Raw genomic sequence first — 42,829 nt, forward strand, 5'->3', positions numbered from 1 at the left:
TACTGGATACACGACTGGGCCGGGTCATCCGCCCAGCTTGAATGTGTAACCCATGTCCCCGGTTTAATGTGTTACCGATGTCTCCGACCCGTACATGGGGGTGAATGAAATATACCCGGTAATCCGGTCTCCCTCCGAAATCCGCGCACTCTTTAGTTCATGTTTCGCCGACTGAAGTCGGCTCCTGCAAAATAATCAGTCGCGTTCATTCGCGGTCCCAATTCATTCCTTCGCTTCGGCGCACTTGATGCAGAGCGTAACCGTCGGGTTGGCCCTGAGCCGTCCTTCGGCAATTTCCTCGCCGCAGTCGAAGCATTCGCCGAAACTGCCGTCGTCGATGCGTTCAAGCGCGGCGCCGATCGCTCTCAGTTCGGCCTCGGCGCGTTGCTGGCCGGCCTGGGCCATGGCCTGGCCCTGCAGGGCGTCCATGCGTGACAGCCGGCCGGTGCGGGTCTGGTCGAGTTCCACGGTGCTGCTGGCGTCTTTGCGCGTCTCGGCCAGTTCTTCCAGCTGTTGGCGGTAGTCGAGCAATAACTGCCGGTACTGTTCCAGCGTTTGTTCATCCATGGTTATTGGCCCGGTTTGCCGCCGCCCATGGCGGCGATCAGCTGGTTGCGCACGGCTGCGTCCATATTCTTGCAGTCCGCCATGGCTTTGTTGAAGGCCTTCACCTGTTCGTCGTGGGCATCGAGCAGCTGCTCCAGCTTGAGATTTTCGGCGATCGTCGCTTCGCCGCCCTGTTTGTACTTCTCGTCCAGCTCTACCATGAAGCTGAAGTAGGCCTGCTTGGTCTCGCTCATGGCGAGATAGGCCTCGTAGGCCGGGCGCGCCTCGGGCGGCAGATCATCGGGGCTGGGATCGTCGGACATGGGTCTTTACCTGGGAAATTACCGCGAATGCACGCGAATAAACGCAAATGACTACACCATTGCAGGGGCCGACTTCAGTCGGCGAAACATGAACTAAAGGGTGTACGGATTTTAATCCGCTCCCACAATGGCGGGCCTTGCCAATCACCAGTCACCAATTAACCATCCAGACCAAGTGATTTGCGTGTATTCGCGCTCATTCGCGGTTTCATTCTGGCCGGCCCTGCTCTCGCTTGAGAACAATACCGGTCCCTGAACCTCAGGCCGCCTTTTCGGCGCTGGCGTCGTACTTGCCGAGAGTGGCCAGGCCGTTGCACTTCTCACGGTGCAGGAGGATCTTCTGGGCTTCCTGGACGTTGTCGGGATTGCCACTCCAGGCCTTGAGGCAGGGCTCCTGCAGAGCGCGGCCATAGGAGAATGACAGCGGCCACGGCAGATCGGTGTACTTGCGGTTCATCAGGTTCAGGTGTTCGGTGGCCTTGGCCGCGCTCTGGCCGCCGGACAGGAAGACGATGCCGGGTAGCGATGCCGGTACGGTGTTCTTCAGGCACTTCACCGTCAGATCGGCGACCTGGTCCGGCTCCGCCTGGGTCGGGCATTGCTTGCCGGAGACCACCATGTTGACCTTCAGGATCGTGTGCTCGATGGAGACGCCCTGGCGATAGAGTTGATCGAACAGTGTGTGCAGCGTGCGCTCGGTGACGTTGAAGCAGCGCTCGATCGTGTTGTCGGCGTCCATCAGGGTTTCCGGTTCGACCATCGGCACCAGGCCGGCTTCCTGGCACAGCGCGGCGTAGCGCGCCAGCGCGTGGCAGTTGGCCTCGATGCAGGCCTGGCTGGGAATGTGGTCGCCGATGGTGATGACGGCGCGCCACTTGGCAAACTTGGCGCCGAGTTCGACGTATTCGTTCAGCCGTTCGCGCAGGCCGTCGAGGCCCTCGGTGACTTTCTCGTCCGGATGGCCGGCCAGGTCCTTGGCGCCGGTGTCGACCTTGATGCCGGGCATGATGCCTTGGTCGACCAGCGCTTTGGTGAACGGTGTGCCGTCGGCGGTTTTCTGGCGAATGGTCTCGTCGTACAGGATCATGCCGCTGACGTAGTCGTTGCCGCCGGGGGTGGTGATCAGCAGCTCGCGGTAGGCGCGGCGCGTCTCCTCGGTTGACTCGACGTTGATGCTGTCGAAGCGTTTCTTGATGGTGCCGGTGCTCTCGTCGATGGCGAGGATGCCCTTGCCCTTCTCGACCATCTTCTGGGCAATCCCGGTGAGATCGTTCGTACTCATGTTCTGTGGTACCTCGTTGGTTTAAGCCAATAGCTCGCGGTTTGCTGATAGCGTCTCTCTATAGTCTCACCGGCTATCAGCCCTGCCGGCCCGAGTATATAAACCGTGGCCGCCGACTTCCAGCCATGCACCCGGCCGGGGCCTAGATGGAGTGCTCGAGCGCCTCGCCGACGCGCAGGATTTTCATGTTATTGGTACCGCCACGGGCGCCACGCAGGTCGCCCTTGGTGATGATGACGATGTCGTTGTTCTTGACGATGCCGCGGCTCATGAGAATCTCGATCATGTCCTTGTTCGCCTCCAGCGGATCGGCATGGGTGATATCGAAGCCGATCGGGTAAACGCCGCGGAACAGCTTCATCTTGCGCTGCGTGCCGACGTGGCGGGTGAAGGCAAAAATCGGGATGCCCGAACTGATGCGCGACATCCACACGCAGGTCGAACCGGTCTCGGTCAGCGCGGCGATGGCGCGGGCGCCGATGTGGTTGGCCGCGTACATGGTCGACATGGCGATGGCCTCGTCGATGCGCTCGAAGCGCTGGTTGATGCGGTGATCGGAGATGCGCGCCATGCGCTGCTTCTCGGTCTCGGCACAGATGCGCGACATGGCGGCGACGGCCTTGTCCGGGTAGCGGCCAATGCTGGTCTCGGCCGACAGCATGACCGCGTCGGTGCCGTCGAGCACGGCGTTGGCGACGTCGAAGACCTCGGCGCGGGTCGGCATCTGGTGCTCGATCATCGATTCCATCATCTGCGTGGCGGTGATCACGGCACGATCCATTTCGCGGGCGATCTTGATCAGGCGCTTCTGCGCCGGCGGCAGCGCGGCGTCGCCGATTTCCACGCCGAGATCGCCGCGCGCGATCATGATGGCGTCGGACACCTCGACGATCTCCTCGACATGATCCAGCGCCTCGGCGCGCTCGATCTTGGCGATGATGCCGGCATTGCTGCCCGCATCCTTGAGCAGTTCACGCGCCTCGTTGATGTCGTCGGCGGTGCGCGGGAAGGAGATCGCGACGTAGTCGACGCCGAGATCGACGGCATGGATCAGGTCGGATTTGTCCTTGTCGGTAAGTGCCGTCGCCGACAGCCCGCCGCCGAGCCGGTTCAGCCCCTTGTTGCCGGTCAGTTCGCCGCCGAGCATGACCTCGCAGGAAACCTCGTTGCCGGTGACGTCCTTGACCCGCAACACGATGCGGCCGTCATCGACCAGCAGCGTGTCGCCGGCCTTCACGTCCCGGGGCAGGTCCTTGTAGCTGACGCCAACCTGGCTTTCGTCGCCGAGATGGCTGGGCAGCTCGGTGTTGATGACGAACGTGGCCGAGTCGCGCAGGTTGACCTTGTCGTTGACGAAACGCTCGAGACGAATCTTCGGCCCCTGCAGGTCAGCGATCACGCCGATCTCGACACCGCGCGCGGCGGTGCGCTCGCGGATGGTCTGCATGCGCTTGGCGTGCTCGGCCTGGTCCTGGTGGGAATAGTTGAGCCGGAACAGATCGACGCCGGCATCCAGCAGGCGATCGATGGTGGCCGGGTCGTCAGTGGCCGGGCCGAGTGTGGCGATGATTTTCGTGCGTCTCATTGAGTGTAGTTTGTTATTCCGTATGCGGTAGATCAGCTTGTATATGAACCGCCAATGAACACGAATAAACGCAAATACTGAAAATGGGAATATTTCGGTTCAGACTCTGTCACAGGAGTGCTTGCGGCCCTTACATTGTTGTTGTTCATCATATCTGGCTATGAAAAAACATTTGCGTTAATTCGCGTTCATTGGCGGTTTCGGTTTTAACTTAGTATTCCCGCGCGCGTTCCATGGCAGCCCAAGCGCGGGCCGACTCCTCAAGCATGGCGATCGCCGGGAGGGTGTCGCCCTGCAGAAATTCGAGGAATGCGCCGCCGCCGGTGGAGATGTAGGACACCCGGTCGGAGAGTCCGAACCTGGCGATGGCCGCGACCGTGTCACCGCCGCCGGCGATCGAGAACGCGTTGCTGGCCACAATGGCGTCGGCCAGCGTGCGCGTGCCAGCGGCGAAGCGGTCGAATTCGAACACGCCCAGCGGCCCGTTCCAAATGATCGTGCCGGCGCCGCCGGCCATCTGTGCCAGGCGTGCAGCGGTCTCCGGACCAACGTCGAGGATCAGGTCATCGTCGGCGATGTCGGCGACTTTTTTCGTCGTCGCCTCGGCGTCGGCGCTGAATTCCTTTGCCACGACGACGTCGCTGGGCAGCGGAATCTCACTGCCGGCCTGTTCGGCCTTTTTCAGCATGGCCGCTGCGCTGTCGACCAGGTCGGCCTCGTGCAGGGAGTTGCCGATCGGCAGGCCGGCGGCCTTCATGAAGGTGTTGGCGATGCCGCCGCCGACGATCAACTGGTCGACCTTGTCGATCATCTGGTCCAGCAGGTCCAGCTTGCCGGACACCTTGGCGCCGCCGACGATCGCCAGCAATGGCCGCGCCGGCTCGTCCAGCGCCTTGCTCAGGGCGTTCAGTTCCGCCAGCATCAGCGGCCCGGCGACGGCCACCGGCGCATACTTGGCAACGCCGGAGGTTGAGGCCTGGGCCCGGTGCGCCGTGCCGAAGGCGTCGTTGACGTAGACGTTGCAGAGCGCGGCCATGTGCCGGGCCAGATCCTCGTCGTCCTCGGTTTCGCCCTTTTCAAAGCGGACGTTCTCGCACATCACCACCTGGCCGGGTTCGACGTCGATACCATGAATCCAGTCCTCTATCAGCGGCACGTCGCGACCGAGCAGCTCCGCCAGGCGTTTTGCCACCGGCGCCAGCGACAGTTCCGGATCGCGCTCGCCGTCCTTCGGTCGGCCGAGGTGCGAAACCAGCATCACGGCGGCGCCGGCTTCGAGCAGCTCCTCGATGGCCGGCAGGCTGGCGCGGATACGGGTGTCGTCAGAGACGTGGCTTTCGCCTTCGTGACTGATGGGCACGTTGAAATCCACCCGCATCAATACCTTCTTGTCGGACATATCCAGGTCCGACAGCTTGAGGACATCCTTGGTATGCATATGCGTCATGGCGATAGCCCGTTATTGAATCAAAACATTGTTAAGTGTGTATGGCCGAACATCCCTGTCTTGTCCCGTCAGCCGGCGGTGCGTCATTTCGCCGCCATCAGCGCGATCGAGGTATCGATCATGCGATTGGAAAAACCCCACTCGTTGTCATACCAGGCAATCACCTTGACCTGTGTGCCGCCCAGCACCTTGGTCAGCGCCGCGTCATAGGTTGAGGAAGCCGGGTTGTGGTTGAAGTCGATCGACACCAGCGGCTCATCATTGATCATTAATATATTCTGCAGCGGGCCGTTGGCAGCGTCGCGCAGTACCTGGTCGACCTCGTCCTTGCTGGTGGCACGTGAGGCCTGGAAAGACAGATCGACCATCGATACGTTGATGGTCGGCACGCGCACGGCGAAGCCATCAAGCTTGCCGTTGAGATCCGGCAGCACCAGGCCGACCGCGGCCGCGGCGCCGGTCTTGGTCGGGATCAGCGACTGCGTGGCACTGCGTGCGCGGCGCAGATCCTTGTGATAGACATCGGTCAGCACCTGGTCGTTGGTGTACGAGTGGATCGTGGTCATGATGCCGCTTTCGACGCCGATCGCTTCGTGCAGCGGCTTGACCAGTGGCGCCAGGCAGTTGGTGGTGCAGGAAGCGTTCGAGATCACCGTGTCGCTGGCCTTGAGTGTTTCATGATTGACGCCGTAGACGATCGTGGCGTCGACGTCCTTGTCACCGGGCGCAGAAATGACGACCTTCTTCGCGCCGGCGTCGATGTGCGCGCCGGCCTTGGCCTTGCTTGTGAACAGGCCGGTGCACTCCATGACCAGGTCGACACCCAGTTCGCGCCAGGGGCAGTTGGCCGGGTCGCGTTCGGAGCTGACATGGATGCGATCGCCGTTGACCACCATGTGGTCGCCGTCGACCTCGACCGTGCCGGGGAACTTGCCGTGGGCGCTGTCATGGCGGGTCAGGTGCGCGTTGACGCCGGCATCGCCGAGATCGTTGATGCCGACGATCTGGATGTCGTTCGTGCGCCCGGTCTCATAGACCGCCCGCAGCACGTTTCTGCCAATGCGGCCGTAGCCGTTGATTGCAACCTTGATGGGCATTGTTCTATATCCTCTTGATTGAATCCCTGTGCAGGAGCCCGGCTTGCCAGGCGAACTTCTTCAGCCTGTTCGCGCCGTGAAGCTGTGCCCCTGCGGTAACTTTTAATTTGCGGTGAACGCGTCGACCATCTCGATGAGTTTCGTTTCGGTGAAGCCGAAGTATTCGAATACGTCACTGGCCGGCGCCGATTCACCAAAGCTGCGCATGCCGAGCACGCGACCGTCGAGGCCGACGTACTTGTACCAGTAGTCGGCGCTGCCGGCCTCGATGGCGATACGCTGGCGGCAGCTTGTTGGCAACACCGCCTCGCGGTAGGTCGAATCCTGGGCGTCGAACAGGTCGGTGCAGGGCATCGACACGACGCGCACGCGCCGCCCCTGGTCGTTGAGCTGGCGGGCGACATCCGCCGCCAGTTGCACCTCCGAACCGGTGGCGATCAGGATCAGTTCCGGTTCGCCGTCGCCATCCACCAGTACGTAGCCGCCGCGCGAGATATCCGCCAGCTGGGCCTCGTTGCGCGGCTGGTGGGCCAGGTTCTGGCGCGACAGCAGCAGCGCGGTCGGGCCGTCATTGCGGGCGATGGCGTGTTGCCAGGCCACTGCCGTCTCGACCGTGTCACACGGCCGCCACACCGACAGGTTCGGAATCAGGCGCAGCGAACCGGCCTGTTCGACCGCCTGGTGGGTCGGACCGTCCTCGCCGAGGCCAATCGAGTCGTGCGTCAGCACGTGAATATTGCGCTGTTTCATCAGCGCCGACATGCGGATGGCATTGCGTGCATAGTCGGAAAAGATCAGGAACGTGCCGCCGTAGGGGATGAAGCCGCCATGCAGCGCCAGCCCGTTGTTGATCGCGGTCATGCCGAATTCGCGCACGCCATAGTAGAGATAGTTGCCGGCCGGGGTGTCGGCGCTGTTGGTCGTCGAACCCGACCAGATGGTGTTGTTGGAACCGGCCAGGTCCGCCGAGCCGCCGATCAGTTCTGTCAGCGCCGGGCCGTAGGCGTCGAGCGTGTTCTGCGAGGCCTTGCGGCTGGCGATCGTCTCGCCCTTGTCGGCACAGGTATGGACGTAGGTGGCGACCGTGTCGGCCCAGTTCTCCGGCAGTTCGCCGCGCTGGCGGCGTTCGAACTCGGCGGCGAGTTCGGGATAGCTCTTCTTCCAGGTGTTGTACTTGACGGTCCAATCGGATTCCAGTGCCACGCCGCGGGTCTGGGCGTCCCAGGCGGCGTAGATTTCCGCCGGTACCTCGAAGGCCGGGTGCGGCCATTCGAGCTGTTCGCGTGCCAGCTGGATTTCGTCCTCGCCCAGCGGCGCGCCGTGGCTGGATTCCTTGCCCTGCTTGTTCGGTGCGCCATAGCCAATGACGGTGCGGCAGACGATGAGCGATGGCCGTTCGGTCTCGGCGCGGGCTGCCTCGATGGCCTTTTTCACCGCGTCGGCGTCGTGGCCGTCGATGCCCTTGCCGTCGGCGCCACCGATGACGTGCCAGCCATAGGCCTCGAAGCGTTTGACCGTGTCGTCAGTAAACCAGCCCTCGATCTCGCCATCGATGGAGATGTTGTTGCTGTCGTAGAAGCCGATCAGCTTACCCAGTTTCAGGGTACCGGCGAGCGAACAGACCTCGTGCGAGATGCCCTCCATCAGGCAGCCGTCACCCATGAACACGTAGGTGTAATGGTCGACAATATCGAAGTCGTCGCGGTTGAATTGCGCCGCCAGCGTGCGCTCGGCGATTGCCATGCCGACCGCGTTGGCCAGGCCCTGGCCGAGCGGACCGGTGGTGGTCTCGACGCCGGGCGTGTAGCCGAATTCCGGGTGGCCCGGTGTTTGCGAATGCAGCTGGCGGAAATTTTTCAGTTCTTCCAGGGGCAGGCCGTAGCCGGTCAGGTGCAGCAGCGAGTACAGCAGCATCGAACCGTGGCCGTTCGACAGCACGAAACGGTCGCGGTCGGTCCAGTTCGGGTTGGCCGGGTTATGGCGCAGGTAGTCGTTCCACAGTACCTCGGCGATGTCGGCCATGCCCATGGGCGCGCCCGGGTGGCCGGATTTGGCCTGTTGTACGGCGTCCATACTGAGCGCGCGGATGGCATTGGCGAGTTCGCGCCTGGAGGGCATAACTGACTCCTGTCCCATGGTTAAGCGTTAGCGTTCGTCATTATTTGGGGCAGGGGTGACTGAATCGGGCCGTTGAACCCGCAGTGCCGTGGCTTGTTCTTCGGGTGAAATTGCGCCAGCCGCCAGTCAGTCTGTCAGCGGGTATGTGAAGAGGTAACCCTGCCTGTCCTGAAAACCGCCTATTTTCGCTCAGCCGCGGTGTGTGGGCAAGAAGAAGCTGGCACTGGTTGCTGGAAGAACGGCCGGCCGGTTGCACAGCAACCGGCTTACCAGCCAATAAGCGAGTGGACTATCGCCATTTAATCGAGCAGCCCATGCTCGGGATCTGATCGGCGGGTCCCTGCCCGGTCTCGGCCACCTGTTTCATCGCCTCGAACAGCTCACGCCGGGCGTCGCCCGGTGCCGGCTCGGTTTTGCTGGCGTCGAGCCGGCCGCGGTATTGCAGGCCGAGATCGGCGTTGTAGCCGAAGAAGTCCGGCGTACAGACGGCGCCGTAGGCACGCGCGACTTCCTGGGTCTGGTCGATCAGGTAGGGAAAATGGAAATCGTGCTCGCGCGCGAAGCGCTGCATATTAGCGAAGCTGTCTTCGGGATAGTTGTCGCTGTCGTTCGGCATGATGGCCACGGCGCCGGCGCCCAGGTTGCGCAATTCGCGGGTGTCGCGCACGAGCCGGTCGATGATGGCTTTTACATAGGGGCAGTGGTTGCAGATGAACATCACCAGCGTACCCCGCTCGCCGGCACAGTCGGTAAGTGTCCACTCCTTTTCATCAACGCCTTTGAGGCTGAATTCAGGTGCCGGTTGGCCAAATTCGCAGACGGGTGTCTCGGTCAGGCTCATACTACCTCCAGGTCAGAACTTTAATAGGGCCCTATACATTTTATTAGCATATAAATCAGTCAGTTAGGTCTCAGGATACCCTGAATTACATAGAACTGAAATGAAATTGTCGAATAAATACGATATACTGCTCGGCCTAAATTAATTCAAACATGGAATAGATTCATGGCCGATAGTTACGTATTTACCTCCGAATCCGTTGGTGAAGGTCACCCGGATAAAATGAGTGACCAGATCTCCGATGCCATTCTGGACGCTTACCTTGAGCAGGACCCGAATGCCCGCGTTGCCTGTGAGACGCTGACCAAGACTGGCCTGGCGATGGTCGCCGGCGAGATCAAGGTTCAGCCGGGCGTGCACATTGAAACCGAAGACCTGATTCGCGACGTTATCCGCGACATCGGTTACACCAGCTCCGACATGGGCTTCGATGCCGATACCTGCGCCGTCCTGAACGCGCTCGGCAAGCAGTCCGCCGATATCAACCAGGGCGTTGATCGCGAGGACCCCGAAAAGATGGGTGCCGGCGACCAGGGCATCATGTTTGGCTATGCCTGCAAGGAAACCGAGCATCTGATGCCGATGCCGATCGATCTGTCGCATCAGCTGGTGCGCAAGCAGACCGAGATTCGCAAGAACGGTGTCGACTGGCTGCGTCCCGACGCCAAGAGCCAGGTTTCCGTGCGTTATGAAGATGGCAAGCCGGCCGGTATCACCGCCGTCGTGCTGTCGACCCAGCATAGCGACGAAGTTGATGACAAGACCATTCATGACACTGTCATGGAACAGATCATCAAGCCGGTGCTGCCGACCGAATGGCTGACCAAGGAAACCGAGTATCACATTAACCCGACCGGCCGTTTCGTTGTCGGTGGCCCGCTGGGTGACTGTGGTCTGACCGGCCGCAAGATTATTGTTGATACCTACGGTGGTATGGCCCGTCACGGTGGTGGTGCTTTCTCCGGCAAGGACCCGTCCAAGGTTGACCGCTCTGCTGCCTATGCCGCGCGCTACGTCGCCAAGAACGTCGTCGCCGCCGGCCTGGCCGACAAGTGCGAGATTCAGCTGTCTTACGCCATCGGTGTTGCCGAACCGACCTCGGTTCACGTCGATACTTTCGGTACCGGCAAGGTCGACAGCAAGCAGCTGGAAGGCGCCATCCGCGAGGTCTTCGACCTGCGTCCGTATGGCATCATCAAGATGCTGGATCTGCTGAAACCGGGTTACCGTCCGACCGCCGCCTATGGCCACTTTGGTCGTGACGAATTCACCTGGGAAAAGACCGACCGCGCCGATGCATTGCGCGATGCCGTCGGTGGCAAGGCTGCCGCTAACGGTTAATATTATTAGCAGGCGCGCAGTTCGCTGCGCGATTTGAATCGCCCGGTTATGCCGGGCGCCTGCAGGCTGCCACAGGCAGCATAGAAATAGGGTCCGGGCGCCAAGGAGCGTTGCAACCCGACCCCACAATCCGCTTTGTAGATTGAAGGCTGATTGTGGGGTCGGGCCAGGCTTGGTGACACGGACATTAAATATTCAAACGTCGCTCGTGAATCGTTTATGGAGATTACTAACGATGAACGCTGTCGCAGACAAAGTCCTGAAAGAACAGGATTACCATATTAAGGACATCAACCAGGCCAGTTTCGGTCGCAAGGAAATCGCCATTGCGGAAACCGAAATGCCGGGTCTGGTTGCCACCCGCGAGGAATACGCCAGCAAGCAGCCGCTCAAGGGCGCCAAGATCGCCGGTTCGCTGCACATGACCATTCAGACGGCTGTGCTGATCGAAACCCTGAAGGCGCTGGGCGCCGATGTGCGCTGGGCTTCCTGCAACATCTACTCGACCCAGGACCACGCCGCCGCCGCAATTGCCGCTGGTGGTACGCCGGTTTTCGCCTACAAGGGCGAGAGCATGGAAGAGTACTGGGAATTCACCCATAAGATTATGGAATGGCATGACGGCGGTACGCCGAACATGATCCTGGACGACGGTGGTGACGCCACGTTGCTGGTTACCCTGGGTGCCAAGGCCGAGCAGGATCCGTCGATCGTCGAGAATCCCTCGAACGACGAAGAGAAGTACCTGTTCGCCGCTATCAAGAAGCGCCTAAAGGACAAGCCGGGTTTCTACACCGAGATCGCCAAGAACATCAAGGGCGTGACCGAGGAAACCACCACCGGTGTTGCCCGCCTTTATCGCATGATGAAGGACGGTACGCTTAACTTCCCGGCCATCAACGTCAACGACTCGGTGACCAAGTCCAAGTTTGACAACCTGTATGGTTGCCGTGAGTCGCTGGTCGACAGCATCAAGCGTGCGACCGACGTAATGATCGCCGGCAAGACCGCCGTTGTTGCCGGTTATGGTGACGTCGGTAAGGGTTCCGCGCAGTCACTGCGTAACCTGGGCGCCATCGTCTGGATCACTGAAGTTGACCCGATTTGTGCCCTGCAGGCGGCGATGGAAGGCTTCAAGGTTGTCACCATGGAAGAAGCGATTCCGCACTGTGACATCTTTGTGACCGCCACCGGCAACTACAACGTCATTACTTATGATGACATGTCTAAGATGAAGGAACAGGCCATCGTCTGTAACATCGGCCACTTCGACAACGAGATCGACGTTGCTACGCTGGAGCAGAAGTGCAAGTGGGACAACATCAAGGACCAGGTTGATCACGTCATCTTCGAAGACGGCAAGCGCATCATCCTGCTGGCCCGCGGTCGCCTGGTAAACCTGGGCTGCGCCACCGGCCATCCGTCCTTCGTGATGTCCAACAGCTTCACCAACCAGACGCTGGCCCAGATCGAGCTCTGGAACAACGACGGCAAGTATGAAAACAAGGTTTACATGTTGCCGAAGAAGCTGGACGAGAAGGTTGCCGAACTGCATCTGAAGAAGATCAACGCCAACCTGACCAAGCTCACGAAGGAGCAGGCGGACTATATCGGCGTTACCGTCGACGGCCCGTTCAAGCCGGAGCACTATCGCTACTAAGCCTTGAAGCTTTGTTCGTAAAAGCCGCCCCGTCAGCCGACGGGGCGGTGTTTACTGATTCAAACTTCAAAGCAGGTGCTTACTATTATGAAGACTCAAAAAAAGTATCCGGCAAAGTACAGCTTCGAGTTCTTTCCGCCGCGTACGCCCGAGGCAGCCGGCAAGCTGCAGATGGCACAGGAACGCCTGGCCAAGTTCAATCCGGATTTCTTTTCCGTGACGTTTGGCGCCGGTGGTACGACCCGCGACCGGACCATGGAAACGGTACTCGATATTCGCGAGAAAACCGGCATTGAGGGTGTACCGCATATTTCCTGTATCGGTTATGGCACGGATCACATCAAGGAGATCCTGAATACCTACAAGGAAAAGGATATCAAGAGCCTGGTCGTGCTGCGCGGTGATATGCCTTCAGGTACTGCGGGCATGGGACCGCTGCGTTATGCCAACGAGCTGGTCGAATTCATTCGCAAGGAATATGGCGATTACTTTCATATTGAGGTCGCCGCCTATCCGGAAGTCCATCCGCAGGCGCCGAGCGTCAAGCACGACCTGCAGAACTTCAAGCGCAAGGTGGATGCCGGTGCCGATACGGCGATCACGCAGTATTTCTATAACGCCGAGGCGTATTTCCGCTTCATCGACGACTGCGAGAAACTCGGTATCGATATTCCCATCGTTCCGGGTGTCATGCCGATCATTAACTGCACCCAGCTGGTGCGTTTTTCCGAGGCCTGTGGCGCAGAAATCCCGCGCTTCATCCTGAAACGGTTACGGGACTTCGGTGACGATCGCGTATCCATACGCGAGTTCGGTATTGATGTGACCACCCAACTGGCGGAAACCCTGCTGGAAGGTGGCGCGCCGGGGATGCATATCTACACGCTGAACCAGCCGGAAGCCTCGGAGGCGATCCTGAAGAATCTCGGTATTGATAAGAACCGTAATGCCAAGGAAGCAAAACCGAAGGCGGCCAAGGCTGGTTAGTTGTCATGCTTGACCGTACTTAACCTTGAAAAGGCGCTGCTTGGCAGCGCCTTTTTTTTGTGCGCGATTGCTTGGCGCCGTGTTGAATCACAGGCTGTAGCCGCGGTTATTGCCGTCCAGCCGTCACGGGTGTATTTTGAATGATCGATTACCCGAGTTAAGGCGGCATTTTCCATGTATTCCGGCAATGAAGCGGTGCATAAGACACCCGCGCCAGAAAAACCGGTATTGTTGCTGGTCGATGATGATCCCTTGATCGCCGAATCGCTGGCCCTGGCGCTGGAAGATGATTACGTGGTGTATACCTCGGCAACGCGTGGTAAAACCAAGTCATTGTTGCAAACCGCCGAGACACAGCCAGCCCTGGCGCTGGTCGATCTCGGGTTACCGCCTACCCCGCATGCCCCGGATGAGGGTTTCACGCTAATCAGCGAATTGTTGGCGTTCAACCGGCAGATCCGCATCCTGGTTCTGTCCGGGCAAAGCGAGCGAGAAAATATCCAGCACGCGCTAACGCTCGGGGCAGTGGATTTCGTACCCAAACCCTGTGATATCGAACTGCTGAAGACGCGTCTGCAGCATCAGCTGATGCTACTTGATGCCGAAATCAGGGCCGAGTCGGAAACAGCCGCTGATGAACCGGCGTTGCTGGGCAACAGTACTGCCATGCAGATGCTGCGCTCACTCATCAGTCAGTTCGCCGATTCACCGTTTTCCATTCTTATCGAGGGCGAGTCCGGCAGCGGCAAGGAACTGGTCGCACGACAATTGCATGCCGAGAGCAGCCGGGCGCAGGAGCCGTTTTTGACCATCAACTGTGCCGCGTTTACGCCGGAGCTGCTCGAGGCGCAGCTGTTTGGTCATGCCCGGGGGGCGTTTACCGGCGCCGCCAGCGACCGGGCCGGTTTTTTCGAGGCGGCCGGTAGCGGCAGCCTGTTGCTGGACGAGATTGGCGAGCTGCCGCTGGAGCTGCAATCGAAACTGCTGCGCGTACTGGAAAACGGTGAGTATTACCGTCTCGGCGAGACCCGGCCGCGCCAGGCAAGTTGCCGGATTATTGCCGCCACGAACCGCGATCTGCGGGCCGAGGTGCGCAACGGCAGCTTTCGCCAGGATCTGTTTCACCGCCTCGGTGTGCTCAGTCTGAGTGTGCCGCCATTGCGCGAGCGCGGCGCTGACTGCCTGGACCTGGTGGACTATTTCTGCCGTGTCTACGCGCCACAGGCGCAGCCGTTCCGGCTGACGCCGGCAGCGCGCGAGGAGCTCGGCAGTTACGCGTTCCCGGGTAACGTGCGCGAGCTGCGCAATATCGTTATTCGCCTGCTGACCAAGTATCCGGGCGCCGAGGTGGACGCCGGGCCGCTGCGCGCCGAGCTCGAATCGACGGTGTACGATGAGCCCGTCTCAGCTTCCGAACAGACACCGGCCGATGATAGTGGCGCGGCGGTGGAACACGATTTGCAGAGTCCCGGGTTCGATCTGGACACCCGCCTGCGGCAGTGGGAGCAGCAGTACATTGACGCCGCCATGCGCCTGAGCGAGGGTAATCTGAGCCGCGCGGCACGGCTTCTCGGTATCAACCGTACTACACTTTACAGCAGGATCCAGCGCCTCGAGAAAGAGGGTCAGGGCTGACAATGTACTACGAACACTTCGGTTTCCGGCACCCGCCGTTCAGGATTACCCCGGATACGTCACTGTTCTTTCCCGGCGGTAACCGCGGCGCGATCCTCGAAGCGCTCGGCTACGCCATCCGCAACGGCGAGGGCATCATCAAGGTGGTGGGTGAGGTCGGTAGTGGCAAGACCATGCTCTGCCGGATGTTGGAACTGGAGTTGCCGCAGAATGTCGAGATCGTCTACCTCGCCAATCCACGCCTGTCGCCGGACAATATCCTGCAGGCCATTGCCTTCGAGCTGAAGCTGCCGGTGGCGGATACCGACAACCGCCTGCAGGTCATGCAGAGCCTGCAGCAATACCTGTTGGAACGCCATGCGGACAACAAACAGGTGGTCATGTTCGTCGAGGAAGCCCAGGCCATGCCGCTGGCAACGCTTGAGGAAATCCGCTTACTGAGCAACCTGGAAACCAATCAGCACAAGCTGCTCCAGATCGTGCTGTTCGGTCAGCCGGAATTGGACGACATGCTCGCCAAACCGCAAATCCGTCAGCTGAAGGAGCGGATCACCTACCATTTCAATCTCGAATCGCTGCGCCACGCCGAAATTCGCGATTATCTCAACGCGCGGCTGCGCAGCAGCGGCTACCGCGGCCAGAACCTGTTCACGGCCGCTGCCATCAACCGGATCGCGCGCTACTCGCGCGGCCTGCTGCGACGTGTCAATATCCTGGCTGACAAGGCGTTACTCGCGGCATTTGCTGACAATGCCCGGCGTATCGGTCGGCGCCAGGTGATGGCCGCGGTGCGCGACAGCGAGTTTCGACTGCCATGGACACATTACCTGATGCCGGCGATGCTCGCCCTGCTGTTTCTGGCAGCGGGCATGTTTGCTTATCAGCAGGCTGACCGGCTGTTGCCGGTATTGCCACAGCAGGCCCCCCTGGCTGTCGACGACGCCGATGACCCGGCGTCACAGCATCAACCCAGGGTCGGCCGCGAGCCGTTGCCGGCCGACAATGTCTGGGCCCGGGTCGACCCGTATGCCGGCATTGCAACAGAGCAAATCAAGCCAATGGAAGAAAAGCTCAGCCCAGCGGACGGCACCAGCACCAGCTTCACCGACAGCATCATGCGTCAGCAGTTGAGCAAGCTGCCACCGGAAGAGGTCTGGCTGGAAGCATCGCAGGAACCGGGGGCGACCTGCAAAAGATGTACGGCCATTATATACAGACCATTGCAAGGCACTGAAAAACTGTAATTATTTTCAAGTATGGCGCTATAATGGCGTCATCTCGCACAACGCATAGGGGACGTTGAGTGATTAACCCTACCAGCTGTCGTTTCCTGGTTTTGCTTGCCGCCAGCGCTTTGTTGTCGGCCGGCTGCGCCGAAATCGAACCCAAGCCATACTCGCGCTCGGAAGGCCATATTGAAGCGAGCGATCCCGATGCCGCTCCGAAGGCCGAGATTCCGGAGGTGACCACGCAGTCACCGGTACTGCCGGAACCCACGCCGGCCGCTGCCCTGGAAAAATACACCGTCGTCGTCAATGAGGTGCCAGTCAAGGAGTTGCTGTTTGCGCTGGCGCGGGATGCCGATCTGAATGTCGATCTGTATCCGGGCATTGATGGCCTGGTGACGCTGAATGCGGTCGACCAGACGTTGCCGCAGATCCTTGATCGCATCAGCCGTCAGGTTGACATACGTTACGAATTCGAAGACAACAACATCATCGTTTCGCCGGACACACCTTTTTTCAAAAGCTATACCGTCGACTACGTCAACATGTCGCGCAATACCACGGCCGGTAACCAGCTGGCCACACAAATCAATACAACTGGAGGCGATACTGTAGGTGGCGGTGGCGGTAGCGGCGGCGGTAGTCGCGGCGGTGGCAATAATTCGACCACTGATGTACAGAGTACATCCAACAATCTGTTCTGGCAGCGTCTGGTCAGCAATGTCGCAGCGATTATCGATGATCCGATCGGCCAGCAGCGCGGTAGCGATGGCGACATACCCAGCAGCGCGAATATAGTGGCCACACCCGAGGCCGGCACAATCAACGTTCGAGCAACCTCAAAACAGCATGAATATATAGAAGAACATGTAAGTAACGTCGTAGAAAGCGCGCAACGACAAGTTCTGATTCAAGCAACGATTGTAGAGGTGGAGCTAAACGATCAATACGAGGCGGGCGTTAACTGGCAAGCGTTAGATATAGCTGAAAGCTCTCTCAGTATCGCTTCGAATACAATTTTTAATCCTATAAGGGCTGGTGCAGCTAATATAGGCAACTCAGTAACTGGCGGAGATAGCACATCATCCGTGCTCGCACTGGAATATGATGGCAATGATTTTTCATCGCTTATCAATTTGCTTGAAGAGTTTGGTAACACAAATGTTTTATCAAGCCCGCAACTGATGGTGCTCAATAATCAGACCGCTGTTCTCAAGGCAGTTGAGAATTTTGTTTATTTCGAAATAGAAGCAGACACTACGTCGACTCAGACCAATGCAATAACAACTGTGGATTCTGAAGTCAGGACGGTGCCTATAGGTGTCGTTATGGCTGTAACACCACAAATATCTAATTCTGGTGTGGTTACACTTAATGTGCGTCCTACTGTTTCGGATCAGGCGCGTGATGCTGTCGCTGATCCCGCAATTGGTTTGATTAGGGCCCAAATTAGTCAGAGTAACGGCGGGGCAGCATCAGACATTCAAATTCCAGACAATCTTGTTCCAGTTATACGCGTTCGTGAGATGGAATCCATGTTGCGGTTGAATAGTGGGCAAACAGCAGTTCTCGGTGGATTAATGCAAAACCGTGATGTGGAAAGCGAAAATGCTATCCCCGGCCTTTCCAAGATCCCATTGTTTGGTCGCGCTTTTCAAAGTAAGAGAAGAAGCCTTAGAAAAAGCGAACTCGTGATCTTCCTCCGACCAGTTATAGTCAATAATCCCAATCTTGATCAGGATCTAGAGAATTATAGACAGTTCCTGGATCAGGGTTTTGATAAGGGAAGCGCGGAGAGGGACTAAGAAGTGAGTCTGCTCATGGATGCCCTGCGCAAGGCCGAGCAGGAGAAAAAGGCAGCTGCCAAACGCTTGCGCGAACAGCAGGAGACGCAGGAGCATCAGCAGACCGGCAGCGCCGATTCATCGTTGCAACTTGAAGACATCGGTGCCGAAGATAAAACAGATACTCCCGAAGCCGATACAACGGACAGCAATGATTCGCCACAGTACAGCACCTGGCAAGCGCCCAGGACAGAACTTGAGCTGACAGCGCTGGAACGTGCTCAGCCGCTGTCCGCGGCCACGACGACCGAAACTGAAAGCCATCCAGACACAACACCCGTTGCCGGTGATGAGACATTGATCGAACTCAATCGGGACGATGTATCGGCGGAGCTGGATCTGGATGTGACGGGACAGGAGTCAGCACCGGTATCGGCCTTCGCGCATAGTGATGCCGAGTTGTCCCTGGAACCGGACGATAACACGCAGGCTGATGAGCCGGGGAACGAGGCTTTCATAAATACGAATGAGCATCTGCGCACAGATTCTGGAATAGAAGGGACAGACAGAAAGGAAGATAATGAAGAAAACGAAGAAGTAACCTATACCGACACATTGCGTGAGGAACGTGGTCCAGCCAAAAAGCGTGCCGGCTCTGACTCGCTGAGTTACGAGCAGCTTGATAGCCCGGCTGCGGCACGGCAGGTGTTTGCCGCAAGGCGAACTGCTTCATCAGCGACGCTGACCATAATCGTACTGGTCTTGCTGATCGTTATCGGCCTGACCGCATCCGGTATCTTCTACTACTACAGTGTCACGCCCATGGTGCGCGATATCGCTTCACCGCGAGTGGCGGGAGAAATGGAAAGCCGCCAGCGTCCTGCCATGGAACTGATAACCCCGACTGAAGCACCATCGCAGGTAGCAGCGCTGCCTGAGAGTGGCAGCGCGACGGCGACGACCGAGAGTGTGCCGGAACGTTCCGCAACGGACAGTGAGGATGAGGAAACTGTTACTGAACAAGCTGCGCTCGACAACACGCCAGAACAGAACGTTACAGCCACAGAACCGCCCGCAGCTGAATCCACGCAGGCAGATGATAGTCGCCTTGCGTCAGCGGCTGAAACAGCTGAAGCGCCGATCGAGGAGCTTGAGCTGAGCCCTGCATTGCTGAAGATCAGCCGCTCAGAGGGCAGTACGGACGTAAGCCAGACCGTGAATGAGGCCTATGCCGCCTACCGGCGTGGTGACCTGGAACAGGCGCAGACGCTCTATCGGCGTGTACTGCGTGACAACCCGGAAGAACGCAATGCCTTGCTGGGCCTCGGTGCGATCGCGGTACAGCAGGGCCGCTTCGATGCGGCCTATCGCTATTACGCTGATATTCTGCGGCAGAATCCAGCAGACCGTGCTGCCGGTACTGCACTTATTTCCATGCAACAGCAAAGTGATCCGGCCAGCAGTGAGGCACGTATAAAGCGCATGCTTGCCGATGAGCCGAATGCCGGTTACCTGCATCAGGCGCTGGGGAATGTCTATGCGCAGAATCAGCGCTGGCCACAGGCGCAGCAAGCCTATTTCGATGCGTATAGTAATGACAGCGACAACGCGGACTATGCCTATAATCTGGCGGTCAGTCTTGATCACCTGGGCCAGGCCGACACCGCGCTTGAATACTATGTTCGCGCGCTGGAGCTGGCTACTGACCAGCCGATCAGCTTTACCCGTCAGTCAGCGCAGGCGCGCATCAATCAAATCAGACAGGCCGGTGATATAAAGTGACCGCAGGGCCACACAAAAGACCCATGCGCATCGGCGAGATTCTGGTCCAGAAAGGCGTTACAACGCCGGACCAGGTCAATATCGCCCTGACCGAGCAGAAAAAGAGCAAAGAGCATCTGGGCAAGATACTGGTCAAGCTCGGCTTCGCCACGGAAGCAATCATCCGCGATGTTCTGGGCGGTGTACTTGGCCAGGAAAGTGTGGACCTATCACATGCCATCATCGATGCCGATGCTGTCAGGCTGATTCACCAGGATATTGCCCGGCGTTACCGTGTGTTACCGCTGACCTACGACACCAAGAATGAGCGTCTGACCATTGCCATGGCCGATACATTTGACCTCGTGGCAATGGACCAGATTGTCGCAGAGGTTGGTGACAGTGTTGAGATCGTTCCCCTGCTTACCGGCGAAGGTGAAATTGAGACCGCCATAGATCGGGCTTACGGTTTTGAGCTGTCCGTGGACGGTATTCTGAATGAAATCGAAACCGGCGAGATTGACTACCAGAGCCTGGATGCCGAATCGGACGAGTATAGCCAGCCGGTGGTCAGACTGGTCAATGCACTGTTGTCCGATGCGGTCAAACGTGATGCCTCGGACATACACTTTGAGCCGGAAGAAGGCTTTCTGCGCTTTCGTTACCGCATCGATGGTGTATTGCGACAGATTCGCAGCCTGCACAAGAACTACTGGTCGGCACTGGCAGTCAGGCTGAAGGTGATGGCCGGCATGGACATCGCCGAGACGCGGGCACCGCAGGACGGCCGTATTTCACTGACGCTGTCCGGCCGTACCGTCGATTTTCGTGTTTCCACGCTACCCACCGTGCATGGTGAGAATATCGTCCTACGCGTGCTCGATCGCTCACGTGGCATCGTGTCAATGGAAGAGCTGGGCCTGCAGCCGGAGGCCATGGATCTGCTCAAACTGATGGTGGCTCGCCCCGAGGGCATCATCATGGTGACGGGACCCACCGGCAGCGGCAAGACGACCACACTTTATTCGCTGCTGAATTATCTCAACACGGAATCCGTTAACATCATGACCCTGGAGGATCCGGTCGAATACCCGACCTCAATGATTCGCCAGACATCGGTCAATGAATCAATCCGCCTGGATTTTGCCAGTGGTATCCGTTCCATGATGCGCCAGGATCCGGACATCATTCTGGTCGGCGAGATTCGCGACGAGGATACCGCCAATATGGCGTTTCGCGCGGCCATGACCGGCCATCAGGTGTTCTCGACACTGCATACCAACTCCGCCATCGGCGCGATTCCGCGGCTGCTGGATATCGGTATTCTGCCGGACATCCTGTCGGGCAATATCATCGGTATCCTGGCACAGCGACTCATTCGACGTCTGTGCGTGAACTGCAAGGAACCCTACGAGATGTCGGAGCTTGAACGCGGCCTGCTGGGCCTGAAGATCAGTGAACGGGAGCAACCGCTGTACCGGGCAACTGGCTGCAGTAAATGTGAGAACACCGGTTATCGTGGACGTATAGCGCTGATGGAACTGCTGCATTTTGACGCGGACATCGACGAGTTGATAGCGCGTCGCGCGACACCAAAGGAAATCCGCAAACTCGCGGTCGCCAAGGGCTTCAGGACACTGGCAGAAGTCGGGGCGGCCCGGGTCATGGAAGGCGTAACGAGTATCGACGAGGTCAGTCGCGTCGTAGATTTGACCAGCCGGTTGAAGCAGGGCTGAGCGGATATCTTTCATGGCTACCTTCCAATATAAAGCAATGGATGGCCAGGGCCGTTTTCATAACGGTCGTATGGAGGCAGTCAATAGTGCCGATCTGGAAGGCCGCCTCGGCAAGATGGGCCTGGACCTGGTTAATTTTCGCGACATCAGCAAGCAGGCGCGCCGGCGTGCCGGCTATGGCGTCAAGCGTCGCGACCTGATCGTGTTTTGTTTCCATATGGAACAGACCGCCCGTTCCGGCGTGCCCATGCTCGAGAGTCTTCAGGACCTGCGTGACAGCGTGGACAACCCCCGCTTCAGAGAAGTTATTTCGTCGATGATGGAATCCATCGAGGGCGGCAAGACATTATCCCAGGCCATGCAGGATTTTCCCGCAGTCTTTTCCTCTGTATTTGCAAACCTGGTCAAGGCCGGCGAGCAAAGCGGCGAAATGAGTGAGGTGTTCCGTAGCTTGTCAGAAAACTTGAAATGGCAGGATGAACAGGCTTCCTATGTAAAAAAACTTCTAATGTACCCGGCCTTTGTCGCCACGGTTGTTATATCGGTGGTGTTTTTCCTGATGAGTTACCTGGTCCCGGAACTGCTCAGGTTTATCCAGACCATGGGCCAGGAGTTACCGATGCATACCAGGGTGCTTATTGCCGTTTCCGGTGTGTTCAGCCAGTACTGGTATATCATTCTGGGTCTACCGATTATCGCCGCGATCGCAATCGGTTTTGCCGTGCAGAGCAATCCCAGGGCGCGATATCAATACGATCGTATAAAATTGAAACTCCCCATCATAGGGCCGATTTATGAAAAAATAATTCTGACCCGCTTGATCAATTTCTTCGCCATGATGTATTCGGCCGGAATCAGCATCATAGATTGTTTGCGCACCAGCGAAGCGATAGCCGGCAACAAGGTGCTTGAAGAGACTATGCATACAGTCGGCCAGTCCATTGCAGATGGCCATAGTCTCAGTGAAAGCTTCGCCATGACAAATACCTTCCCACCACTCGTTCTTAGGATGATTCGGGTTGGTGAGAATACCGGTGCACTGGAAAGCTCTCTGCTTAATGTCAGCTATTTCTATACACGTGATGTGCGTGAATCGATTGAAAAACTACAGTCTATGGTAGAACCCGGCATGACAATCGTGCTTGGTTCCATTATCGCCTGGGTGATGTTCTCCGTGCTTGGTCCAATTTATGATCTCATCACTAAAGTCCAGATTTGACCTGCTCCAGCGTCGGGCGCTATTTATCACGGCGGGACGTGCGCGTGTGTATCACTGGAATGGCGGTTCCCTGGACGGTATCTATACCTTCGATACATCCGAGCAGGGACTGAGCCTTTTTGAAGAGTATTTGAATGAGAACGCTGCTGATCCTGTCTATTTGCTGACTGATGTCGCCGAGGAAGAATTCCGCCTGGACTCCATCCCCCATGTCATGGGGGGTGACAGGAAGGCACTGCTGAACAGAAAGAAGGCAAAGCTGTTTCGAAATATCAGATATAGCTATTGCGAGGTTCAGGGACGTGAGACGGAAGGCCGGCGCGATGATCGGGTCGTGTTTTCCGCGCTGACTGACGATGAATTCCTACGCCCGTGGCTCAGACGTCTCGAGGCCAGAAAGGTGCCCGTTGCCGGTATCTATTCAGTTGCCCTGCTGTCAAAACAGCTTCTGAAATCACTCGGCTATGGTGCCGGGCCGGCCTTGATCGTATCTCTACAGCGTAATGCGGGACTGCGTGAGTCGTTTTTCCAGAATGGTGACTTCAAATTCAGCCGACTCGTGCGCCTGCCGCGCTATGGCACCGAGTCCTATGCACCGGTCATAGCCGATGAAATGGAAAAGATGCTGCGCTACCTTCGCAGCATGCGCCAGATTAACCATGATTCACTGGTCCAGGTCTATCTGCTGGCGGACGAGAAGTTGCATGCTGAGCTTGAGCCGGCCTGCAGAGACAAGGTTGGCGTCAGCTATAATCAGATCACGCTACGGGATATTGCCGGAAAACTTGGCCTGAAAGCAGATTTTGTCGATCCCTTTTCTGAATCGGTATTTGTATATCTTCTACTGAAAAACCGCAGTGGCAATATATACGCCGGTGAGCAGGAAACACGCTACTTTACGCTGAGGCGTCTGCGACATTGCCTGCTCGGCTCAAGCCTTTTTCTCTTGCTGGGCAGTTTCATCTGGAGTGGTCTGGCGTTTATAGAAGGGGTGACACTGAAGCAGGAGACCGTCAGTGCCCGGGCCAAGACAGAATTTTATGGTGAGCGATATGATATGGCGCGCGAGCGACTGCCGAATATTCCGGTGGAGCCGGAAGACCTGAAAACGGCGGTTCAGGTTGTTGAAGGCATGGCAGATTACAAGGCTTCGCCCTTGCCATTGATGCGGACACTAAGTCGCAGTATGGATGAGTTTCCCGATATCCAGATTGATGCCATAAAATGGCTGGCGAGCATGGATCCGAATGCCGATCCGGCTGGCAATGCGAGCCGAGAAGCGTCTGCATTAAGCGCGAACAGTGACTATATTTATTACCAGGTGGCACGGGTAAGCGGCTCCCTGGCGCCTTTTGATGGTAGCTATCGACGTGCCATTGAACTGGTTAACCGGCTGGCTGAGGATATCCGTACGCAACCTGGTGTTTACGATGTCAAGATACTGACTCTACCGCTGGATGTCAGCCCCGAGGCAAGGTTGCAGGGGACAGGAGATATGGTCCGCGGGGAAGCCGGGTTTTCACTAAAAATCGTCCAGGGAATCACCGATGAAACGTGAAAATATAGACTGGTCCGTTCTGCGTGGTGCCTTGACGATTTTTCTTATTGTGCTTGCGCTATCAGTCGCCATTGGCATATCAGCCTACTCTTTCAATCTTGCGATGGAACGCGAGTATCGCAGTGCCCAGGCCGAATTTAGCCGGATAACTGATCGCTATCTCAAGGTTGACGAACAGGAAATCCTTATACGGGATTACTATCCCCGCTTTGTCGATCTTTACCAGCAGGGTGTAGTTGGCGGAGAGCGAAGGCTGGACTGGCTCGAATCCCTTCAGCAGGTCACAGACAACCTGAAAATACCCGGGCTACGTTATGAAATCGAATCACAGCAGCAAAGCCGAAACCAATGGCCAATCAATACAGGCAAGTTTCAAATCTACAGCAGTAATATGAAAATAAGCCTCGAAATGCCTCACGAAGTCGATTTGCTGCGTCTATTCGACAGGTTGGAACAGAGAAAAGCGGGTTTTTTCTCGGCATCTGACTGCGAGCTGAGCCGGCGCTCGCCTGAGATCGACCTGTCACCAACAACAACCAATGTGAGTGCCAGCTGTAATATAATGTGGTATAGCCTGAAATTGAGTAATGGCGAAGAGATAAAAATCTGATGTCGACGCGTCTGATCTATTGCCCGCTCATGATTCTGCTATTAACGCTGGCAGGAACATTGCAAGCCCGTGAAGATGACTATTTCGGCCGTCTGTTCACATCTCCGGAGCAACGGGACAGGATTGATACTATCCGTTATGCGACAGAACCGGAGCCTGAAGAGATAGCCGTCATAGAGCCAGAACCTGAGCCAGAACAGCAGGAAATCCCGCCCAATATCAGTCTGCGGGGGATGATCCGTGGCGGCGACGGCGAACCCGTCTACTGGATCAACGACTCTAACAGCATGCAGGCGGATTTCATGCAGGACAGCATAACGGTCCTGCCCGGCAATGAGGGCAGCCGCGAGATCCTGATCCGTCTGCCCGATGACCGGATCATCCCCCTGCAGGTAGGCGAGAGCTATATCCCAGATTCAGAGAAAACTCCACAGACGGAATTGCAGCGCGTGGAAACACGCAACCGTTAGCCATGTGCCGAGGAACTGCCGCCCGTCAGAGAGGTGCCGCATTACTGGCACTGATACTCCTGATTGTCGCCGGTTCGGCCTGGATGCTGCTTGAGAATCTCAATGCCACCGCTATCCAGAACCAGCGAGATGAACATGATGCCCGTGTCCTCGCTGAAGCCAAGGACGCACTGATAGCGTACGCTCTAACGCACAGTGATATTAATTCAGCTGGCGAATTCGGCTTTTTGCCGTGTCCGGATACAGGTGTTGATGCATTGGATGAGGGAATATCACACTGGCATTGTGGTATGGGGGATGAAAAGTACAAAAATGTATTAGGTAAGCTACCATGGAAAAGTCTGGGTACGCAGACTCTCAGGGATTCCTCAGGAGAATGCCTTTGGTACTTAGTTTCTGGACAATATAAAAATGGCGCAAAACAGGGAGATCTACTTAATTCAGATACGAATGGAAGCTTCGAAATCTATTCCAGCAGTGATGGAGATCTAATTGTCGGTGCGGGCCCGGACGATAAATACGAAAATAGACCAGTCGCGGTCATTATTGCACCAGGTGAACCAGTAGGCGAACAGAACCGCACCGAAACGGATCCGGACGACACGCCAGAGTGCGGAGGGAATTACGATCCGGAAAATTATCTGGACGATTGGAGCTTCGGTAGTGATCCTGGGGATGTCGAGAATTTTTCAGTTGCTGCCGAGGATGATATCGACATCCTTGTTTCTGGTGGCAAGTCGAATAAAGAAATAATCAATGACAAGTTGGTAATAATAACCAAGGGAGATATCTGGCAAGCTGTAAACAAACGGAAAGATATTGATTATCAGGACCATCCTGATGCCGCTGAATTCAAGCGTCTAACAGCCTGGGTGTCGGGCTGTTTAGCAGAATACGCAGAAGAGACCGGCAGCGATCCGGCAAATAATAGTCTTCCATATCCAGCCGCGCCCAATCTAATCAACGATATTGATATAAGAGATTATCGCGATAATGCTTTATATCGTTCAATCGATCCCGCTGCTTTGGATGATTACTATGTAGATTCCTATTCGAATGCACCACTCTTCGGCCGTTTACCATATGATATAAAAAACAGCTCTGATATCAAGCAGATGTCGATGTCTGATAATAGTTATATAGGAAATTGTGATTTAAGTGATTCCGACCTGGTAGAAGATGAGGTAAAGGAAGGTAATGAAAAGTACAGAAAAATGTGGCAGAACTGGAAAGATCATTTCTTCTATATGGTAGCTGATCTGTATTCACCGAAAAGCACATGGGAAAGAGTCCCTGACCCTGACAATGCGATGACCGATTTCTGTGATTCGCTGCCCAGAGCTGACTGGCCTTTATGGTGGAACGATTTTCTAGAGGGTTATTGTGACTATTATTTTGATAATAATCCATCGGCAACGATTCCGCGCACATGTGGATCGGAGAATTGCATAAGTGTTGATGATAATTCAGGACCCTATTTTGCTGCTGTAATTGTTTTCTCGGGCAAACCCCACAAATACGGTAGCTGTAATATTGATCCGGATGGTGTTGGTCTGTATGTAGCACAGCGAAGATACAATATCAGTTATGATTTGGAAAAATCGGAAAGCAACGATGACAGAAGACGTGTATGCAATTATCTCGAAGTCCCTAATCTACCGATTCTGGTCAATTGGCAGAACGAACGTATAACCTATTTAGATACAATCGGAGATGATTCAATTGTTCTGCAGACTCCAGCTGTCCTATACGATGAGGAACATAATGATATTTTTTATTGTCTGCATGCATCTCCGGAGCCCGGTGTTACAAGAATAACAGACATAACCGAGTGTTTCTGATTGGCTAAGAAAAATGTACGGACTTAAGGTTATGAGTAATAAGGGATTTACCTTGGTAGAACTTGCCATGGTTCTGCTGATTATCGGCCTTTTGCTAGGTGGTTTATTGATGCCGTTAGCCACTCAGGTAGAGCAGCGCGATCGGAGGCTGGTGGGAGAACAGCTAGAGGATATTAAACGGGCTCTGCTGGGATATGCTGTAATAAATGGCAATTTCCCCTGTCCATCTATTGTGACGGATCCCGATGATGATGATTATGGGCTTCCTGTTGACCCCAGTGAAGATGAATGTGCTGACGACGGGTTGTTGCCATGGAAGGTGCTTGGCGTGCGAGAGAAGGATCCCTGGGGTAGTTATTGGCGATATAGGGTAGATACTAATTTCGTTGACACATTCAATCTGGGTACTGTACCTGGGGATGGCTTGGGAGTATTCAGGGTTATTGATGGAGATGAAAAGCGACTGACTGCGGCGAATGATGAGTTCAGACCAGTTGTCGTATTTTATTCACAGGGTCCTGATATGGAATCGAATGGCCTTAATACACATGGATCCGATCCAGATCATGCCAAATTTCAGGGAGGAGAACCTGTCCAGGGACAGTTTGATGATTTAACAGACTGGCTAACACGGCCAATTTTGCTTGAGGTTATGCTGTCATCACGCGTACTACCATCGACGGGCATCTAATTACTATATACCTCGGGATAATTGAAACTCCACCCTGCCTTTCTCGTTGTATGTAAGTGACAATTCATAGCCAAGGCCTTTGGCCAGTTCAGCAACCTGCAGCAGGCCAACACCCAATCCGCTGGCCGAGTTCAGTGGCTGTTTAAATAGTCGCAAGGCTATATCATCAGGTATCGGTGCTCCATTGTCCCTGACAGACAGTCTGGTGGTCTTGCTGTCGATGCGCAACTCTGCGGTTATTAGGGTGTCAGGATCAGAATCTGATTTCTGCTTGGCATTATCGATCAGGTTTTCCATCGCACTGTCGAATAGTTCACGCGGCAATGGTTTATCAAGATCCATATGAGCTGTGAATGCTATCGGATGATGGCCATATTTTATCTGCGCCTCTTTCCACCATTCGGTCGCGTTGATATAAGTGATTGTGTCCGTATTGGTATTCTGGAGTTTATCAAGCGCTGATTCCAGACGATGCGTTAAAACGGGCAGCTGCTTTTTCAGCAAGTCCTGGGTGGCATCGGATTTTCTAGCACCCTCATCGGTTATCAAAGAAGTTATATTGTGAAATGATTGCAGTATGTTCTTGATATCATGGGTAAGGCGGGCCCCTGTTTCATAAATGGCTTGCATGTGCGCCTGACGGGCCAGTTCGCGCTCCTGCAATTTGGCCGTGTAGAAATGATCGATAATCTGGACCAGGAGCCTGAAATGCAGTGATAGTGTGGCACCTATATTGCGGCTGGTCATGATTGTTACATGCAGATGCTCTGAATCAATTCTCACCGGGTTTCTGGTCTCTATGCCATAGCGGCCTTCCAGATCGTCCGTATGCCAGCTTACACCGTCTATCATCGGTAGTGTCAGAAGCTTGCTTGTTGCCTGTTCGAGAAATGATTCGGGCGTATAGGTCTCGCCCTTGAGCGTTGCTATATCGCGAATCCAGCGCTCGAAGGGGGTGCCTATATTTAATAGTGACTGAGTCCATAGCTCGGCCAGGCCGCTGAAACCGGTGCGGGGTGATAACAGCCAACTGATCAGCAGGATTAATACACCAATGAACAGGAAGGTTTTAACCAGTGCCGTGCCATAGTCCTGGTCGGTTATGGGGTGGCTATTAATGATACTGCCGAGAAGCAATAAACTGGCAAGCAATGCTGTTGTTATGGCACCGAACAGATCGACCTGTAGACCGGTCTTTTTGTCAGGACGCGCATCGCCGGGCATTAGCAATATCAACAGTGGCAAGAAGAACAGGCCACTGTTGATTAGAGAAATGAACAGGGGATCAAGTCTTATTGGAAACAGCTGTGAAGCACCGCTGATCAGTAATTCGATAAATAGAAAGAACAGGATTACCAGGTTGATGTTGCGCTCCTGGTTGGTCTGCGGCAGTCTGCCCCCTGTCAGGCCGATCAGCAGTATCAGCCAGCCGCTGAGAAGCCACCAGTCGAGCCAGACGAGGAAGCCGCCCATCAGAACGATAAACAACAGGATGTTCTGCCAGTTCAGTCGCTGACTGCCGCGCCAGATGGGCTGCCATATCAGGAACAGGCCGACGTGAGCCAGAATCAGCGAACGCGCTATGGGCGAATCGAGTCCGGTCGCGATAGCCGCATGTAGCGTCAACAACAGCAGAGTGCTGACCAGACGCTGGCTGAAATTCTGCGTTAGAATAGTCTTCAAGAAACTGGCCCGGGGGTTCGGTTTATTATCAGGTTCTGGCTTATGGACACATTACTCAGAATTGTAGTCATTGCGCAACAGGGGCTGAAGGAGGCCTGGTACAGTCGTTTCTATAGCCTGCTGTGCCTGGTCATTGTCCTGTGTGCAGGTCTGGGCCTGTTTGCTGGCGAACTGGTCCTGTCTGGTGCCGACGGTACCCGCCTGAGTGTCTATAACTTCATCCTGCGACTGGCCCTGGTTGGCGTGTTTGCCATTCATGTTATACAGAGTCTGCTACGCGACCGTATAGACAAGCAGACCGAGGTAATGCTGTCGCTGGATATGCCGCGTGAGATTTACGTGCTCGGTCGCCTGCTGGGTTTTCTGGCGGTATCGTTGATTGCTGTCCTCGTCGCCATCCTGTATCCGCTATGGTTCAGCAGTCCGCTCACGGTGGCTGGTTGGGGCCTGAGCCTGTACACGGAACTGGCGATGATCATCTGCCTGGCAGGCTTCGTTACAATCAGCCTCAATAATGCCGCAGCCTGCTTCAGCCTGGTCGCCGGCCTGTATTTTCTGGCTCGCAACATGGGCAATCTGCTGCTGCTGAGTCAAAGCCCCATCCTGGAAGGTCGCGATTCCGGACTGGACTGGATGACCGCTGTTTTGCAGGCGATCAACACGGTTCTGCCCGATCTGTGGCGCTTTGCCCCGTCGGAATGGCTTATCAACAATACAGCGGACTTGTCGGCAGTGGGCATGAACATGCTGACAGCGGCTATTTTCTGCCTGTTGCTGTTTGCAGCCACGGGCTTCGATTTGCATCGCAAGAACCTTTGATGGTGCTGCTCCGCCGCCACTCCCCGTATCGTCAACGGCCGCTGACGGCGGTGCCGGGCTACCTGGTTGGGCTATTGTTACTGCTGCTGTTGCTGCAGGTTGGAACAGGCCTCTACCGGCAGCCTCCCGAGGCCCGCGTTGAGGCATTGCCGGCAGTACCGGCAATGTCCTATCTCCAGGTATTGAGTTTTGGCGATCCGGCGTTTCTTTCGCGCCTGCTCGTACTCTGGTTGCAGACCCATGACTATCAGCAGGGTGTCAGTCTTTCCTACCGGGAGATTGATTACACGCGGCTGGCCGGGTGGCTGGCGGCAAGCCTGAAGCTGGATCCGGGCCACGACTATCCCCTGCTTCTGGCCAGCCGGGTATACGCCATGGTGGACGATGCCGATCGTCAGCGGGTCATGCTGGGTTTTGTCGCCGAGCGGTTCAGGGAGCGGCCGGTTGACCGCTGGCGCTGGCTGGCCCATGCGGTTTATGTCGCCAAGCACCGGCTGAAGGACGAACCGCTTGCACTTGAGTACGCCCGCCTGCTGGCTGATGAAACACGACCGGGTGAAATAGCGGGTTGGGCGCGCCAGATGCAGATATTCATACTGGCGGACATGGGCGAGGTCGAAGCGGCCAAGGTGCTGTTGGGCGGCTTGCTGGAAAGCGGGGAAATGACGGATTCGGGCGAATACCGCTATCTGCTACAGCGTCTGGAGGACCAGGCGCAGGAGTAGTGCGGGTTAGCAAGTCCTGTCACAGGTTGTCAGCCAACCTGTAACGTTCTCAGTCGAAGAGCCTGTCAATCCGCTCGATCATTCCCCGGTAATACTCGTCATCCGGCTTCAATTTGAGCAGCTCGCTGAACTGTTCGTGGGCCTGCAGGTAATGGCCTTTAATGTAGAGTTCAATCGCCCTGTCATGCATACCCAGCCAGGCGTCGTCACCATTGGCGGTAGATGCGCCCTTGAACAGTGGCTGATAAATATTCGCCGGCTTTTGCTTGCCACGCAGGACAAGGCGGTCAAGCTGGCGAAAGGTATAATCCGGACTCGATTGCACGACATGAGCGCTGGTAATAATGGGCACCCGGTATTCACGCGTGAGGCGCTCGAGGCGCGAGGCAACGTTGACCGCATCACCAATGACCGTGTAACTGGCCCGCTTGGACGAACCGATATTACCCACGTTCATGTCACCGCGATTGATACCGATGCACAGATCCAGTGTGGGCCAGTCCCGTTCGGCGAAATCCCGGCTCAATTCGGCGACAGCTTCCTGCATGGCAAATGCGGCATCGAGTGCCTTGCTGCTCTGGTCATGCTGTACAAGCGGTGCGCCCCAGAACGCCATGACCGAGTCGCCGATGTATTTGTCTATCGTGGCGTCATGATCCAGCAGGATGCTGCTCATGACATCAAAATGGCGATTGAGCAGCCGGGTGAGCTCCATAGGCTCCAGTTGCTCGGCGACACGGGTGAAGTTGACCAGGTCCGCAAACAGCACTGTCAGCTCACGCGACTCACCCTCGAGGGAAAAACTGTCCGGTTCGCGACACAGCTGGCGCACAACCTCGACCGGCACATAGTGACTGAAGGTGTCGATAATCTGCTGGCGCTGGTGTGAGTAGGCGTAGTAACTGATCAGGACATTGATCACGAACAGTATCAGAATGATGAGCAGGTAATACTCCATCGGTAGGACACCGGGCTGCAAAACACCAGTGTAGCTGAGATAAACTGGCGGCACGGTACAGCCCAGCGTCAGCAGCGAGGCGGGTAATGGCTCAAGTTGCGGCAGAGAGAAACTGAGCAGCAGGCCGATGGTGGCAAGCAGTAGAAAGTCCACTGTCAGTACGAGACCGCCCAGGACCGGCCAGGCGGCACTGAAGGCGGGTAACGACGCGGTGCCCGGCTCGATACGGAACACGCCCGCCGCATGACCGAGAAACAGCAGACAGACGAACAACACAAATGCAATCCTTGGCAACAGGCGGTTCATCGGAAATGGTCCTGTAGGCGCAGAAAGCCACCATGCCTAAGGACGGTGCTTTCAGTGCGGAAATATGGTTGATGCCCCCGAAGTCAATTATAGTGCCACCACAACCGACACGCGAATGTTATTGATTTCATTGGGTATGATGAAAATCTGTCGCCAGCGTCGAGTTTTCGTCAGTTGCTGTCGGAATACGGTCATTTCGGCCGTTGATCCGTCCGGGGCGCTGAAAGATATAGCCATGAAAACAATGAGTTAAAAACATGGCACAGCTTTTGTATGATAACTTATCAGCCACAATTTCAAGCAGGATGTCAGGAAGCAACCATGAATAAAGCAAAGCAATCCGGTTTTACGCTCGTAGAAATTGCCATCGTCCTGGTCATTATCGGACTGTTGCTCGGCGGTATCCTCAAGGGCCAGGAGCTTATCAACAGCGCCCGCGTGCGTAACATGGCCGACCAGAATTCGGCGATTCAGGCTGCTTACTTTGGTTTTATTGACAGGTATCGCCAAGTACCTGGTGATATGTGTAACCAGGATGCTGTTGATGCGATTGGTCAGGATATTAACACTACCGATACCGCGACGTGTGGCAATGGCCGGCTTGATAGTGGCGTATTAGAGGAAGCAGCGGGGGTCTGGGAGCATCTCTCGAAGGCAGGATTCATGACAGGTAATTATCAGGGACTTGATGGAGGAAACTATCAGTCACCTACGGCAGCTCCGGTTAATGCTTTTAATGGCTATGTGTTACTTGGCCGGATAGAGAATGCTGCTTATCAAGGCGATGGTAGTGAGCGTCTGGGCTACGTATTTGGTCAGCAAACACCGGTGAATATAATGCGGGAGTTGGATGTAAAACTGGATGATGGCCGTCCCGCAACAGGTGTCTTACGCATGACATTAAGCGATGGCAATTATTCGCCTATGACAGACAGTGATGATGCTAACTGTATAGATACAGATGCGGATCCTGATATTTGGGATATCAATACGAACTCTCAGGATTGCAATGGTGTATACCTCTATTAGATTTATTGAGTGGTGACAACAAGAAGGAGCTTTCTCCTCTTAAACTGGCAACTCCAGTTGTTCAGGCCCGCTAAAAGCGGGCCTTTCTTTTTTGTGCGGTACTTTTCTGACGGGCGTAAATCTGCAATGCTCTAGCCATGTCCGCAAAACCGCTTGTCATTCGTGATTTATACAAGGCCTATCGCGTTGGCCAACCCGTTCTCGATGGTCTCTCGCTCACTGTCGATAGTGGCGACGCGCTGGCGCTGGTGGGTATCAACGGCGCCGGCAAGACGACACTGATCAAGTCGATACTCGACTTCGTCAGCATCGACTGCGGCAATATCGAAATCTTTTCCGAATCCCACGCGCGGCACCAGGCCCGGGCCCGCATTGCCTTCCTGCCGGAGCGCTTCCAGCCGCCCTACTACCTGACCGGCGAAGGTTTCCTGCGCATGATGGCGCGGCTTTACCGGGCGTCCTATAGCGAGAGCGGGATCGCCGCGACCATGCAGGCCCTGGATCTACCCGCCAGTGCGCTGTCGCAGCCAGTGCGCGAGTATTCCAAGGGCATGGCGCAGAAGCTGGGACTGATCGCCTGCCTGCACAGCCAGCGCTCGCTGTTGATCATGGATGAGCCGATGAGCGGTCTCGATCCTAAAGCCCGGCACGCTTTCAAGCAGCTGCTGCGGGAACTGCCTGGAGAGGGTCGGACACTGTTCTTCAGTACTCATCTGCTCGCCGACGTCGAGGCCGTCTGCAATAAAATGGCGATATTGCACGATGGCCGGCTGCATTTTGTCGGTTCACCGACGGAGTGTTGCCGGCAATTCGGGACCGAGGAACTGGAAAATGCCTATATGCAATGCATTGGTGCGCAGGTTGCTTAATCGGTTAATTGGTGACTGGTTATAGGTGATAGGCAAGGCCCCAACTTCTGTGGGAGCGGATCACAATCCGCGAGATCATTTGCGCATGTTTCGCCGACTGAAGTCGGCTCCTACGGAACTGGTTAATTGGTTATTGATGTTGAATCTTTTCTTGATACTGAAACAGTGCCGGTCACGCTTTTTTCAATCACCAATCACCCAATCGGCTGGCCGTAATAAATACAGAAAATGCCCAGCACCATCAGCCCACCGGCGACGAGATGCTGCGGCAGATGGCGTTCGCTGAACAGCCAGGCGCCGTAGAGCATGCCGAACAGCAGGCTGGTACGCTTGACCGTTATCATGTAGGCGGTTTCGACGCGATCCAGCGCCAGGAAATGCGTGATCACCATGATGGCCATCAATGCGGCCAGTAGCAGACCGGCACCGGGACGGCGTAGACAACCGCGCAGGCTTGCTGGCTTCCAGAGCCAGGCCAGAATGAGACTGCCGAGGCCCAGCAGCACGTAATAGAACGCCGCAAAAAACAGTGGCGGCGCCTGATTCATCGCCGCCTTGCCGAGCACGGCGGTGATACTGTAAAGCGCTGCGACCACCAGCATGAGCTGCGAACCGCGATTGCTGAACGCCGCCCGAAACGGTTCCAGCAACCTGGGGCCGCTACCGTCGGCGGTGACCGAGTCCAGGTTCAGCAGATAGCCGCCGGCCACCACCAGCAGTATGCCTGTCAGCCCCAGGCCTGTGACACGTTCACCGAGGAAGACAAAGGCACACACGGTAATGATGACCGGGGTGAAGCTCAGGTACGGCAGCGTCAGCGCCAGCGGGTAGTCGCGGATTGCCTTCATGTACAGGAGCATGGCCAGGATTTCACACGGCAGCATGGCAGCGAGAATGAGCAGGAATTCCGGCGTGAATTCCGGTGTATCGACAAACAGCAGGATCGGCGCAAGCAGCAATCCGGACAGCGTGAACCGCAGCAGCACGATTTCCATGGCCCGGTAGCCGCCCAGAAAGCGCTTGGTCAGGGCATCCGCCGAGGCGACGGCGATCGCGCAGAGCAGCGCCAGGCTGAGCCAGTCGACGTGCATCATGACTGCAGCAGTTCCAGCAGGTAGTCCAGCGTCTGCCGATAGATTGCGGGCTGCTTGCTGGCGCGTGGTCCGGCGATGTTCAGGGTACGGATGCGGTTTTGCGACAACCATTGCCTTGCCGTCTCGACAGGCGGCTCTGACATCAGGTCGACGATCAACAGTGGTTTTTCATGGCGCCCGGCATACTGGGCAGTGGCCGCCGTGCCGCCTTCTACTTCGCCACGCGTCAGTATCAACGTGGCATCGCTGTCACGCACATTCCATTCGGTACGCTGCAGGTAGTCGCTTGACGGAGTTTCCCGGAGTCGGTACTGGGTAGCGATGATACCGTCCTCGGCGCGGCGGCCTTGTGGACACCAGCCGCCATGGGTGATATCCAGGCTGAGCGCGGCGTCCAGCGCTGCCCGGTCGACGCCCGTCTGGCCACCGGAGACGATCTTGTCTACAGTCATGACAGCAAGTCGCTATGCTGGTTGGCGACGGCCGCTGCAGGATGCTTTTTGCGGTTAATGGTTATAATATCCATCGGTAAAAGTGTTGCGGACTTGTCGGAACGGTAAAAACGGCAGGTTACAATCGTCAGAATGGAATCGGTCATGATGCGTTCAGGAATTGTTCTTTTGTTGTTACTGGTCATGGTGCCTGCCTCGGCACGCATGTACCAGTGGAGTGATCCTGACAGTGGCCGGACACACTTCTCCGGTGAGCCACCGGCCTGGTACCGCAGCGATGCCAATGGACCGCGCGTATTTGTCTTTGATCGCGGTCAGTTGGTCGATGATACCGGTGTTTCGGTGAATGCGGAAAGACGCCGCGCGCTACGCCAGCAGGCGCTTGTGAAAGCTGCGGACGATCAGGAAGCGGCCCGTCGGCGGGCTGAAGAGTCGGCGGCGCTGCAGGCGGAGTTTGCAGCCGGCAATACTGCCTTGCCACCGCTGCTGCCGCAGGCAGCAGCGGAACCTGCTGCGGAGGCCGGTATGATCGAGGCGGCGCCGGAAGAAATACAGCTGACAGAAGAACAGGTCAACGAACTGCGCGACCTCGTCGCTGACTGGGAAGCGCGCAACGAAGCAGCCAATCAACAGCAGGTTCAGGGTGTGATCGAACCCGGTTCGTCGCCGCCTGCAACCGATGCGGACACGCCGTCCACACCACCGATAAGCCGTGAGGAATTGCTGCGCTACCTGGACAGCCAGGCGGCCGAATGACGGTATCAGGAGAGACCGAACAGATCTCTGATGGCGTCCAGGAACCCGGCCTCGGATTCCTGCTTGAGCAGCGACTGCAGCGACTGCAGGGTGCGGTTATCCGGTTCGATCTTGAGGCCGAGCTCAATGTAGGTTCGCGTTTTTTCTGTTTCGCCGCGCGCCAGCGTCTGCTCGGCGAGTATGGCATAGCGGTCGGCAATGTTGCTGATGCCGCGTTGTGCCTGCGCGTTGTCCGGATCGATCTCAAGCAGTTTGTTGAAATAATAGTAGGCGTTGTCCCGGGGCGGATAAGTCAGCTTGAATTCTTCCAGGCTTTGCCGACCAAGCCAGGCGAGTGCGCGCATGACCTCTTCACGGTTGGGGCCGGCATCGTCTGCACCGGCCACCACTGTTCTGTTCGGCTCGTCAGCATTGTTGCTGCCTGGCGCCTGTTCCAGCACTGAACGGGTCGTTGCCGCTATTGTCTGGTCGGGCGGCTCGTTCAGTCGGGCATTGACGTACAGCACGGTTGCAAAAAAAGCAGCCGCTAGAAACAGCAGAACGCCTAATACCTGGATGACACGACGACGTGCGCCGGGTGCGTGTTTGTCAGCCGGGGCTTGCACGGTAGCGTTGATGCGTGCCTGGCGCCGGTCGCGCAATGCCTGGATAGATTCGAGCAATGCATCGCAGTCGGCAAACCGGGCATCGACCGGCTTCGCCATCATGCCGTTCACCAGCGGCTGAAAATCGGCCAGTTCTTCCGGCAAGGTCGGTACCGGTGCCTGCTTGTGCTGGATGACGATGTCGATTACCGAACTGAACGTATACGGTTTGCTGCCGGTGAGCATTTCGAATAGCACACAGCCAAGGCTGTAGATGTCCGTGCGGCCGTCAACCGGGTAACCGTCGGCCTGTTCCGGGCTGACGTAATTCGGACTGCCAAGGAACATGCCAGTCGTGGTCAGTTCGCTGTCGAGCGTGGTCTGTTTGGCGATGCCGAAGTCCGTGATTAGTGGTGTACCGTCGGCACGGAACAGGATATTGGCCGGTTTGATATCGCGATGGATGATGTCATGGGCATGTGCTGCGCGCAGGCCACGGGCCAGTTGCTCCAGGTAGGCCAGGGCCGTATCCGCGGACAGCCCCTGCTTGATGCGCTGCTTGAGATCGCCGCCCTGGACGTATTCCATCGAGATGTAGAGATCGTCACCGGCGATGCCGATGTCATAGATGGTGATGATGTTGGGATGATTCAGTGCGGCGACGATGCGACCCTCGGCCAGGAAGCGTTCGACCAGGTCACTGTTCTGGACGCTGCGGGTGTCGAGTACCTTGAGCACAACCTCGCGGCCGAGCGATTCCTGCACGGCAAGATAGGCCGTGGCCATGCCGCCCCTGCCTATCGCTTCCCTGATCGAGTAACCCGGAATATCCATCGGTCGATACCGGCCCCCCAGCTCGTCATATCGTCATTATGGAACTGTGTCTGCCCGCCTGGCAGGCCTTGTATCATACACGATCGGTAGCGGTGCGAGGCCGCCCGGCAAAGGGCCGGGCCCGGCTGTCATCGGCGTCTACTAGCGGGCCTGACGATCCTCTTCCGCGGCCAGCTTGACGCGAATGTAGTCGGAATGCGCGACGTACAGCAGATCGGCAATCTTGCGGATGAAATGCTCTTCGTACTTGTTGATTTCGTTGTCCGTGAAAGCCACGCTCCAGAGTAACCGCACGATTTCGATCTTTTCTTCATATTCGAGACCGTCATTCAGCTGGCGGGTAAACTCGTACAGCGAGACCGATTGTTCCACCCGGTCATCGGCCAGCCTGACCAGCCGCTCGGTTTCCTGGTCGGACAGCGCGTAGCGCTGCGCCACGGCGTCGACAATATGCCGGCGCTCGGCGTCGTCGAAGTCGGCATCGGCGCGGGCAATCTCGATTGCCAGCGCCGCCGTGGCAATGCCGAGCTCGTGCTGGCTGTCGCCGTTGTTGCCGGCGCTGCCGTCGACCGCAAACTGCTCGTCGATGAACTTCTTCAGCGAAGCGAGCATGAGGAACTAGTTGACCGGGCCCTGGAGCTGGTACTTGCCCTGTTCGAAGGACTGGAAGAAGCTGTCCACCATCGGGTGCTTGACCGGGGTCTGTTCGGCATCGTCCTCGAGATGGCGTTCGGCGACGTAGGTTTCATGCGAGGCGCCGTCCACCAGGACGCGATACCAGGGCTGGTCCTTGGGCGGCCGTGACTCGGCGACCTGTTCGTACCACTCGTCGCTGCCCATGAAAACCGGATCGATGTCGACGATGACGCCGCGATAGTCGAACAGCCGGTGATGGATGAGCTGGCCGATGGAGAATCGTGCTTCGGTGATTTCTGGCTGAGTAATTTCCACGTTGTCCTGTCGCGTTAAAATGTCTGGGTTATCATAACAAATCCGCGTCCCCTACTGGTTCGACCATGACCAACAACTTTGTTCACGTTCCGCCCGCCCCGACCGCGCCCGATGAGCTGATCCGCCGCGACCTGGCGCGGGTCTGGCACCCCTGCACGCAGATGAAGGACCACGAGCAGTGGCCGCCGGTTGCCATCGCCCGCGGTGACGGCGTCTGGCTTGAGGATACCGCCGGCAAGCGCTACCTCGACGCGGTCAGCTCCTGGTGGGTCAACCTGTTCGGCCACGCCAACCCGCACATCAACGCCGCGATCGCCGAGCAGCTGGACAACATCGAGCACGTCATGCTCGCCGGCTTCACCCACCCCAGCGTGGTGACCCTGTCCGAGCGCCTGGCGGCGATCACGCCGGGGGACCTGAGTCGCTGCTTCTATGCCGACAACGGTTCCAGCGCCGTCGAGGTGGCGCTGAAGATGAGTTTCCACTACTGGCGCAACGTCGGCCGGCCGGAGAAGACCCGCTTCGCCAGCCTGGCCAACGGCTACCACGGCGAGACCCTGGGCGCGCTGGCGGTCAGCGACGTGCCGCTGTACAAGCAGACCTACGGCCCGTTGCTGCTGGATACGCTGCAGGCGCCGTCGCCGGACTGCTTCCAGCGCGAGCCCGGCGAGTCCTGGGAAAGCTACACGCGGCGCCAGTTCGAGCCCATGCGCCAGTTGCTGGAACAGCACGCGCACGAGCTCGCCGGGGTCATTCTCGAACCGCTGGTGCAGTGTGCCGGCCACATGCGCATGTACCATCCGGTTTACCTGGAGCTGCTGCGCGAGGCCTGCGATGAATACGAGGTCCACCTGATCGCCGACGAGATCGCGGTCGGCTTCGGCCGCACCGGCACGATGTTCGCCTGCGAGCAGGCCGATATCACGCCGGACTTCATGTGCCTGTCCAAGGGGCTGACCGGTGGCTACCTGCCGCTGTCGGTGACTCTGACCAACGAGCGCATCTACCAGGCGTTCTACGACGACTACGAGAACATGACCGCGTTCCTGCACTCGCACAGCTACTGCGGCAATCCGCTCGGCTGCAGCGCCGCGCTGGCCACCCTGGACCTGTTCGAGCAGTCGCCGGTGCTGGACGACAACCGCGAGCTGGCGCGGGTCATGGCCGCGGCCGCCGCACCGCTGGCCGATCATCCACACGTCGGCGAGGTACGCCAGCACGGCATGGTGCTGGCCATCGAGATGGTCCGCGACAAGGCCGCGCGCGAGCCCTATCCCTGGCAGGAACGCCGCGGCCTGATCGTCTACCGCCACGCCATGGCGCAGGGCATCTTCATGCGCCCGCTGGGCAACGTCATCTACCTGATGCCGCCGTACGTCATTACCGCCGAGCAGATCCGCTGGGTGCTGGGCGTGGCCGCCGAGGGTATCGACCTGGCCACGCGCGACTGAACCCCTGCCAGGCCGGCAGCAGTAACGCCCATGAGAGAAATCCGTATCCACGTTGACGCGCCGCTGGTGCCGGACAGTGAACTGACGCTGCCGCCGGACGCTGCGCGCCACGTCGCCCGCGTGCTGCGTCTGAAGGCCGGCCAGTCGCTGACCCTGTTCAACGGCCGCGGTGGCGAGTACGCCGCGACCATAGTTGACGTGGCCAGACGCGAGGTGCGCGTGCAGGTGGACGCGCACGATCCGGTCGAGCGCGAAAGCCCGCTGGCCATCACGCTGGTGCAGGCGGTGTCGCGCGGCAAGCACATGGATTACACCCTGCAGAAGGCGGTCGAGCTGGGCGTGCAACGCATCGTGCCGGTACTGTCCGAACACGGCCAGGTGCGTCTCGATGACCAGCGGACGCAGAACAAGCAGTCGCACTGGCACGGCATTATTGTCTCCGCCTGCGAGCAAAGTGGCCGCAACCGGCTGCCGGAACTGCAGGCGCCGTGTCCGTTCGACGATTGGCTGGCGGCCGCGGCCGATACGGATGCATCGCGACTGTTACTGGAACCGCTGTCCGATCGGCGTCTGCGCGGCCTGCCGACGCCGACGGCTGGTATCGTGCTGGTGTCCGGCCCGGAGGGTGGCTTCAGTCCGGCCGAGCGCGATGCCGCCCTGGCCGCCGGCTGCAACGGTATCGGCCTGGGACCGCGTGTGCTGCGCACCGAGACTGCCGCACCGGCGGCCATCATGGCCTGTCAGGCCCTGTGGGGCGACCTCGGCTAGCAAACTGTACGTCCATGCACTGGTAAGAAAATGTTCGCCTGCCGGATAACGTGAACTGCTAAAATATCATTCCGCTCAAAGGGCCATTAACCTGGCGAAAAAACTATGTCGACACAACCGGCCTATCCCGTTCCGCACCTGACCACCGCGCTGACCGGACCGCTGCACAAGATTGAAACCCACCTGCTCGAGCATCAGGCCGAGATCGAATCCTGGTTCCGCAAACACTGGCTGGCCGAGCGGCCACCGTTCTATTGCTCGGTCGATCTGCGTAATGCCGGTTACAAGCTGGCGCCGATTGACACCAACCTGTTCCCGGCCGGGTTCAACAACCTCAACCCGGCGTTTGAATCGCTGTGCATCCAGGCGTTACAGGCGGCGATCGAACATTACCAGCAACCGATCGATCGCATCCTGATCGTCCCCGAAAACCACACCCGCAACATGTTCTATCTCGAGCATGTAGCGGTGCTGAAAGGACTGCTGGAGAAGGCCGGCTTCGAGGTGCGCATCGGCTCGATGATCGAGGACCTGGCCGAACCCATGACGATCGAACTGGAATCCGGCAAGTCGCTTGTACTGGAACCGCTGCAGCGTGCCGGCAAACGCGTGCACGTCGGTGACTACGATCCCGAGTTCGTGCTGCTGAACAATGATCTGTCAGCCGGTCGGCCGGCCATACTCGATGGTCTCGACCAGATCGTCACGCCGCCGATCGCGCTGGGCTGGAGCAGCCGCTCGAAGTCGGCGCATTTCAAGCATTATCGCGAAGTCGCCACCGAGTTCTGCGAATTGATCGGCCTCGATCCCTGGTTACTGGTACCGGCCTACCGCAACTGCGGCGAGATTGATTTCATGAACCGTGCCGGCGAAGCTTGCCTGAACAAAAACGTGGCCATCCTATTGGAGGAGATCCAGGCGAAGTACGACGAGTACGGCGTTCCCTGTCAGCCGTTCGTCATGATCAAGGCCGATGCCGGCACCTATGGCATGGGTGTGATGACTGTCACCAGTGCCGACCAGGTCGGTGAACTGAACCGCAAGCAGCGCACGCGCATGGCGACTACCAAGGAAGGCCAGAAGGTGACCCGCGTGATCATCCAGGAAGGCGTCTACACGCATGAAACCTGGGGCGATGAACAAACGGTCGCCGAACCGGTGGTGTACATGGTTGACCATCATGTCGTCGGCGGTTTTTACCGTGTGCATAACGCCCGCAGCAGCAGTGAGAATCTGAACTCGCCGGGCATGCGTTTCGAACGTCTCGCCTTTGCTGACTGCTGCATCTCACCGGACAAGGCCCAGGCCCCGGACGCACATCCGAACCGCTTCTATGCCTACGGCGTGGTCGCCCGCCTGGCCCTGCTCGCCGCCGCGCGCGAGATCGCCGATTGTTGCCCGGACCAGTCGGTGGCACGTGCTGGGTGATGTTGGTGATTGGTGACGGGTAAATGGTGATTGGCAATCTCCGACTCCCTGTGGAGCGAATTGCAATCCGCGAACCCGCCGGCGCATGTTTCGCCGACTGAAGTCGGTTCCTGCGGGCAGGGTGGTCACTGGTGAATAGTGACCGGTGATTGGCAGGCGCGGCGACTTCACCGCGAACAGCGCTGGCTAACGCGTTAATTTGTTAATGGGTTATTGGTGTTCAATTTTGTCCTTGACACTGAAACAGCACCGGCCACGCTTTTTAATCAGGCGGTCTCTAGTTCCTAGCGCAACACGATGATAATAATGATGCCATTATTGAGGAGTCGTGTTGCATGTCAAAGAGTTATCAACGCATGAATCT

Annotated in this window: 38 protein-coding genes and 1 riboswitch; of the genes, 22 read left to right on the forward strand and 16 right to left on the reverse strand. The window is 57.2% G+C overall.

Annotation, left to right across the window (positions count from 1 at the left end):
* Positions 1-222 precede the first annotated feature (222 nt).
* The 8 genes from J2T55_RS12030 to J2T55_RS12065 all read right to left on the reverse strand — a co-directional run bounded on the left by J2T55_RS12030 (position 223) and on the right by J2T55_RS12065 (position 9,239).
* Positions 223-567: a TraR/DksA family transcriptional regulator gene (locus tag J2T55_RS12030; protein WP_259057294.1), complete on the reverse strand. Its 345-nt coding sequence runs from the start codon at positions 565-567 to the stop codon at positions 223-225.
* Between the two features lie 2 nt (positions 568-569).
* Entirely contained in the window at positions 570-869 is a 300-nt protein-coding gene (locus tag J2T55_RS12035) for a hypothetical protein (RefSeq protein WP_259057296.1), read from the reverse strand.
* Positions 870-1,128: 259 nt separating this feature from the next.
* Positions 1,129-2,151: a class I fructose-bisphosphate aldolase gene (locus tag J2T55_RS12040; protein ID WP_259057298.1), complete on the reverse strand. Its 1,023-nt coding sequence runs from the start codon at positions 2,149-2,151 to the stop codon at positions 1,129-1,131.
* 142 nt (positions 2,152-2,293) lie between these two features.
* On the reverse strand, positions 2,294-3,736 hold the full coding sequence (pyk, locus tag J2T55_RS12045; protein ID WP_259057306.1) for a pyruvate kinase: 1,443 nt from the start codon (positions 3,734-3,736) through the stop codon (positions 2,294-2,296).
* 211 nt (positions 3,737-3,947) lie between these two features.
* Positions 3,948-5,183, reverse strand: coding sequence for a phosphoglycerate kinase (locus J2T55_RS12050; protein ID WP_310521989.1), 1,236 nt, complete (start codon positions 5,181-5,183; stop codon positions 3,948-3,950).
* A gap of 83 nt (positions 5,184-5,266) precedes the next feature.
* Positions 5,267-6,280 (reverse strand): type I glyceraldehyde-3-phosphate dehydrogenase, encoded by a 1,014-nt coding sequence (gene gap, locus J2T55_RS12055; RefSeq protein WP_259057308.1) that lies wholly within the window; start codon positions 6,278-6,280, stop codon positions 5,267-5,269.
* A gap of 102 nt (positions 6,281-6,382) precedes the next feature.
* Entirely contained in the window at positions 6,383-8,398 is a 2,016-nt protein-coding gene (gene tkt / locus J2T55_RS12060; protein WP_259057309.1) for a transketolase, read from the reverse strand.
* Between the two features lie 289 nt (positions 8,399-8,687).
* Positions 8,688-9,239 (reverse strand): thioredoxin family protein, encoded by a 552-nt coding sequence (locus tag J2T55_RS12065; protein WP_259057311.1) that lies wholly within the window; start codon positions 9,237-9,239, stop codon positions 8,688-8,690.
* A 165-nt stretch (positions 9,240-9,404) separates the two neighbouring features.
* On the opposite strand from J2T55_RS12065, the gene metK reads away from it, so the two are divergent.
* The 14 genes from metK to J2T55_RS12135 all read left to right on the forward strand — a co-directional run bounded on the left by metK (position 9,405) and on the right by J2T55_RS12135 (position 27,758).
* Positions 9,405-10,580 (forward strand): methionine adenosyltransferase, encoded by a 1,176-nt coding sequence (gene metK / locus J2T55_RS12070; protein ID WP_259057313.1) that lies wholly within the window; start codon positions 9,405-9,407, stop codon positions 10,578-10,580.
* A gap of 96 nt (positions 10,581-10,676) precedes the next feature.
* Positions 10,677-10,795: riboswitch (S-adenosyl-L-homocysteine riboswitch) on the forward strand.
* A gap of 20 nt (positions 10,796-10,815) precedes the next feature.
* Positions 10,816-12,240: an adenosylhomocysteinase gene (gene ahcY / locus J2T55_RS12075; RefSeq protein WP_259057315.1), complete on the forward strand. Its 1,425-nt coding sequence runs from the start codon at positions 10,816-10,818 to the stop codon at positions 12,238-12,240.
* Between the two features lie 87 nt (positions 12,241-12,327).
* Positions 12,328-13,227 (forward strand): methylenetetrahydrofolate reductase [NAD(P)H], encoded by a 900-nt coding sequence (gene metF / locus J2T55_RS12080; RefSeq protein ID WP_259057317.1) that lies wholly within the window; start codon positions 12,328-12,330, stop codon positions 13,225-13,227.
* Positions 13,228-13,401: 174 nt separating this feature from the next.
* Entirely contained in the window at positions 13,402-14,862 is a 1,461-nt protein-coding gene (locus J2T55_RS12085) for a sigma-54-dependent transcriptional regulator (protein ID WP_259057320.1), read from the forward strand.
* 2 nt (positions 14,863-14,864) lie between these two features.
* Entirely contained in the window at positions 14,865-16,106 is a 1,242-nt protein-coding gene (locus J2T55_RS12090; protein WP_259057321.1) for an ExeA family protein, read from the forward strand.
* 59 nt (positions 16,107-16,165) lie between these two features.
* The gene (locus J2T55_RS12095; RefSeq protein ID WP_259057324.1) at positions 16,166-17,893 is read left to right on the forward strand and encodes a type II secretion system protein GspD; all 1,728 of its coding nucleotides are present in this window, start codon (positions 16,166-16,168) and stop codon (positions 17,891-17,893) included.
* Between the two features lie 3 nt (positions 17,894-17,896).
* On the forward strand, positions 17,897-19,654 hold the full coding sequence (locus J2T55_RS12100; protein WP_259057326.1) for a tetratricopeptide repeat protein: 1,758 nt from the start codon (positions 17,897-17,899) through the stop codon (positions 19,652-19,654).
* A 23-nt stretch (positions 19,655-19,677) separates the two neighbouring features.
* A complete protein-coding gene (locus tag J2T55_RS12105; protein WP_259057379.1) occupies positions 19,678-21,369 on the forward strand; it encodes a GspE/PulE family protein in 1,692 nt (563 codons plus the stop codon).
* 13 nt (positions 21,370-21,382) lie between these two features.
* Positions 21,383-22,588, forward strand: coding sequence for a type II secretion system F family protein (locus J2T55_RS12110; RefSeq protein ID WP_259057329.1), 1,206 nt, complete (start codon positions 21,383-21,385; stop codon positions 22,586-22,588).
* A gap of 46 nt (positions 22,589-22,634) precedes the next feature.
* Positions 22,635-24,146, forward strand: a complete 1,512-nt coding sequence (locus tag J2T55_RS12115) for a hypothetical protein (protein WP_259057331.1) — start codon at positions 22,635-22,637, stop codon at positions 24,144-24,146.
* Entirely contained in the window at positions 24,136-24,756 is a 621-nt protein-coding gene (locus tag J2T55_RS12120; protein ID WP_259057333.1) for a hypothetical protein, read from the forward strand. The genes J2T55_RS12115 and J2T55_RS12120 overlap by 11 nt, the downstream gene beginning before the upstream one ends.
* Positions 24,756-25,226, forward strand: a complete 471-nt coding sequence (locus tag J2T55_RS12125; protein WP_259057335.1) for a hypothetical protein — start codon at positions 24,756-24,758, stop codon at positions 25,224-25,226. Before J2T55_RS12120 ends, J2T55_RS12125 begins: the two co-directional genes overlap by 1 nt.
* A gap of 2 nt (positions 25,227-25,228) precedes the next feature.
* Positions 25,229-27,067, forward strand: coding sequence for a hypothetical protein (locus J2T55_RS12130; protein ID WP_259057337.1), 1,839 nt, complete (start codon positions 25,229-25,231; stop codon positions 27,065-27,067).
* A gap of 31 nt (positions 27,068-27,098) precedes the next feature.
* The gene (locus J2T55_RS12135) at positions 27,099-27,758 is read left to right on the forward strand and encodes a prepilin-type N-terminal cleavage/methylation domain-containing protein (RefSeq protein ID WP_259057338.1); all 660 of its coding nucleotides are present in this window, start codon (positions 27,099-27,101) and stop codon (positions 27,756-27,758) included.
* 3 nt (positions 27,759-27,761) lie between these two features.
* On the opposite strand, the gene J2T55_RS12140 is transcribed toward J2T55_RS12135, so the two are convergent.
* On the reverse strand, positions 27,762-29,441 hold the full coding sequence (locus J2T55_RS12140) for an ATP-binding protein (RefSeq protein ID WP_259057339.1): 1,680 nt from the start codon (positions 29,439-29,441) through the stop codon (positions 27,762-27,764).
* A gap of 42 nt (positions 29,442-29,483) precedes the next feature.
* Between J2T55_RS12140 and J2T55_RS12145 the strand changes: the two genes are divergently transcribed.
* Both J2T55_RS12145 and J2T55_RS12150 read left to right on the forward strand, forming a co-directional pair.
* Entirely contained in the window at positions 29,484-30,260 is a 777-nt protein-coding gene (locus J2T55_RS12145) for a hypothetical protein (RefSeq protein WP_259057341.1), read from the forward strand.
* Positions 30,260-30,985, forward strand: a complete 726-nt coding sequence (locus J2T55_RS12150) for a hypothetical protein (RefSeq protein WP_259057342.1) — start codon at positions 30,260-30,262, stop codon at positions 30,983-30,985. Before J2T55_RS12145 ends, J2T55_RS12150 begins: the two co-directional genes overlap by 1 nt.
* A 49-nt stretch (positions 30,986-31,034) precedes the next feature.
* Here the strand turns inward: J2T55_RS12150 and J2T55_RS12155 are convergent, their stop codons facing one another.
* Positions 31,035-32,219: an adenylate/guanylate cyclase domain-containing protein gene (locus J2T55_RS12155; RefSeq protein ID WP_259057344.1), complete on the reverse strand. Its 1,185-nt coding sequence runs from the start codon at positions 32,217-32,219 to the stop codon at positions 31,035-31,037.
* A 351-nt stretch (positions 32,220-32,570) separates the two neighbouring features.
* Here J2T55_RS12155 and J2T55_RS12160 point away from each other — a divergent pair, with 351 nt between their 5' ends.
* Together J2T55_RS12160 and J2T55_RS12165 are read left to right on the forward strand one after the other, a co-directional pair.
* Positions 32,571-33,278, forward strand: a complete 708-nt coding sequence (locus J2T55_RS12160) for a prepilin-type N-terminal cleavage/methylation domain-containing protein (RefSeq protein ID WP_259057345.1) — start codon at positions 32,571-32,573, stop codon at positions 33,276-33,278.
* Positions 33,279-33,415: 137 nt separating this feature from the next.
* Complete coding sequence (locus tag J2T55_RS12165; RefSeq protein ID WP_259057346.1) at positions 33,416-34,147, forward strand: ABC transporter ATP-binding protein; 732 nt, start codon at positions 33,416-33,418, stop codon at positions 34,145-34,147.
* Between the two features lie 194 nt (positions 34,148-34,341).
* Here J2T55_RS12165 and J2T55_RS12170 read toward each other — a convergent pair whose 3' ends face one another.
* Genes J2T55_RS12170 through J2T55_RS12180 form a run of 3 tightly spaced genes read right to left on the reverse strand, consistent with a single transcriptional unit; the run spans position 34,342 to position 35,878 of the window.
* On the reverse strand, positions 34,342-35,241 hold the full coding sequence (locus J2T55_RS12170; RefSeq protein WP_259057348.1) for a DMT family transporter: 900 nt from the start codon (positions 35,239-35,241) through the stop codon (positions 34,342-34,344).
* Positions 35,238-35,693: a putative molybdenum carrier protein gene (locus J2T55_RS12175; protein ID WP_259057350.1), complete on the reverse strand. Its 456-nt coding sequence runs from the start codon at positions 35,691-35,693 to the stop codon at positions 35,238-35,240. Before J2T55_RS12175 ends, J2T55_RS12170 begins: the two co-directional genes overlap by 4 nt.
* A complete protein-coding gene (locus J2T55_RS12180) occupies positions 35,690-35,878 on the reverse strand; it encodes a hypothetical protein (RefSeq protein WP_259057352.1) in 189 nt (62 codons plus the stop codon). The genes J2T55_RS12175 and J2T55_RS12180 overlap by 4 nt, the downstream gene beginning before the upstream one ends.
* Between J2T55_RS12180 and J2T55_RS12185 the strand changes: the two genes are divergently transcribed.
* Positions 35,862-36,449 carry a DUF4124 domain-containing protein gene (locus tag J2T55_RS12185; protein WP_259057354.1) on the forward strand — a complete coding sequence of 196 codons (588 nt, stop codon included), beginning with the start codon at positions 35,862-35,864 and terminating at the stop codon, positions 36,447-36,449. The two genes, J2T55_RS12180 and J2T55_RS12185, sit on opposite strands and share 17 nt — an antisense overlap.
* A 5-nt stretch (positions 36,450-36,454) precedes the next feature.
* On the opposite strand, the gene J2T55_RS12190 is transcribed toward J2T55_RS12185, so the two are convergent.
* The 3 genes from J2T55_RS12190 to hspQ all read right to left on the reverse strand — a co-directional run bounded on the left by J2T55_RS12190 (position 36,455) and on the right by hspQ (position 38,797).
* Positions 36,455-37,867, reverse strand: a complete 1,413-nt coding sequence (locus tag J2T55_RS12190) for a serine/threonine-protein kinase (RefSeq protein ID WP_259057364.1) — start codon at positions 37,865-37,867, stop codon at positions 36,455-36,457.
* Between the two features lie 141 nt (positions 37,868-38,008).
* A complete protein-coding gene (locus J2T55_RS12195; protein ID WP_259057366.1) occupies positions 38,009-38,479 on the reverse strand; it encodes a tellurite resistance TerB family protein in 471 nt (156 codons plus the stop codon).
* A gap of 6 nt (positions 38,480-38,485) precedes the next feature.
* Positions 38,486-38,797 (reverse strand): heat shock protein HspQ, encoded by a 312-nt coding sequence (hspQ, locus tag J2T55_RS12200; RefSeq protein WP_259057382.1) that lies wholly within the window; start codon positions 38,795-38,797, stop codon positions 38,486-38,488.
* A gap of 86 nt (positions 38,798-38,883) precedes the next feature.
* On the opposite strand from hspQ, the gene J2T55_RS12205 reads away from it, so the two are divergent.
* The 3 genes from J2T55_RS12205 (at position 38,884) to gshA (ending at position 42,465) form a co-directional block, all read left to right on the forward strand.
* Positions 38,884-40,269, forward strand: a complete 1,386-nt coding sequence (locus tag J2T55_RS12205) for an adenosylmethionine--8-amino-7-oxononanoate transaminase (protein WP_259057367.1) — start codon at positions 38,884-38,886, stop codon at positions 40,267-40,269.
* Positions 40,270-40,299: 30 nt separating this feature from the next.
* The gene (locus J2T55_RS12210) at positions 40,300-41,037 is read left to right on the forward strand and encodes a 16S rRNA (uracil(1498)-N(3))-methyltransferase (protein WP_259057369.1); all 738 of its coding nucleotides are present in this window, start codon (positions 40,300-40,302) and stop codon (positions 41,035-41,037) included.
* 105 nt (positions 41,038-41,142) lie between these two features.
* The gene (gshA, locus tag J2T55_RS12215; protein ID WP_259057373.1) at positions 41,143-42,465 is read left to right on the forward strand and encodes a glutamate--cysteine ligase; all 1,323 of its coding nucleotides are present in this window, start codon (positions 41,143-41,145) and stop codon (positions 42,463-42,465) included.
* Positions 42,466-42,829 lie beyond the last annotated feature (364 nt).

The organism is Methylohalomonas lacus (genome assembly GCF_024808875.1).
GTDB lineage: Bacteria > Pseudomonadota > Gammaproteobacteria > Methylohalomonadales > Methylohalomonadaceae > Methylohalomonas > Methylohalomonas lacus.

Coding starts and splice junctions, on each gene's coding strand:
- J2T55_RS12030 (WP_259057294.1), bottom strand. CDS start 567: ATGGATGAACAAACGCTGGAACAGTACCGGCAGTTATTGCTCGACTAC.
- J2T55_RS12035 (WP_259057296.1), bottom strand. CDS start 869: ATGTCCGACGATCCCAGCCCCGATGATCTGCCGCCCGAGGCGCGCCCG.
- J2T55_RS12040 (WP_259057298.1), bottom strand. CDS start 2,151: ATGAGTACGAACGATCTCACCGGGATTGCCCAGAAGATGGTCGAGAAG.
- pyk (WP_259057306.1), bottom strand. CDS start 3,736: ATGAGACGCACGAAAATCATCGCCACACTCGGCCCGGCCACTGACGAC.
- J2T55_RS12050 (WP_310521989.1), bottom strand. CDS start 5,183: ATGACGCATATGCATACCAAGGATGTCCTCAAGCTGTCGGACCTGGAT.
- gap (WP_259057308.1), bottom strand. CDS start 6,280: ATGCCCATCAAGGTTGCAATCAACGGCTACGGCCGCATTGGCAGAAAC.
- tkt (WP_259057309.1), bottom strand. CDS start 8,398: ATGCCCTCCAGGCGCGAACTCGCCAATGCCATCCGCGCGCTCAGTATG.
- J2T55_RS12065 (WP_259057311.1), bottom strand. CDS start 9,239: ATGAGCCTGACCGAGACACCCGTCTGCGAATTTGGCCAACCGGCACCT.
- metK (WP_259057313.1), top strand. CDS start 9,405: ATGGCCGATAGTTACGTATTTACCTCCGAATCCGTTGGTGAAGGTCAC.
- ahcY (WP_259057315.1), top strand. CDS start 10,816: ATGAACGCTGTCGCAGACAAAGTCCTGAAAGAACAGGATTACCATATT.
- metF (WP_259057317.1), top strand. CDS start 12,328: ATGAAGACTCAAAAAAAGTATCCGGCAAAGTACAGCTTCGAGTTCTTT.
- J2T55_RS12085 (WP_259057320.1), top strand. CDS start 13,402: ATGTATTCCGGCAATGAAGCGGTGCATAAGACACCCGCGCCAGAAAAA.
- J2T55_RS12090 (WP_259057321.1), top strand. CDS start 14,865: ATGTACTACGAACACTTCGGTTTCCGGCACCCGCCGTTCAGGATTACC.
- J2T55_RS12105 (WP_259057379.1), top strand. CDS start 19,678: ATGCGCATCGGCGAGATTCTGGTCCAGAAAGGCGTTACAACGCCGGAC.
- J2T55_RS12110 (WP_259057329.1), top strand. CDS start 21,383: ATGGCTACCTTCCAATATAAAGCAATGGATGGCCAGGGCCGTTTTCAT.
- J2T55_RS12120 (WP_259057333.1), top strand. CDS start 24,136: ATGAAACGTGAAAATATAGACTGGTCCGTTCTGCGTGGTGCCTTGACG.
- J2T55_RS12125 (WP_259057335.1), top strand. CDS start 24,756: ATGTCGACGCGTCTGATCTATTGCCCGCTCATGATTCTGCTATTAACG.
- J2T55_RS12130 (WP_259057337.1), top strand. CDS start 25,229: ATGTGCCGAGGAACTGCCGCCCGTCAGAGAGGTGCCGCATTACTGGCA.
- J2T55_RS12135 (WP_259057338.1), top strand. CDS start 27,099: ATGAGTAATAAGGGATTTACCTTGGTAGAACTTGCCATGGTTCTGCTG.
- J2T55_RS12145 (WP_259057341.1), top strand. CDS start 29,484: ATGGACACATTACTCAGAATTGTAGTCATTGCGCAACAGGGGCTGAAG.
- J2T55_RS12150 (WP_259057342.1), top strand. CDS start 30,260: ATGGTGCTGCTCCGCCGCCACTCCCCGTATCGTCAACGGCCGCTGACG.
- J2T55_RS12160 (WP_259057345.1), top strand. CDS start 32,571: ATGAATAAAGCAAAGCAATCCGGTTTTACGCTCGTAGAAATTGCCATC.
- J2T55_RS12165 (WP_259057346.1), top strand. CDS start 33,416: ATGTCCGCAAAACCGCTTGTCATTCGTGATTTATACAAGGCCTATCGC.
- J2T55_RS12170 (WP_259057348.1), bottom strand. CDS start 35,241: ATGATGCACGTCGACTGGCTCAGCCTGGCGCTGCTCTGCGCGATCGCC.
- J2T55_RS12175 (WP_259057350.1), bottom strand. CDS start 35,693: ATGACTGTAGACAAGATCGTCTCCGGTGGCCAGACGGGCGTCGACCGG.
- J2T55_RS12180 (WP_259057352.1), bottom strand. CDS start 35,878: ATGACCAGTAACAACAAAAGAACAATTCCTGAACGCATCATGACCGAT.
- J2T55_RS12190 (WP_259057364.1), bottom strand. CDS start 37,867: ATGGATATTCCGGGTTACTCGATCAGGGAAGCGATAGGCAGGGGCGGC.
- J2T55_RS12195 (WP_259057366.1), bottom strand. CDS start 38,479: ATGCTCGCTTCGCTGAAGAAGTTCATCGACGAGCAGTTTGCGGTCGAC.
- J2T55_RS12205 (WP_259057367.1), top strand. CDS start 38,884: ATGACCAACAACTTTGTTCACGTTCCGCCCGCCCCGACCGCGCCCGAT.
- J2T55_RS12210 (WP_259057369.1), top strand. CDS start 40,300: ATGAGAGAAATCCGTATCCACGTTGACGCGCCGCTGGTGCCGGACAGT.
- gshA (WP_259057373.1), top strand. CDS start 41,143: ATGTCGACACAACCGGCCTATCCCGTTCCGCACCTGACCACCGCGCTG.